We start from the raw sequence: 56,812 nt of genomic DNA on the forward strand, positions 1-56,812 counted from the left end.
CACGCCCTCAACTACTCCATGTTCGACCTGGCCTACGGCTATGCCCGCGAGGGCATGACCGCCTACGTCGACCTGCAGGAGCGCGAGTTCGCGTCCGAGGCCCGTGGCTACACCGCCACCAAGCACCAGCGTGAGGTCGGCGCCGGCTACTTCGACACCATCGCCACCACGGTCGACCCCAACACCTCGACCGCCGCGCTGAAGGGCTCGACCGAAGAGGGCCAGTTCCACTGAGCTCCTCCGCCTCCCCGCGACTTCAGCGGGCGGCAGAGAGCCGTCGGCCTGGGCAACCCGTGCCGTCGGCTGGGTGCCAACCCGATTTCGGGCGTACCCGGTGAGTTACCCGGACCCTCACGAAATCAGTTGTCACCTTTGGCAACCGATAGAGGTCTCACCCCGGGATGGCAGTCGCATCACACCTTCAGCCATCTCGGGGCCCCGAACCCGCCGGGAGGGGAGGCAAGGCCTCTCCCGGCGGAGTTCACCCGCCCTTCCCGTCGACAGCCCCGACGGGGAGGGCATTTCCCTATAACGTTCGAAGAGAAGATCTTTCGAACCATGAAGACCTTAAGAAGGCGCAGGGTCGAATCCGTTAGTCCGACGCCTTCACCCATCGCCACGACGGCCATACACAGCAGGAGCGGGCAGTGAGCAGCGAAAAGATTCAGCGCGTCGGGATCATCGGCGCCGGACAGATGGGCGCGGGCATCGCAGAGGTCTGCGCCCGGGCGCACGTCGATGTGCTCGTGTTCGAACAGACCCGGGAACTGGCCGCCGCCGGCCGCGCCCGCATCCTGCGGTCGCTGGACCGCGGGGTGTCCAGCGGCAAGATCACCGAGCGCGAGCGGGAGCAGACGGCCTGGCGGCTGCGCTTCACCTCCGACCTGGGTGACTTCGCCGACCGCCAGCTCGTGGTCGAGGCCGTCGTCGAGAACGAAGATGTCAAGACCGCCATCTTCAGCGAACTCGACAAGGTCGTCACCGACCCCAATGCCGTGCTCGCCTCCAACACCTCCTCCATCCCGATCATGAAGATCGCCGTGGCCACCAACAACCCCGAGCGGGTGGTGGGCATGCACTTCTTCAACCCGGTGCCGGTGCTGCCGCTCGTCGAGCTGGTCACCACCCTGAAGACCACCGAGGCCGTCACCAAGCGCGCCGAGCAGTTCGCCGCCGACGTGCTGGGCAAGCAGGTCGTGCGGTCCGCCGACCGCTCCGGCTTCGTGGTCAACGCGCTGCTGGTGCCGTACCTGCTGTCGGCCATCCGCATGGTCGAATCCGGCTTCGCCACCAAGGAAGACGTCGACAAGGCCATGGTGCTCGGCTGTGCCCACCCGATGGGCCCGCTGGCGCTCACCGACCTGGTCGGCCTCGACACCGTGAAGTCCATCGCCGACTCCATGTACGCGGAGTTCAAGGAGCCGCTGTACTCGGCGCCGCCGCTGCTGATGCGCATGGTGGAAGCCGGACTGCTGGGTAAGAAGACCGGCGCGGGCTTCTACCAGTACAACCGGGCTTGATCCTGACCCGCGCGGCGCTCGAGAGAGCGCCGCGCGCTTTTTACCGGGCATAAGCTGCAAACAGGTCGTTTCCGACCTGGCGGCTTCGGAAGGAGTGTCTCCGCTCATGGCGAACATTGCCGACGGATTCGGGTCCAGCATTCTGGGATACCCGCGAATCGGTCCCCACCGGGAACTCAAGCGTGCGCTCGAGTCGTATTGGCACGGCACGCTCTCGCGCGACGAGTTGCTCTCGGTCGGCCGCGAAATTCAGGAGAGCCAGTATCTGGAACTGGCCGCTACCGGGCTCACCCAGGTCCCCGGCAACACTTTCTCCTTCTACGACCACATTCTCGACAATGCGCTGCTCTTCGGCGCCGTCCCCAAGCGGTTCGAGCCTTATCGAGAAGGCTTGCACCCCTTGGACTTCTACTTCCTGATGGCTCGTGGTCGCCCCGACCTGCCGCCGCTCGAATTGGTCCGGCTGCTGAACACGCCGTACCACTATCGGCAGCCGGAACTCGAGACCGACACCGAATTCTCGCTGCACCCCGAGGCGCTGCTGGACGAATTCGACCGCGCCAAGGCGGCCGGCATCGAACTGCGTCCCGTCGTGCTCGGCCCGCTGTCCCTGCTGCTGCTGTCGAAAACCGGGCACGTGCCCGGCCAGACCGAATTCGACAAGCTGGTGCTGCTGGACAAGCTGCTACCCGTGTACGAGGAACTGTTCGAGATCCTCGCCAAGCGCGGCGCCACCTGCGTGCAGATCGACGAGCCCTGCTTCACCGCCGAACGCTCGCCGTCCACGCTGGAACTCTTCGAGAAGACCTACGCCCAGCTGTCCAAGGCCCCGCTGCGCCCGCGCATGCTGGTCACCGGCCAGTACGGCGACTTCGGCGAGGCCATCGAAATCCTGTGCCGCACTTCGGTGGAGGCCATCGGACTCGACCTGGCCAGCCACCGCACCCGGCCCGAGGACCTGGCGGCGATTCCCGGCATCCGCCGCAAGCGGCTGTACGCCGGCGTCATCAGCGGCACCAATGTGTGGCGCGCCGACCGGCACGTGACCCTGGAATACCTGAACGCGCTCGCCCAGGTGTGCCCGGACATGGTGGTGTCCACCGGCGCCACGCTGCTGCACGTGCCCTACGACCTGCTGGTCGAATACGAGCTGGAAGAGCCCCTCGCCGACCGCCTCGCCTTCGCGAAACAGAAGGTGCTGGAAGTGGTTTCGCTGGCCAAGGCCCTCACCGAGGGCCCGTCGGAGAAGTGGCGCAAGCGGCCCACCTCGGTGCACTTCAAGCAGAAGCACGCCGTGCGGCAGCGGGTGTACGCCGTCACCCCGCAGATGCGGGAACGCGAACCGTACGAGACCCGCAGGATCGCGCAGCAGGCGAAACTGCCGTTGCCTTTGGTGCCGGCCACCACGCTCGGCTCCTTCCCGCAGACCACCGCGGCCCGGCAGGCGCGGCACGACCTCGGCGAAGGGCGGCTGTCGTACGACGACTACCGCAAGATCATCGAATCCGAGATCGAGTCCACCATCCGCTTGCAGGAGGACATCGGCCTCGACGTGCTGGTGCACGGCGAGCACGAGCGCAACGACATGATCCAGTACTTCGCGGAGCTGCTCGACGGCTTCGCCACCACCCACAACGGCTGGGTGCAGGTGTACGGATCCCGGTGCGTGCGACCGCCGATCCTGTACGGCGACGTGGCACGCCCGGAACCCATGTCGGTGTCGTGGACCAGCTACGCCCAGTCGCTCACCGACAAGCCCGTCAAGGGCATGGTCACCGGCCCGGTCACCATGCTGGCGCGCTCGTTCGTGCGGCAGGACCAGCCGATGTTCGACACCGCGGACCAGGTGGCGCTGGCCATCCGGGACGAGGTCGTGGACCTGGAGAAGGCGGGCATCACCATCATCCAGGTGGACGAGCCGTCCATCCGGGAGCTGCTGCCGCTGCGCCCCAAGGGCCGCGCCGAATACCTGCGGTGGGCGGTGGGCGCGTTCAAGCTGGCCACCTCCGGCGTCCGGCCGGAGACCCAGATCCACACGCACATCGGCTATTCCAGCCGCGGCGACGTGCTGCAGGCCATCGAGGAACTGGACTGCGACGTGACCGCCATCGTCGCGACCCGCTCCATCGAATGGGTCCTCGAAGCGCTGAAGGAGGACACCGCGGAGGGTCGCGGTCTCACCCACGGCGTCGGCCCCGGTGTCTACGAGTCCCGTTCGGCCCGCATCCCGGACATCGACGAACTGGACGAACTGCTCACCGCCGCGGCCGAAGCCGTCAGCCCGGAACGCCTGTGGGCGAACCCGGACGGTGGCCTCAAGACCCGCCACCACTGGCAGCTGGATCCCTCCCTGCGCAATATGGTCGCGGCCGCCCGCCGCGTCCGCCGGCGCGCGGAGGCCGCCGGGGAGTCCTGATCACGAACCCGTCATGAAACGCGAATTAGCGTGGGGATCACGGTTTTCCGATCGAGGAGGCAACCATGGATCCGACGGGCAAGGGCAATCAGCAGGACGACCCGGAAACGGCCAAACAGTACAACGACACGTACAACCAGAAGGGTGACCAGGTCACGCCCGACCCGCCGTGGAAGACCGGTAACTAACGGTCCGTCCGCGGCCGGGTCAGCGTGAACTTGTCGACGGGAGTCAGTTCACTGCGCGGTCCGATGAGGGCGTAGTAGGTGGCGGTAATGGTGGTATTGCCGCCCGGGACACCGGGATCCACGTCGAAGCAGCAGAAGCCGTACGGATTCCTCATGTCCCGGAAGGCGGACCAGTCCGCCACCTCCGGCGCGATGACCGGCTCCTTCTTCCCCAGGATCGGCCCCACCTTGCCGAGCCCGGTGATCACATTGCAGTGCGGATCGGCGGACAACATGCCGGTGCTCGGCGCGGACGTGCCGCCACCGCCGATCACCAGGTGCACAGTGCCTTTCGAGGTGTCGTAGGGCCCCGCACCGGTATCCACCGGATGCGGGGTCAGCGCGCCCGGACCGGCGGTACCGCGGATCGGGAAACTGCGCTCGTAATGGTGCTCGTGCCCGCACAGCACCAGATCGACCTGATATTTGTCGAACAGCGGCAGCCAATTCTCGCGAATACCGAGATCGCCACCGTTGAAATCGGAGATCGCGGTGGAGACGGCGGTCTGGTGCATCACCACGATCACCCAGTCGATACCGCGATCGGCGCATGCGGCGCGCAATTCCTGCTCCAGCCAACGCTGTTGCGCGCCACCGGAATAGCCGCGCGACCGCGGGCGAATCGGAAGCGGCGGGCTGCCGCCACAATTCGGCCGAGCCATTGCCGCTGCCGGAGCGGAGCGCCATCACGCCCGCTCCGCCTGCCGCGATACCCACCGCCGCCGCCCCCGCGGCGGCGGCGCCGAACAATCCCCGTCTGCTCACTCCGCGCCCGGCCGGGGCCGCCTGCGGGGTGGTTTCCTCTGCCATGCCACGCAAGCTACTGACGGATCAGCACCCCGGCCATGCGGCGAACACCACGTCTACTGGGCGGAATTCGTGGTTGACGCGTAGCGGAATTCGTGACGGCGGTCAGATGGTGGAGGCGTCGATGACGAAGCGGTACCGCACGTCACTGGCGACCACCCGGTCGTACGCCGCGTCGATCTGATCGGCCGAAATGACCTCGATCTCCGCGCCGATCCCGTGCGCGGCACAGAAATCCAGCATCTCCTGGGTCTGCGGAATACCGCCGATCATGGAACCCGACAGCGAGCGCCGGAAACCCGCCAGCGTGGAAGCATTGATGCTGTAAGGGGTTTCGGGCAGGCCCAGCGCCACCAGGCTGCCGTCCAGCTTCAGCAGGCGCAGGTACTGCTCGATCGGCAGCTCCGCCGACACCGTATTGATGATGAGATCGAAGCTGCCGCGCAGCTTCTTGAAGGTGTCGCGGTCCTTGGTCGCGTAGTAGTGGTGCGCGCCGAACTTGCGGCCGTCCTCCTCCTTGGACAGGGAGTGGCTCAGCACGGTGACCTCCGCGCCCATGGCCGCGGCGATCTTCACGCCCACATGCCCCAGTCCGCCCATGCCGATGATGGCGACCTGCTTGCCCGGGCCCGCGTTCCAGTGCCGCAGCGGCGAGAACAGGGTGATGCCCGCGCACAGCAGCGGCGCGGCCACATCCAGCCCGATGCCCTCCGGAATGGACAGCACGAAGCTCTCGGTCACCACGACCTGCGTGGAGTAGCCGCCGAGCGTGTGCCCGCCCGCCTGCTGCTCCTCGGGGACGGCGGTGTTGTAGGTCCAGACGACGCCGTTCAGGCAGTACTGCTGTTCGCCGGCCAGGCACGGCTCGCAGTGGCCGCAGGAGCCGACCATGCAGCCCACGCCCACTCGGTCGCCCACCTGGTGCCGGGTGACCTCGGAGCCGACGGCGGCGACCAGGCCCGCGATCTCGTGGCCCGGGACACACGGGTAGGTGGTGCCGCGCCATTCGTTGCGCGCGGTGTGGATGTCGGAGTGGCAGATTCCGGCGTACTTCACGTCGATCAGCACATCGTGGGGGCCGAGCTCACGACGCTCGATGGTGACCTTTTCGAAGCGCCCGTCCGGGGCGGATACGGCATAAGCGGCAGCATTGCTCATGCATTCATTGCTACTCCCGCACTCGTCGGCTATCGACGGCGGGCCCTGTTTCACACGCTCGGCGCGGCACGCCCGGCAACCGGCAAACCCTCGGCATGCTGGGACGATGGCGATTCTGCTGGCTTGTGTCTCCATGTGCGTGACGCTCATCGGCGGACTGGTGGCGGTCCGCATCGGCGAGCGCAAACGGCTGGTGCTCGGCCTCGCCGCGGGCGTCATGCTCGGCGTGGTGGCCTTCGATCTGATGCCGGAGGCGCTCGAGGCCGACCGCAGCGAGGCGCTCGGCGTACCGGTGCCGCTGCTGGCCGCGGTGACCGGCTTCTTCACCGTGCACATCCTGGAGAAGACGGTCGCCATCCACACCGGGCACGAGGACGAATTCGGTTCGCACCACCACGGATTCGAATCGGTGGGCCTGCTGGCCGGGGCCGGACTGGTGTTCCACAGCGTGCTGGACGGTATCGGCATCGGCTTCGGATTCCAGGCGGCGGAGTCGATCGGGGTGGCGGTGGCCATCGCGGTCATCTGCCACGACTTCGCCGACGGCTTCAACACTTTCACCATCACCACGCTGTACGGCAATGCCCGGCGGAAGGGCCTGATCATGCTGGGCCTGGATGCGGTGGCGCCGGTCGTGGGCGCGGTGATCGGGACACTGGTGCGGGTGCCCAGCGGACTGGTCGGGCTGTACCTCGGATACTTCGCCGGGTTCCTGCTCTACCTCGCCACCGCCGACATCCTGCCCGAGGCACACGCCGGCAAACCCTCCAAGGGTCCACTGCTGTGCACGCTCGCCGGGCTCGCATTCATGCTGGCCATCGCCGCTTTCAGCCACTGAAACAGCCCTGATCCACTGAAATACTGGTACACCAGAAGGAAGAAACGCCCAGGGCCGACGGGCGACCGGCAGTCGGAGGGTCCCATGCACGACGACACGCGCCGCGCGACCCCCACGGGTGGCCGCCGATCCGGCTGGGGCGGAAAGTTTCTCGCCTTCCTCTTCGTCATCGTGCTCGGCGTCACCGGATTCCTCGGCTACCGCGGCGACCTGCCCCGCTTGTCCTTCGGCCCCGACGAGACCACCGCCAGCCTGGTCGGCCCCGCCCTGCCGCCACTCGACACCACCCTGGTCTCGCATCTGGCCGAACCGGCGCTGGTCAATGTCACCGCAGGTATCCGCCCCTACGGACTCGGCGCGGCCGGATCCGGCATCGTGCTCACCGCCGACGGCGAGATACTCACCAGCCAGCACGTCATCAAAGGCGCTGACACCGTGACGGTTTCGGATATCGGCACCGGCGCGACCTACCAGGCCACCGTCGCCGGCTACGACTCCGGCGCCGATATCGCACTGCTCGAACTGACCGGCGCGCACCGGCTCCCGGTCGCCCGCATCGGCAGCTCCGCACCCCTGCAACTGGGTGATCAGGTGCTGGCCATCGGCAATGCGGGCGGTACCGGATCACCGACGGCGGTCGGCGGTTCCATCACCAATCTGGACAGTTCCATCGTGGCCCGCAACGAGGCCGACCTGTCCCGGAAGTCCTTACACGACATGATCGAAGTGGCCGCGGCCGTCGCGGCCGGGCAGTCCGGCGGCGCCCTGGTGGACCGCTACGGCGCGGTCATCGGCGTCATCACCGCCGCCTCCGGTGATTTGCAGAAGGCGATCGGCCGCGGGCCCACCGGCTACGCCGTGCCCATCGACACCGCCATGAACGTGGTGCGCCAGATCCGTTCCGGCACACCGACGGACACCGTGCACATCGGCCCCACCGCGACGCTCGGCATCATGACCTCCGACGCCCAGCCCACCGGCGCGCGCATCGATATCGCCATCTACGGATTGCCCGCTTACACAGCGGGACTCAGCGAAGGGGAGGTGATCACGGCCCTCGACGGCCGGCCCATCACGTCCTCACAAATGCTGAAAGCCGCACTCAACGCCCATAAACCGGACGATGTAGTGCGGCTCGACATCAGCGACCCGGCCGACGGCCGGAAGACGGTGAACGTGACGCTCACCGTCGGACCGCCGAACTAGAAGCGCGAGTCCCAGTAGTCCTGGAACTGGATGTACACGATCAGGATGATCGTGGCGTAGAACAGCGCGACCAGCGTCCACCGCCATTCCACGATCACCTGCACGAACCCGCGGGAATTACCCCACAGCACATTCGTGGTCACGGCCAGCATGGCCGGCAGCACCGTCCACACCACCATGCACCACGGGCACAGCGCGTGAATCTCGAAGACGGCCTGGTAGACCAGCCAGACCACGGCGATGATGCCCGCGAACAGGCCCAGCCACAGTCCGCCCCACATCCAGCGGGGAAAACCGATGCCGCACACCGCGAGCACGCCGAGCGTGACCACCACCGAGAACCCGACCACACCGATGATCGGATTCGGGAACCCGAACAGCGACGCCTGCTTGGAATCCATCACCGTGGTGCAGGCCACCACCTGATCGATACTGCAGAGCGGTTTGTACCCCGGCTCGGTGAGCGCCTTGAACTTCTCGACCAGCAGCGTCACCGATGCCGCCCAGCCGAGCAGAGCTCCGATCAGCAGCGCCCACGCGGACCTGGTTGGTGCCGAGACGATCACTTGGCCGCGGCCTCGATGACCGACTTGATGCCGTCCGTGGTCATCAGCGCCTTGGGATCGTTGACCTGCTTGCCGTCCACCCACACCGACGGGGTCGACTGCAGACCGGTGGCGAAGACCGCCTTGGTCTCATCGGTCACGAAGGAGGCGTACTTGTTCGACTTGATGTCCGCCGCCACCGAGGGATCGGTGTAACCGGCGGCCTGGGCGATCGCGATCAGCTGATCGTCGGTCATGCCGTTGGCGCCTTCCGGCGGCTGCTTCTCGTACATGGTGCCCAGCCACGCCTGGAACTTGGCCGGGTCACTGGCGGCCACCACGTACGCGGCGTTCGCGGCGCGCGAGGAGTACTTGTTGCCGTTCGACGAGCGGTCCAGGAACGAGATGATGTTGTACTGGATCGTCGCCGTACCGCTCTGCACTTCCTGCTGCAGGGTGCTCGAGTTGGAGTGCTCGAACATCTGGCAGGCCGGGCACTGCAGGTCGGCCACGACCTGGATCTTCACCTTGGCGTTCGGGTTGCCGATGGTGATGGCGCCGCCCGGGGTGACATTCGGCGGCGTCGGCCCCGCGCTCGCGTCGTGCGTGACGGTGGGCGCGAAGCTGCCCGTCGCCGCCGTATTGCTCTTGTTGTTGTCCGACTTGCGCATCGCCAGGCCGATACCGATGGCCGCGACCAGACCCAGCAGCACGACCGCCACGCCGACCTGGATGAAGATCTTGCGATTTCGGTCGGCTCGCGCAGCTTTCGCGAGCGGGTTCTTGCGGTCACCCGGTTTATTGCTCACCTTTGCGCTCACCACACGCCTTCCGGTTGTCACGAATCGTCGGGGCCCATCTTGGCCCGTGAACCTGAGAGATTCCTAGCACAGGTCGACTTCGTGACACGCGGCATGTATCACGCCTGCGCGAGCCGCTTTTTCTGCTCGTTCACATCGAAGTCGGCGGGCGGCCAATCCAGCTTCAAACCCTGCAATGCGTCGATGAGCAATTCCGTCACCGCCAGATGGGAGTACCACTTGCGGTCACAGGGCAGCACGTACCAGGGCGCGTACTCGGTATTGGTGCGATCCAGCACGGCCTGATAGGCCTCCTGGTACTGCGGCCAGTAGGCGCGCTCGCCGATATCGTCCGGATTGAATTTCCAGAACTTGTCCGGCCGGTCCAGCCGCTGCGCGAGCCGCTTCTTCTGCTCGTCCAGGGAGACGAACATGGCGACCTTCACCAGCGTGGTGCCATTGTCGACGAGCTGCCGCTCCCACTTGTTGATCTCGTCGTAGCGCTTGCCCCACACCTCCGGCGCGACCAGCTCGTGCACGCGGACCACCAGCACGTCCTCGTAGTGCGAGCGATCGAACACGCCGATCTGCCCGCCGCGCGGCAGCTTTCGCTTGATGCGCCACAGGAAGTGATGCTTCTTCTCCTCGGGCGTCGGCACCCCGAAGGCCGCATGGTCCACACCCTGCGGGTCGACCGAGCCGATCACGTGCCGGACGATGCCGCCCTTGCCCGCGGTGTCCATGCCCTGCAGCACCAGCAGCACACTGCGGGTGTCACCGGACCGGCCGTTGGCGTAGAGCCGTTCCTGCAGATCGGACAGCACCGCACCGCGCTCCTGCAGGAGCTTCTCCCCGTCCTGCTTGTTGCCCTTGAAACCGGGAGTCGCCGCCGTGTCGATCTCGCCGACCCGCACACCGTCGGCGCGCAGAACTTTGGTGACGGGCTTCGACCAGGATGTCGCCTTTGCTGCCATTTGTCATGGGTAGCACACAGAATGAGGTTTCGGGCAGGCAACCGCGCCGAAAACAGAAGGTGGATCGTCAGCGAACTCGCGCCAACCGGACCAGATGGTCCGCCAATTCGTCATCGGTGACCGGCGTCAATGTCAGATCGTTCGCCGTGGTGAGCAGATAGCGGCCGTCACCCGAGAAATCCATCCAGGTGCGATGCCGGGTCGGCGGCGACAGCGGATTCGCGGGTTCGACTGTGACGGTGATGAATCCGCGCCCGTCCACCGGCTGCCGCAGCTTCCGGCGGAAACAGTCCGCGCCCCGATCATCGGTGGCGTCCGCCGCCGACGCATCCGGATGCAGCACGGCCCGCTGCGGTTCCCGCATGGCCGCCCCGCGCCCCGCCGGGGCCGAACCGATGATCTCGACCAACTGCCGTCCCAGATTCTCCGCCGGCATCAGCCGCACCGTGACCGTGTCCGGTTTGGCGATCAGAATCCCCGCCCGCTGCTGCGCCACGGCCGCGAAAGCGAGGATGCGGCGGGGCTCCGGACCGGCGGTGTGCTCACCGTAGAGCGTGACCGTGGTGGTGTCCGTGCGCGCGCACAAGGCCAGCGCCGAGGCCAGATCCGGATCGGTCCGGCGCAGATACCGCGGCCCGAATTGCGGTGCCACCACGGGGTTCTCGGCCCCCGGCAGGGTGTCGAGCGGGTACGGGTGCCGTTCCAGGCGAGTTTCGCGCGTCCAGACCAGAGCGAATTCGTCGGGGGTCAGAATCCATTTCACAGTGGGCGAGTTCCCCTCTCCTGCGGTGACCCTCCGACGGCGACATTACCGGAGGGGCACCCGGGGTGTGCCCCGTCAGGTACCCGCAAGAAATGTGAGGGGATTCACGTCCGAAACATCGTCGACCCCGCCCGGACGTGAACTGTCCCGGACGGGGTCCGCGGTGAAATCCGGCGAGTATCGGCCCGGCGCCGTCAGATCCGCTCGACGTCGATGGTGATGTCAGCCCCGCGCAGGCGCTCGGTGAGCGCATCACCCATGGCCGCGGCCGGCGTGAGAATGCCTGCCAGCTCCGGCAATTCGTCGAAGGCCAGGCACAGGCCGGACTGGCCCAGCATCACCGACGTGGCCTGGTAACCCGGATCGCCCTGACCGGCGAAGGTGCACAGGTACTTCGCACCCGAGGTGGTGTGCGCGAAGGTCCGCATGGTGAACCAGCCACTGCGGCGCGACTTCTCGCTCGGGCCGGTGCCGGGCTTCGGCACGATCCGATCCAGCAGCCGGCGCCCCGCCGCCACCCGCGACAGCACCGCACCGGTCGCCATGGTGGCCACGATGCCGCCCGCGATACCCGCCGCGACCAGCGGCGCGGTCGGCGACGAACCCACCCGCATGACCTCGCGGTAGCGGAAGTTCTTGCCGTACGGCCAGCCCAGCAGGCCATTGGAGCGGCGCACGATCTTGGTGTTGTGCGCGGCCATCACGAAGGTCGCCACCCAGCCGTCCAGACTCGGATCGATGGACGCGGCCCGCTGCAGCGCCTGATCGGTCTGCCGGCCCACATCCGGTTCCAGGGACTTGTCCGGGCTCAGCGAATACGGGTGCGACATGATCGACGCCTTGGCCGGATCGGCCGCGATGGCCTCCATCATGGCCCGGCCGGAATCCACGGTGCCGCCGCTCACCCCGCCCTTGAACGCGGCCACCAGGGTGACATCGGTCAGCTCGCCGGTGTTGTCGTCGACACTGTGCTTGTACAGCTGGTAGACACTCAGATCCGACGGAATCGAGTCGTAGCCACAGGAATTCACGATCTTCGCACCGGTCTGCGCGGCGCGTTCGCCGAAACGGTCGATGCCCTCGCGGATGAACAACGGCTCACCGGTGAGATCCGCGTAGTGCGTGCCGTTCTCGGCGCAGGCCTGCACCAGCGGCAGACCGTAGCGCAGGTACGGGCCGACCGTGGTGACCACGACCTTCGTCCGCGCCGCCAGCGCGTCCAGGCTGGCCTGATCCGTCGAATCCGCCTGCACCAGCGGCCAATCCGCGGCCACCGGCCCCAGCTCGGCGCGCACCGCGGCCAGCTTCTGCTCGGACCGGCCCGCCAGGGCGATGCGCGCGCCCGCGGGCGCGGCGCCGGTCAGATATTCCGCGGTCAGCTTGCCGACGAAGCCGGTCGCGCCGAATAGGACGATGTCGAATTCCCGGTCAGCCATAGATAATTCCCGTCAGGTAGGGGTCACGCCTTCCGCTCCATAATCCTGCGCTAGGCGCGCTTGCGAGACTTCTTCGCGGGTCCGGTGGTCGGCGCCGGCGCCGGACGGCTCGCCAGCCACTCGTGATGCGCGCGACCGAGTTCCGTGACCGGCTCATCCCCGTACAGCCATTCCCGGGCGATGCGATGCCAGTTCCCGGTCGCCTCCAACTGCCCCAGCATCCCGAAGGTGAGGAAATCGGCGCGCCGCGAGAACAGGTGCTCGGGCGGCAGATTCTGCTGCTTCATACCCGTGAACTCACTGGCCCGCGGATCCACGGCCAGCACGAATGCGCCCGAAGCCAACTCGGGGGTGATGGTGAGATCCTCGTCGACCAGCGCCCATTCGCAGGCCGCCAGCACGTACTCCAGGCATTCCTCCGGCGTGATCTCCTCCGGCGAATCGATCACGCCGCGCTCGACCATCAGATCCCGCAGGTCCTCCGCGCGTTCCTCGGCGGCCGCGCGAATACAGGTGGCCTCGAACTGCACGTGCTCCGGATCCATCCGGTTGTAGAGCCCGAAATCCAGGAACGCCACCCGGCCGTCCGCGCCGAGCAGCAGATTGCCCGGATGCGGGTCACCGCAGAACTCGTTGAAGGTGAACAGCGATCCCACATAGAAGCGGTAGATGATCTCGCCGATGCGGTCGCGCTCCGCGTCCGGCAGCTGCCGGATCTCCTCGAAACCGCGGCCCGGGAAGTATTCGCTCACCAGCACGCGGGTGGTGGACAGTTCGGGAAATGTGCTGGGCACGAAGATGAACGGATGCCCGGTGTACAGCTCGGCGATCTGCTTCTGGGTGTTCGCCTCGGCGACGTAGTCGAGTTCGCTCTCCAGATTCAGCCGCAGTTCGTCCAGCACGGCCGGGGTCACCCACGGCATGGCCGACTGCAGGATGCGGCGGAACATGGCCAGGTTCTTCAGGTCCGCGCGGACCGCCGCGTCGATACCCGGGTACTGCACCTTCACCGCGACCTGCCGGCCGTCGTGCAAGCGCGCCAGGTACACCTGGCCGATCGACGCCGCCGCAATGGGTTCCGGGGAGAACTCGGCGAACACCTCGTTCAGCGGTTTGCCGAAGTCCTCTTCGATGACGGCCGTCATGACCTCGAAGGACACCGAGGGCGCACTGTCGCGGAGCACTGCCAGGCGGCGCTGGAACCGTTCCCGATGTTCGGGCGGAACCAGATCCAGGTCCAGCACGGACAGCATCTGCCCGAGCTTCATCGCGACGCCCTTCATGGTGCCGAGCACCATGACCATCTGTTCGGTCGCCCGGATCATGGAATCCTCGGCCATGCGAGCACGGACCGCCTCCGAACGCCCGCGCATGGAGCGGCGCGTGCGCTGAGCTCGGATGGCATTACCGGCGACGGCCATTCCAAGCTTCGTTCCCCGCGCAAGCCTGGATGTGGGCAGCTCTTTCGCCATCAGTGACCCTCCATGGGAGCCAACACCCCCGTTGGTGCCGACACGGCGGAAAAACCCATCGGTGTGGTCCGCCAGCATCAGCCTAACCACACCGCTACCTACGGTGCTAGCACTCAGCTAGCGGTATTCTCCGCATCCGGTAGGACATGCTGCTTGGAGTTGAAATAGTGCCGGTCACCGCCCGCTCGGACCATGCCCTCGATGGCGCTCCACGCCATCATCGTCAGGTAGTCGAGCATCTCCTCGCTGGACATGGTGCGGTTGGTGATCCACCAGTCCGTCGCCAGCTGCACGCCGCCGACCAGGACATAGGCCCACAGCATCGACCCTTCGGTCTGGATGCCGCGATCGAACGCCTTGTCCACGATGACCGCCGAAACCACCTGCGCGAACAGCTTCTCGAAGTCGGCGAGGGTGGTGGTCTCGGTGGCAGAGCCGTTGCCCATGATGAAGCGGTAGACATCGGTATCCGAGTCGACCGTGTGCACGTACGCCGCGAGCGTATTGCGGACCAGCTGGTACTCGTCGAGATCATCGCTGATGGCCTCGTAGATGCGAGGCATGAGCGTGGTCTCGATGAACCGTTCCATGGTGGCGCGGGTCAGATCCTGCTTGTCCGAGAAATACCGGTACAGCACGGTTTTCGACACGCCGATCTCGGCGGCGATCTCGTCCATGCCGGCGTCCCCGCCGCGCTTGCGAATGGCGGCGAGCGTGCCGTCGACCAATTCCTCACGGCGGTCGATCTTGTGCTGCTGCCAGCGCTTCTTGCGGCCGTCTACCCGGCCTCCGCGGCTGCTGGTGGCGGCGTCCACGGCGGCGCTCACGGTCCCCTTGGTGGTCAGCGTGGGGCTCCTTCGTCGCGTGTTGTGCTGGGCGTATTCAGCTTAAGCCTCGCATGCGACGGATCGCCGCCGATCGGGACGGGCCCGTGCGCAGCGACTTCGTCACAGCACGGGCCAGAATGGAACACATGGAGCAACCTGCCGGCAGTGCCGGGGTACTCGACGTGAACGACCGTAAGTCCATCAACGCCGCCCCACCGGGCGGTGCGTTCGCCGACCTCCTCGACGAGGAGGGCAAGAAGCGCGAACTCCGCCGGATGAAGGCCATTGCCACCGGGTTCCTCGCCGCCGCGACCGTCATCTATCTGGTCTGCGCCTGGCTCGAATCGCGGAGCAGCGTCGCGGGCTGGGTGGGTTATGTGAAGGCCGCGTCCGAGGCCGGCATGGTCGGTGCGCTGGCGGACTGGTTCGCCGTCACCGCCTTGTTCCGGCATCCGCTCGGGCTGCCGATTCCGCACACGGCCATCATCCGCAAGAAGAAGGACCAATTGGGTGCGGGCCTGGGCGATTTCGTGCGCACCAATTTCCTCTCCCCGGATGCCGTTGCGGCGAAGGTGAATTCCGCGCAGATCTCCTTCCGGGTGGGCCGCTGGATGGCCGATCCGGCGCATGCCGAACGCATAGCCGAGGAGAGCGCGACCATGCTGCGCGCGGTGATCGGGGTGCTGCGGGACGAGGACGTCGAGCAGATCATCGACCACACCATCGTCAAGCGGATCGCCGAACCGCTGTGGGGGCCGCCCATCGGCAAGGTGCTGCACGAGCTCATCGCCGAGAACCGGCAGGCCCCGCTGCTGGACCTGCTGGCCGAGCGGGCGCATCAGTGGGCGCTGGACTCGCAGGAGACGCTGGACCGGATCGTGAACCGGGACGCGCCCTCCTGGGCGCCGAAATTCGTGAATTCGCTGCTGGCCGAGCGCATCTATCGGGAGCTGGTCGAATTCACCTGGAAAGTCCGGACGCAGCCCGATCATGATGTGCGGCTGGCGGCCAATCGTTTTCTCGAGGAATTCGCGCACGATCTGCAATTCGACGACGCGATGATCAAGAAAGCGGAGAAGATCAAGACCGAGTTGATGGGCCGGCAGGAGATCACCGGCATGGCGCACGCCACCTGGCGGGCCGCCAAGCGGATGATCCTGGAGTCGGCCGAGGATCCGAACTCGACGCTGCGGCGCAAGGTGGCCGAGAACGTGCAGCAGTTGGGCGAGCGCCTCGAGGCGGATCCGGAGATGCGTGACAAGGTGGACGGGTGGCTGGAACGCGGTGTCCGCTATCTGGTCACCAACTACGGCGCCGAGGTCGCGACGCTGGTGAGCGACACGGTTGCTCGCTGGGACGCGGAGGAGGCGAGTAAGAAGATCGAATTGGCGGCCGGGCGCGATCTGCAATTCATTCGCATCAATGGCACGGTCGTGGGTTCGCTGGCCGGACTCGTGATCTACACGATTTCACATTTGCTGTTCCATATCTGATCATTCGTCCAGAAATACTTGACAGGTGTAGCGCCGGCGGTTTGCCGGAATGGTGCTAGCAGAGTGCTTGCAAGAGTTAGCACACCGCTCTAGAATTGACCTCACAACCGCCGGAAGGTGCGTGATGAAACACGATCCCGAGGTTCCCGAACCGATCGAAGGCGACGCAGCGGAGACGTCCGCCGCCGCAGATCGGAACGGTCGTGTCGCCAATGCGGCGCACGACATCGGGGGCTTCATCCGGTCCCAACGCGAGGCCGCTCAGGTCTCGCTGCGGCAGCTCGCACAGCTGGCGGGGGTGAGCAATCCGTACCTCAGCCAGATCGAACGCGGATTACGGAACCCATCCGCCGAGGTTCTCGCGCAGATCGCCAAGGGTCTGCGGGTCTCCTCGGAGGTTTTGTACATGCGGGCCGGGTACCTCGAACAGAGGCCGCACGGTCCGGTCCGGGACGCACTGCTCGCCGACGCCGGTCTCACCGAACGTCAGAAACAGGTGCTCCTGGACATCTACGAATCGTTCCGCCGCGAGAACGCGGCGAACGAGGAGTTTGGGGACGCGACGGACCCGAAGGGGGGCGTTCCCGGGGGAGACAGGGGCAACGACGCCCCGGCAAGGGACAACGAGGTTCCGCACCGCATCACCGAAGTTCCGCCACGCAGGGAGACCGAACAACCATGACCGAACAGAACCTCACCGCCACCGTCACCAAGCCGATCTACGCCACCGTCGGCGCCGGCGACGCCCTCTACGCCGCCGTCCTCGACGTCTACTCGCAGCTGCGCGAGCGCGCCGGCTCGGCCGACATCTCCGGCCGCGTCGAAGAGGCTCGCGAGCGCGTCGCCAACCTCCCGGCCGACGCCCAGGAGCGCATCGAGACCCTGCGCCAGCGCGTGCAGGCCCTGCCCTCCGAGCTGCCCGAGGACCTGGCCGAGCTGCGCGAGAAGGCCACCCCCGAAGAGCTGCGCAAGCTGGTCGACCAGTACTACCACCAGCTGCTGGACCTCTACGCCGACCTGGCCGCCCGCGGCGAGGAGACCGTCGAGAAGCTGCGCACCTCGAACCCGACCTTCGAAGGCCGGATCGAGCAGGTCGAGACCCTGCTGAACGACGTGGTCGCCCAGACCCAGGACGTGTTCGACAAGGTCACCACGCAGTACGGCTCCTACCTGGGCCTGGCCAAGGACGAGGCCGCGGAGGCGGACGAGACCGTCGACGGCGAGATCGTCGCAGTGACCACCGAGTCGACCCCTGCCGACGACGCCGAAGAGCCCAAGAAGGCGACCGCCGCCAAGAAGGCTCCGGCGAAGAAGGCCCCGGCCAAGAAGGCCGCCCCCGCCGCCAAGAAGTAGGCAGCATCCGCGCGGGCATCCCGCACGAAAAACCTTGTGGCCCTCGCACACTGACGTGTGCGAGGGCCACGGTCGTCGAGGCGCGCGGTCGGCGACCGAAGCCTGCACTTCCCGTGCGTGTATGGGGTGCGTTTCGAATGGTCGTGTCGGCGTATGGAACCCGTGGTGAACTGGGCGCGGCTCCGTATGATGGATCGGGTGAGCGGAATTCCGAGCTTGATTCTGTGGGTGTTGCAGCTGGCCGCACTCGGCATGACGGTGTTCGCGCTCGTGCATGCGATCCGGCAGCGGCCGGATGCCTTCACCGCGGTGGGGAAGTTGACCAAGCCGGTGTGGCTGGCGATTCTGCTGGCGTCGCTGGGCGCGCTGCTGCTGGTGCACAGTCCGGTCGGGCTGCTGGGGATCGCGGCGGTCGTGGCGACCGGGGTGTATCTGGCCGATGTGCGGCCGAAGGTGGATGAGATCCAGCGCGGTCCGCGCTGGTAGATCCGATATTTCAGGCTTTCCGGCCGTCGTCCCGCGGGGACGGCGGCCGGATTTCTTTCTGTCCCGGCCCGCGCATTGGGAGATATCACGATCACGGCGCGCGTTCTGCGTGGTTCGTCCCGGATTCGAAACTTTTCGGTGCTTGCTACTGGCTAGCACCGGCAAGCGGGGGTTACTGTATCGAGCAGTAACACAAAGGAGTGTCCTATGCAGGCGACGTTGCCTACCCCAGCGGACCTCACCCGGAAGGTCCGCGACCTGGTCCGCGCACATCGGGCGGCCCTGCGTACCCGTACCTACGGGAACGCGGATCTCAACCCCCCGGCCGGCCCCTACGAGGTCATCCCGGTCACCGGCCCGGACGGCGCCCGCCTCCGGGTGCACGCCTACGGCCCCGCCGACGGCGACACCCTCGTCCTGGTGCACGGCTGGACCTGCAGCCTCGAATACTGGAACCCCCAGATCAACGCCTTCGCCGGCGAATACCGCGTCATCACCTACGACGTCCGCGGCCACGGCGAGAGCGAGTTCGGCACCGCCGCCCTCAGTACCGACCTGCTGGCCGACGACCTGTCGGCCGTCCTCGCCGCCGCCCTGAAGCCCGGGCAGCGCTGCGTACTGGTCGGGCACAGCCTCGGCGGCATGACGATCCAGGCCTGGGCCGGTCGCTACCCGCAGCAGGTCGCGCAGCGCACCCGCGCGGTGCTGATGACCAATACCGCCGCCGGCGACCTGATCGCCGAGACCACGGTGGTCCCGTTCTTCAATCGCGGTATCGCCAAGCTGCCGTTCCTGATCGGCCTGCTGGGCCTGAGCGCGCCCATCGTCTTCCCGCCGCTGCCGCCGGTGCAGTGGATCTTCCGGCGCCAGATCATGAGCCTGGCCTCGACCGGCGATGTCGCGGAATACGCGCAGAACATCGTGCGGGCCTGCCCGGCGCGGGTGCGCGGCCGCTTCGGCACCTTGCTGGCGCAGCTGGACGTGGGCCGTGGCGCGGAGCAGCTGACGGTGCCGACGACGATCCTCGCCGGCTCGGCGGATGATCTTACGCCGGAAGTGCATTCGGAGCGCATCGTCGAGATGTTGCGCGCCGCGGGCAGTTTCGACGCGTATCGGATACTCCCGACCGGTCATCTCGGAAATGTGGAGGCATACCGCGAGTTCAACGAGGAGCTCGCGCGTGTTGCCAGGTCCGCCTTCGGGATTCCCGCGCGGGTGGTGGGTGCCTGAGGGTGGGGAGTGGTTTCCCACCCTTGGGGTCCTACTCGGGGGCACAAACCTCCGCGACGATGTGTTGTAGGTAATGGAAGTTCCGCGATTTCGATACCTGTAAGTGTGAATGCCTTTGCGGCGGAACGGGTATCCCGGAACAGCAGGACCCGATGCGGCGAATGGCAAATTCTTGCCGCTTGCTCTAGCAAGCACCACTGCTAGCGCGCTATCGTGGTCTGGAACACAAAGGAGTGCTCGATGCTGGTGAAGCTGCCCGAGGCGGGCGCCGACGCGCTGTCCGCCCCCTTCCGCACCGGACTTCGGTCCCGCACCTATCGGACCGAGTCGCTGAACGCGCGCCGCCCCGATCAGGTCATCCCCGTCACCACCGCCGACGGCGCCCGGCTGCGCGTACACGCGTACGGCCCGGCCGACGGCGAGGTCATCGTTCTGATCCACGGCTGGTCCTGCGCCATCGAATACTGGAACCCGCAGATCAACGCCTTCGCCGGTCCCTACCGCGTGGTCGCCTACGACCAGCGCGGCCACGGCGAGAGCACCGCGGGCACCCGGCCCTTCGACTCCCAGCAGCTCGCCGACGATCTCGTCGACGTGCTCGACGCCGTCCTGAAGCCCGGACAGCGCGCCGTGCTGGCCGGTCACAGCATGGGCGGCATGACCATCCAGGCGTGGGCGAAGCACTACCCGGAGCAGGTCACCGAGCGCACCTCCGCCGTCCTGCTGGCCACCACGGCCGCCCGGCAGATTCCCGGCCGCGCCACGGTGCTGCCGCTGTTCAACGATGTTGTCCCCGCACCGGATTGGCTGGCGAAGGTGCTGTTCGGCACCCCGGTGCCGCTGCCCGGCGGCAAGGCCGTGAACGTACTCGCCAAGAACCGGCTGATGAACCCGACGGCGACCGCGGACCAGACCGATTTCGGCCTGTCCATCGTCCGCTCCTGCCGCCCGTCGGCGCGCGCGGCCGTGGCCCGCGGGCTGCTGAAGCTCGACTTGTACGGCGCCGCAGCCAATCTGGCGGTACCGACCAGTGTCATCGCCGGATCGCACGATCGGCTGCTGCCGGAGGTGCACTCGCGGGAGATCGCCGAGACCCTCGACGCCGCAGGCTATCTGGACCGCTACACGGTCCTGCCCACCGGTCATCTCGTGAACATCGAAGCCGAGCAGGCTTTCAACACCGAACTGCACCGGGTGATCCGGTCGGGCCGCCGTGGCCTGATCGCCGCCGCGGGGTAATCGCGAATATCGGATAAACGAAAAGGGTGCTCCCGCCGTGCTTTTGCACGAGGGAGCGCCCCTTCTGTGCGCTACGTGAAATGCGCTACGAGAAGATGACCGTGCGCCGGCCGTGCACGAGTACGCGGCCCTCGAGATGCCAGCGCAGTCCCCGCGCCAGCACGACTCGCTCGATATCGCGGCCCTGCCGGACCATGTCGTGGGCGGTGTCGGCGTGGTCGATGCGGGTGACGTCCTGCTCGATGATGGGCCCGGCGTCGAGTTCCGGAGTCACGTAGTGGCAGGTGGCGCCGATGAGCTTCACGCCGCGGGCGAAGGCCTGGTGATAGGGCCGGGCGCCGACGAAGGACGGCAGGAAGCTGTGGTGGATATTGATGGCCCGTCCGGCCCAGTGCTCGCACAGTTCGGCCGGCAGTACCTGCATGAAGCGGGCCAGCACGATGGCGTGCGGGTCGTGCGCGTCGACCAGTTCGCGGACCTGGTCGAAGGCGGGTCCGCGTTCGGCGGGGTCCTTGGGGAAGTGCACGTAGTGGAATTTGATGCCGTGCGCTTCGGTGATGCCGGCCAGGTCGGGGTGATTGCCGATGACGGCCTCGATGGTGGCGGGCAGTTCCCCGCTGGTGGCGCGGCCGAGCAGGTCGTGCAGGCAGTGCCCGTCCTTGCTGACCAGCAGTACGGCGCGGCGTTTCTCGCCGGAGTCGTGCACCTGCCAATCGGTTTCCGGCCCGAGGTCGGCGGCCACGGCCTCGAAGCGCTCCCGGAGTTCGTCGAGTCCGAACGGAACGGTCGCGGCCTTGATGGCCTGCCGCGTGAAGAACCAGCCGGTGTCCAGGTCGGAGTGGTATCCCGCCTCCACGATCGACCCGCCGAATTCGGCGATGAACGAGGTGATGCGGGCGATGATGCCGGGACGGTCCGGGCAGCCCAGGGTGAGCACGTAGCGGCGGTCGTCCGGGGTGGAACTCATCCGCCCATCTTCCCAGCAACCCCCCGGCGCAGGGTCACAGGGGCTCTCCCGCCTCCCCGGGCCTCAGCGCGCAGCCGGGTGCCGTCGGAGTTGGCAGGCGGGCCGGCGGCTGGGTGCCGAAACCATTCCGGGGGTACCCCTGGAGTTACCCGGACCGCTACGAAATCAGTCGTCGCGTTACAAAACGTAGAACGGGTCGGCGTAGTGGAACTCGCCCTTGATCTCCGAGTCGTAGGCGGACAGCGGGCGTAGCTGGAAGTGGCTGGACCAGGAGGGCCGGTCCGGGAGGATGCCGAGGCGGGTGCCCGGGACGAAGCCGAAGCGCGGGTAGTACTCGAGGCTGCCGAGCAGGCCGACGAGGGGTTCGTCGAGGGCGTCGGCGGCGCCCAGCACCGCGTGCATGAGGGCCGAGCCGACACCGGCCCGCTGATAGTCGCCGCGGACGCCGATCGGGCCCAGTGACAGCACCGGGAACGGGCCGACGCCGGCGCGGGTCAGGCAGACGTGGCCGACGATGTGATCGTGGTATTCGGCGACCATGGACAGGGTCGGCATCCAGGCGGAGGAGTCGTCGCGGAGTTGCCGGACCAGGCCGACTTCCGGGGGATCGGCGGGGAGGCCGGTCGCGTCGACGGCGGCGTTCGCGGACTGGCGGGCGAATGCGCTGCGGTGCACGGCGTCGATCGCAGCGGCGTCGCCGGTACGTTCACGACGGATCAGCACATCTACGAGTGTGCGGGACGGTGGTGGCGGCCCGCAACGAAATTGCCAGGGATATGCCAAACTCGGGGCTCATGGCACAGATTTCCCGTCGCGAGGTGGCGGCGATGATCGATCACACCCTGCTTTCCCCGGATGCGACGCCGGCCGACGTGGCCGCTTTGATCGAGGAGGCCCGCGAGCTGGGGGTGTTCGCGATCTGCGTATCCCCGTCCATGCTGCCGGTGCGGGCGCCCGGCCTGGCGGTGGCCACGGTCGCGGGTTTCCCGTCCGGCAAACATCATTCGCTGGTGAAGGGGGCGGAGGCCCGGCTGGCGGTGGAACAGGGTGCGGCCGAGGTCGACATGGTCATCGATGTGGGCGCGGCGCGCGCCGGCGATTACAACGCGGTCCTGGCCGACATTCTCGCGGTGCGGGAGTCGATCGGGGACCGGGCACTGCTGAAGGTCATCATCGAGGCGGCGGCCCTGAGCGATGACGCGATCATCGAGGTGTGCCGGGTGGCGGAGCAGGCCGGCGCCGATTTCGTGAAGACCTCCACGGGTTTCCATCCCGCGGGCGGTGCGAGCGTGCACGCGGTCGAGCTGATGGCGAAGACGGTCGGCGGCCGGCTGGGCGTGAAGGCGAGCGGTGGTATCCGCACCGCGGAGCAGGCGGCGGAGCTGATCGCCGCCGGGGCGACCCGGCTGGGACTGTCGCGTTCTCGTGAAGTGCTGGAGGGTTTTCCGGCCTGAGGTAGCAGAAAAAGGCGCTCCTGCATCGGTTTTCGGGCCGATGCGGGAGCGCCGTGTCGTCGGGGCTAGCAGCTGGTGGGGGTCTGCCCGTTGACGGGCTGCAGGGTGGTCTGGCCGCCCTTCAGGGTGACGTGCAGGCCGTCGCTGGTGACCTGAACACCGGTGGGCACCAACCCCATCGGGTAGCTCTGCAGGCTCTGCGTCATGAGGTCGACGATGCCGGACACCAGGTCGGTGGGCAGGCCGAAGCCGAGCAGGGACGCCGATTGGGTGTCGACCTCGATCTTGTCGCCGACGATCTTCGGCTTCACCTGCAGCTGCGCGATCCCGCCGAGCACACCGAAGCTGAGGGTGCCGGAGTTGGGGTCGGAGGTGCCGTTGGAGACCAGGCCGCCCAGCGTCTTCACGATGCCGTCGTTGCTCCAGGTGACGTCGGCGGTGGAGCTGCCGATGGTGGCGCCCTGATTGCCGTTGTCCTTCACGTCGACATCGTCGAAGGTGGCGTGCACGACCATGCCCTGCGCGGGCCCGAACTTGGTGTCGTCGCTGTTCACCGTCACCGAGGAGACCTTGCCGTCGAACATGGTGAGCAGCAGCGGTTTCCAGCCGAACGAGACGTCGATCTTGGAGCCCATCTGCTGTTCGAACTGCGAGCTGATGCAGTTCTCGACCTTGTGGCGGGCATAGGCCTCGCCGCCGGCCAGTCCGCCGACCACCAGCAGCACGGCCACGATGGCGACGATCAGCAGCGTCCGGCGTTTCCGTCGCATACCCGACGGACCTCCTTGCCCGCCTGCGGGATTCGCCGGGGGCGGCGGTGTCCCGGGCGGTAGTTGCGAGCTGCCCGGCACGGTCGGCGGGTTGGCGGCGGACGAGTCGAGCACGCCCGTGCCCTGCGGCCCGAATCGGGCGGTGTTCCCCGCGCCGAACTGCGCGGTGGCCTGCGGCGGCGCACCGGGTGGCGGGACGGCGCCGGGCGCGTAGGCGGCCTCACCGGGGTGCATGACCTCGGTGGGCTGCGCTCCGGTCTGGTCGCCGGTCGGTATCACCGCGGTGGCGCCGTCGTCGCCGGCCGGTCCCTGCCCGGGTAGCTGCGTCGTCGACTCGTCTTCGGTCCCGTCGATGCCCGCTGCGCGATTGATCGCGTCTTCCGAGGGGGGTTTCGCCATGGCGCCGATTCTTCCCGAGCTTTCTGTGCGGTCTCTGAGCTTCCGATGAGGTGTCGGCTCACTCCCGGCGGATTGTGACATAACACACAAGGTGTCGGCGTAGCCTGATCTCCATGGAGGGGATGGCGGCGGAGCCCGATCCGGCGGACGGTTGGCTGGCCCTGCAGGACATGGCCGCCCGTCATGCCGGGTATTTCACCACCCGCCAGGTGCTGCGCACCGGTTGTGAAACCTGGATCCGGGACGGTCTGCGCGACGGCACGGTGGTGCGGGCGGGGGTCGGACTGCTGCGGCTGGGGGAGTGGCCGGACGGTCCGCTCGACGAATACGCCATGTGGTCGGCCTGGTTCGACGGTGCGGCCGCTGTGTCGCATCACAGTGCCGCCGAATTGCACGGTCTCGGGCGGCTGCGGCCGCGGTTCGTGCATCTGTCGGCCCGGGTGGGCCGGTTCCCGCTGTCGCCGCGGCTGGTGGTGTTGCGGCGAGCCTTCGCGCGCAAGGATGTCGAATCGGCGGGAGCGTTCCTGGTGACCACGCCGGTGCGGACGGTGCTGGACCTGGCCGATGCCGGGATCGGGCAGGCGGCCCTGGACGAGGTGGTCGCGGATGCGGTGGCCATTCACCGCTGTGCTCGCGCCGAAATCCGTGCTGCCGGAGCAGAATTGCCGCCCTCGACGGCTGCCCGGCTGCATCGGGCATTGATGCGTTCCTGATCCCGGCGCTCGGGCAGCCCTGTCTCGCGGTTTCCCGGACCATTGCATTTTCGCAAACCGGTAGGTCGTTCGAGTTTTGCGCGGCCGGGTTTCGTGGCATCGTGAGCTCTCATGGGGACGGTCGGTGCTGGCGTGTGGGATCTGGTTTTTCCGCCGGGGCCACCCGATCGGATAGCGGATATGTTCTCGGCCGCCGTGGTCGCCGATGCCGTACGGGCATTCGACGCGGATCTCGCGCAGTCGGTGGAGACCTGCCGGGATTGGCGGCGCGACTATCACCGCGTGTTCCGGGGCATGACGGCGCTGGCCGTCAGCGCACCCGCGATCTCGCTGGGCATCGCCGAGGCGGGTCTGGCGTCGGTGCGGCACATGCTGCGCTTCGCGGCGGGCTGGGAGGTCAGTCCGCTCGATGAGGTCGATGTGGACGCCGAAGCCGCTGGGGCAGTACTGGATACGGGGGAGATCACCGGAGCCGCCGCGCCCGTGACCCGGCTCGAGGTGCCCTGGCGTGGGCGGCTGCTGGCCGGGCCGGAACTGTGCGGGCAGCTCGCCGATTGGCAGGACCGCGGGATTCTGGAACCGGAATTCGTGACTGCGGCCGAATCCGTCATCGAACATCCGGAATGGTTGCGGCTGCCCGGTTTCCGGGTCACCGTCACGGGCGCGGAGGCGGAACTGGGGCCGCTGCAGCCGCTACTGACCTGGGGCGCGGACGTACTCACCGTGGACCGGCCGGGCCGGGCGCGCTGGGCGCGACTGCGCGCGCTGGCCGAGGCGGGCGCGGGCACCCTGCGATTCCCGGTGTCCGAGGCCGGGCCCGGCGTGGACATCGCCCGCAGCTTCCCGGCACTGACCCGCTGGATCACTACGCATTCCGATGCGCGGCCGGCGCTCGGCCTGTACGCGGGCCGTCCGGGTGCGGCGGGCGTGCGGGTGGCGGCGGCCTCGGATGTGCTGGCCGAATCCGTGCTGCGCCGGCATCCGGACGCCGCGCTCGCACTGCTGGGTTCACCCACCGACACGTACGCCGTCCCGGCCTCCATCGTGGCGGCGGCCCGTGATCATCTGGCGCAGCGCGGTATTCGCGGCACCACCCAGGACCTGCTGCACCGAGTGGCCCCCACCTCCCTGTATCGCCTCAACTACACGCGCCCGATCTTCGACGCGGAGGGCGGCGCCTGGGGCCTGTTCGACAACCTGCCGTCCCTGGCAGGCCCGGGTTACGCCCTCGCGCAACGCCTCCCGCGCTGGCGCGCCGTACTGGCGCAGGCGGCGGGACATCCGGTGTCCTTCACGGTGGCCCCGCCCGCCTGGACCGCCACCCTGTCCCGCGAGAGTGGCTGGCGCACGGCTGCCTACCGCGCCGCCACCCGCTTCGGCATCGAGATCTTCGACCCGGACACCGCCCGCACCCTGCTGGCCGCCAAGCTGGTCGCCGACCTGATGAACCCGGAACCCGCTGCGGCAGCGGCCAATCCGGAGGCCCTGTTCGCCACCGGCGCCGCTCACGGCGGCCTCTGGCGGCAGCCCTTCGCCCCGCGCTCCCTGCTCGCCCCGGCGGCCGTCTCCGGAGCGGTTCAGGAAGTTCGCGAGCGGGCCCGTGGGCTGCTCGGCGGTGAGGGATCCGACGCGCAAGCGTGAATGGTCCGGCCCCGTTCCACAAGCTCCAATGATCCGCGCGGTGTTGCGCGGATCATTGCAGCCTGCGGCCGGCCAGACTTGCCTCTGCGTGAGGCTGGCGTGTGGGGGCCGTTGAGTAACAGGGTATCTCGGGCCGGGCCGGAGGGACTATGACCGTGGTGCGACCGCTGACCAGGGGACGGTCAGGAGGTTGTCGCGGAGGCGGCGGCGGTAGGGGCGGAGGGGGAAACCCTGGTGGCGGAGGAGGTTTGCGGCGTGCCGCCAGCGGGCGCGGGGGCCGTAGGGGGCCAAGGGGGCGGCGGTGGCCCAGGCGCGGTCGGCGGCGGTGAGCAGGGTGTGGATGGGTTCGCCGGGGATATTGCGGTGGATGAGGGCCTTGGGGAGGCGTTCCGCGATATCGGAGGGTTTTCCTACGGTGAAGGGGTCCCAGGCGAGAGTGAGGGAGAGGGGGCCGGTGCGGTCCAGCAGGATCCAGGCGCAGCGACGGCCGAGTTCGTCGCAGGTGCCGTCCAGCAGCAGGCCGTCGGGGGCGAGGCCGTCGAGGATGGTGGACCAGGCTGCGGGGACGGCGGATTCGGGGTATTGGCGCAGCACATTGAAGGCGCGCACCAGGGTCGGGTGCAGGCCGGCGAGTTCGAAACCGCCGCGGGCGAATTCGACGCCGCCCTGTGCGGGTACGACGCGTTCCGGATCGATCTCGAGGCCGACCACCCGCAGATCGGTCCGCACGGTGCGGAGGCGGGCGGCCAGCTCCAGCGTGGTGACCGGCATGGCGCCGTAACCGAGGTCGACGACGAGCGGATCGGCGGCGTCGTGCAGCCGCCGGATCACCAGGGGGTCGTGTACCAGCCAGCGGTCGCTGCGACGTAGCCGGTTGATGCCGGTGGTGCCGCGGGTGATGGTCCCGACGGGTTGCGCGGCGTTCCGGCGGCCGGTCAGCCGGTGGTTTTCTGCTGATCCAGCCAGCGCTGTGTCACCTCTGCTTCGGCGCGGAACAGGTCCACCAGATTGACCAGCATGAGCTGTTCGAGCCGGCGCCCGAAGAACGGGATGAACACCTCGGTCCGGGAGGAGGTCCGCAGGGTGCAGCCGGTGTCGGTGGGGAACAGGTGCATGGTGCCGCCGAGATTGCCGGGGCCGCCGGGGATTTCGGCGGTGTATTCGCCGGTCACCTCGGGTCCGAAGGATCCGTAGCGTTCCCGCCGGGTGATCACCATGTCTTTGCGCACGAGGGCCTGCGCCATTTCCGGCAGGTTCTCGCGCGGCAATACGTGCCGCAGTTCGATCTCGATGCCGTCGTCGCCGGCTTCGAGGTTGACGATGTCGTTGGGGGAGTGCTTCCGCAATTCCTCGATGCGCGCGTCCCAGTGGTCGCGGTTCCTGAGGGCCGCGTACACCTCCTTGGTGGTGTGCAGCGGATAGCGGGCGGAGTAGTCGAGTCGGCGGGGCACGGTCGCTCAGGTTACTGGGCGGATGCTGTGCATGGTGCGATCTTCGCTAGTGCGAGCCGAGCCACTCGTCGGTGAAGACGGCTTCGCGCTCCAGCAGCTCGGTGAGGTGCTGCTGCACGGCGGCCTCGATCTTCTTGCCGAAGAGCGGGATCTTCACCTCGATGGAGGCGTCGACCACGAAGGTGGAGCCGCTGCCGTCGTCGGTGACAGTGAGGGTGCCGTTGATGGTGGCGGGCGCACCGTCCACGTAGGCCTCGACGGTGCCGCCGCTGCCGTGCCAGATCTCGGTGCGCGGAATGACCAGGCCGTTGGGCTTGATGGCGGTGATCTGCGCGGGCAGTTCCTCGGCGGGGATGGTCTGCACCATCTCCACACGCACAGTGTCGCCGTCGATGGACAGTGATTCGATGCGGGCGTTGGGTCCGCCGACCGCCTCCATGCGGTCCTTCCAGTACTGCTCGCTGGCGAACGCCGCGCGCACGGCGGCCATCGAATGTGTGGAGTGCGCAGTGAAGGCCAGAGGTGTCGCCATGGGCAGACACGCTACCGTCTGTCCTTGTGCGTACTTCTCGGGTGGTGTCCTTCGACGACCTGCGGGACCGGCTCGCGGCGACCGGTACGTGGCTGCGCGCCGCGGTGCCGCTGGCGGAGCTGACGACGCTACGGGTGGGCGGCCCGGCCGTGGTCGCCGAGTGCACGACCACCGAGTCGCTGGTGGCGACGGTCCGCGAGCTCGACGACGCGGGCATTCCGCTGCTGCTGATCGCGGGCGGCTCGAACCTGCTGATCTCGGACGAGGGCTTCCCCGGCGTGGTCGTGCGGATCGCCACCACAGGCGTGCAAATCTTCGGCACCGCCCCGGCGACGAGCGGCACCAGCACGGATTCCGCGTCAGCGGGCGTGGGGACCGCCGCCGCGACGCGGGTGAAGTCTGCGACCGCACCCGCGGAATTCGAGGCCGCGGGCGCGGCGGCTGGTGAGCCGTTCGTGGTCGCGGACGCGGGCGCGAAGTGGGATGACGTGGTCGCCGCGACGGTGGACGCCGGGTTCGGCGGGCTCGAATGCCTGTCCGGTATTCCGGGTTCGGCGGGTGCGACGCCGGTGCAGAACGTGGGCGCGTACGGCGTGGAGGTGGCGGGTTTGCTGCGCCGCGTGCGTTTGCTGGACCGGGCTTCCGGTGAGATTCGCTGGGTGGAACCGGGCGAGCTCGGATTCGGTTATCGCACTTCGATTCTCAAGCACAGCGATGCCGCGGTGGTGCTGGCGGTCGAATTCGGTTTGCGGGCCGATGGTTCCAGTGCGCCGCTCGAATACCGTGAGCTGGCCGCGGCACTGGGTGCGACCGAAGGCGAGTCGCGTCCGGCGGCGCTGGTGCGCGCGGAGGTGCTGCGTTTGCGGGCGGGCAAGGGCATGGTGCTGGACGCGGCCGATCATGACACCTGGAGTGCGGGCTCGTTTTTCACCAATCCCGTCATTCCGGACGACAAGGTGGCGGCGGTACGTGAGGCGATCGCCACATCTGTGGGTCCCGATGTGTCGGTACCCACGTGGCCGGCCGACGGCGGGGTGAAGTTCTCCGCGGGCTGGCTCATCGAACGCGCCGGTTTCGGCAAAGGTTTCCCGGGTCCGGAGGCGCCCGCCCGGCTGTCCACCAAACACACTCTGGCGCTGACCAATCGGGGTGCGGCCACCGCGGCGGATCTGGCAGAGCTGGCGCGCACGGTTCGCGCGGGGGTTGCCGAGCGCTTCCACATCGGTTTGGAACCGGAGCCCGTTACCGTCGGCGTGCAGCTCTAGCACGTGATTTGCCCCACGGTTTCGGCGTCCGGGGTACTCGGTTTGCGCGGGTAGTCTCGGGCGCGTGAGCAATCGAGGACTGTCCCGCCGGGCGGCCATGCGGGCCGCGCTGGTGGCGTCGGCAGCTGTCGTCGCCGCGTGTTCGACATCGGGCAAGAGCAGCGGCCCCGCCGCGCCCGCCGTTCCCGCCGCCAAAGTGACCTTCACACCGGGTAACGGGACCGGCGATGTCAGCCCGACCGCGCAGGTCTCGGTGTCGGTGGCCGACGGCCGCATCGATCAGGTCGCGCTGAGCAACCCGAACGGCAAGCAGGTAACCGGCACCTTCGATCCGGCTCGCAGCAAATTCACGGTGAACGAGGCCCTCGGCTACGGCGTCACCTACACCTGGTCGGGTACGGCGATCGGCACCGACAACAAGCCGGTCCCGATCGACGGCAAGTTCACCACCGTCAAACCCAAGGCCACCTCGCCGGCCACCATCAATATCGGCGACGGCCAGGAGGTCGGCATCGCGGCGCCGATCATCCTGCAGTTCAAGGGCCACATCGACGACAAGGCCGCGGTCGAGAAGGCGCTCACCGTCACCGTCACCCCGGCCGCCGAGGGTTCCTGGGCGTGGCTGCCCGACGCCAACGGCGGGTCCCGCGCGCACTGGAGACCCAAGGAGTACTGGGCGCCCGGCACCGCCGTGCACGTCGGCGCCAAGCTGTACGGCCTGGACATGGGTAGCGGACTGTTCGGCGACTCCGACCTGACCTCCGACTTCAAGATCGGCCGCTCGCAGATCGTGAAGGGCCACGCCCCCAGCCACCGCGTCCAGGTGGTGCGCGACGGCGACACCGTCTTCGACTTCGCCTGCAGTTACGGCGAGGGCAACGAGGACCGCAATGTGACCCGCACCGGCATTCACGTGGTGACCGAGAAGTACGAGGACTTCACCATGTCGAATCCGCCGTTCTACACGAACGCGCGGGAACACTGGGCGGTCCGCATCTCCAACAATGGCGAGTTCATCCACGCCAACCCGGAATCGCTGAACGCGCAGGGCAGTTCGAACGTCACCAACGGCTGCATCAACCTCAGCCCGACCGACGCGCAGGCCTACTTCCCGACCGCCCTCTACGGCGACCCGGTCGAGGTGACGGGCACCCGCATCCAGCTGTCCGCCGCCGACGGCGACATCTACGACTGGACCATCGACTACGACGACTGGAAGGCCATGTCCGCCCTGGCCGGCGACCCCAAGTCCGTGGTCTCCGCCACCGCGGTCCCGCCGCAAGCGCCCGGTGGCCAAGCCCCCGGCGCCCGCTGACACCCGCCCGCGCTCGATCCGCTGCACCGGACGGCGAGCGCGGATATCTTCTTCACCGGGCGGTGAGGAGGATTCGTGGTCGCGAGTAGAACGACAACGGCCGCAACCGATCCCGATCTCGGACGGGCCCTGAGCCCGTCCGAACGCTGGTTCTGGGTCGTCGACCGGATCTCCCCGTCGAACTGCTGCGGGCGCATCCGGCTGCACGGGCGGGTCGATCCGGCGAGTCTGGAACGGGCCGCTGCGGCCCTGGTCGCGGAGTACCCGCTACTGCGCCTGGGTATTTCGGCTCCTGGTAATCGTGATCCGCGCCTGATTCCGGTCACTGCTCCGCGAATTCCGCTGCGCCGCCTCGAATCCGGCGATCCGGATGAGTGGCTGCGCGAGCTGGATGCGGAGATGGCCGAACCCTTCGACGCCGGTACGGGCCTGGCCCGCCTCGTCGACATCGTGAATGCCGCGGACACTGCCGGCGAAACCCACGACATCATCCTGACGATCTCGCACATCATCGCCGACGGCCGTTCGCTCATGGCGGTACTGCGCAAACTGATCACCTACGCCGCGACCGGCGAATTCGAGGCTGCCCGTACCCCGATCCCGCCGTCCGACGAGCTGATTCCCGCTGCGGCGCGCGGATTCTGGCGCTATGCGTACACGACGCTCTACGACCAGGTGGCTGCGCTGCTGCTGCGGCCGAGGCGGCTGATCGGCCCGGCTCCGGTGCCACTGCCGGATCGGCGCACCCGGATCGTGCACCGTTCGCTCACGGCGGACCAGCTGTCCGCTCTGGTGAGTGACTGCCGTGCGGCGGGTGTGACCGTGCACGGCGCACTCGCGGCCGCGGTGGCCCGATCGATCGGCGCGGCAGCCGATTCCGGCCCGCGTGGCGTCGCGGGAATCGGGTCGCCGGTGGACTTCCGGGGGCTCCTGGAGCCCGCGCCGGAGCCGGACGAGCTCGGGATCTACGCGCCGGTTCTGACGGGGTTCGTCCCGTTCGGAGCGCGGGTTTCGCTGTGGGAGGCGGCCCGGGCGGTCAATCGGCAGGTGGCGCGCGGGGTGCGGCAGCGGCGGCATCTGGCGACGGTGGCGGGCATGCGATTCGGGGCGCCGCGCACGGTGGCGTCGGGGTGGCGGGTCGCGGAGATGGTGGATCGCCGGGCGCCCTGGAACGTGTCGGTCACGAATCTGGGCCGGGTGGAGTTTCCGGAAAAGGCCGGGGAGTGGCGGCTGTCGGGGTTGGTGCTGGCGGCCGGGAATTCGTGCGTGAGTGCCATGACCGTCGCCGTGGTGACCGCGCACGACGAGCTGCACATCGGGTTCTGCCATGTGGATCGGATATTGCCGGAGGCCGCCGCAGCGGCATTTGCTGACGATGTGCTGGCGGCCCTGCTGGACCGCCCGGCACCGTCAGGGCAGTGACTGCGCGAGCCGCGTGCGCAGGGCCGCGCGGTCGGGTTTGCTGGTCCGGCCGCTGACCGGGATCTCGTCGACCACCACGATCTCGTCGGGGAGCGCGGAAACATCGATGAGTGCCGGTAATTCGCGTCGCAGCCGCGCGGCGATATCGCCGGCGTCCGGGTCGGCGACCACCGCGAGCACGATCCGCTCGTCGCCGATCTCGTCCGGCAGGCCGACCATGATCGCCTGCCGCACACCGGAAACCGTGCAGACCGCCGGTTCGTAGAGGCCCGGATAGATATTGGTCTTGCCGCGGATCATCATGTCCTTCTTGCGGCCCATGAGCACCAGCGTGTCCCCGTCGAAGCGTGCGAGATCGCCGGTGGCGATCTCGGTGAGAGATGCCTCGCCGAGGTAACCGCGGCACAGATTGGGGCCCGAGAGGATCAGTTCGCCGTCGTCCGCGATGCGCGCGGTGACACCGTGTACCGGCGCACCGAGCGGATCGCCCGCACCCTCGAACTCGAGTTTGGCGACACCGGAAGTGATTGCCACGGGCAGGATTTCGGTCATCCCGTAGATGGCGAGGAATTCGCACTCCGGCAGTGCTGCGCGGGCTCGCCGCAGCAGTGCGGTGGTTACCGGCGCCCCGCCGAGGGAGATCTCGCGCAGCCCGCGCGGAACGGCAAGCCGCCCGGATTCGATGGCTCCCAGCACCACCGCCAGATCGGCGGGAGTGAAGAAGGCATGCGTCGCGGCGTCCAGTGTGCGTGCGAATCCGATCGGATCGATATGCGTCCCGAACCGCGGATATCGGGGCATGGACCAGCGCGCGCCCGCCATCAGCGCGGGCAGCCCCATCATCAACTGCTCGGTGTGCAGATGACCGCCGGGTCCGAGACTGCTGCGCCCAGCCATGGCCGCCAATCCCGCGCCGAGCGAACCTCGCGTGTGCGCAACGGCCTTCGGTGCGGCACTGGTGCCGGACGTGAAGACGATGAGCGCCTCGGCCGCCGGATCGGCCACCGTTATGTCCGCTGATGTTCCGGAACCGAGCAGCTGGCCGAGAGGTATCGAACCCGGCGGTGTGCCGGGCAGGCGCAGCCCACTGTGAATGTGCCGCACCGGAAGATCCGCGAACGCGGGCAGCGACAACCCCACCGTGCGCCCCACCCGGTTCAGGGGTCCACTCAGCAGGTACAGCAGCGATTCCGTCGCCGCCCACGCCGGCCGCACCAGATCGATTCGGCGCGTGAACAATTCCGGCCCGACCCCGGGATCCACGAAGACGATCGCACCGCCTGCGGCGATAGTCCCGAACACCAGCGTCACGGCGTCCACGCAGGGCCGGATGGAGAACAGCATGCTATCTCCCGGCCGGAATCCCTTGTCGTGCAGTCGTTTCGCAACGGTCGCTATGCGGTTCTCGAGTTCGGCGTAGGTGAGTGGCTGCTCGCCGATCATGCCGAGTGCCGGTGCGTCCGGCTGCCGTCGCACCTGTTCGCGCAGTAGGGCGAGGAAGTCGGCCGGTGCTCCGCTCACCGGATATCCACCATTTCCGGCTTGTACCGGTGGTCGGCGTACCAGGCGAGCGTCTTGCGCACGCCCCAGGCGCGCACCCGCCGGTTGGATCCGTACACCCGCACATCCCGGCGCAGCCCGTAGTCGGTGGTGAGCATGCGGACGGCGTTCACGAGGGCCCGGTCCTCGTGCAGGTCCTCGATGGCGGTGCGCGGGAATCCACCCGCCGCTTCGTACAGTTCGGCGGTGATGGCCATATTGCAGCCGGGTGTCATGACGTACGGCCCGAGGTAGCGCGGGTCCTGGTTGCCGGGCCGGAATTTGCCGAAGGTGGAGGCGACTTCCAGCGCGGTGCGGATGATCTGCCGGTCGATCCAGCGCACGCCTTCGTCGGTGCGCGGGATGAGTTGCCCGCTGACCAGCCGCAGTCCGGTGTCGAAGGCGGCGTTGAGGCGGGCGGTCCAGTCGGGTGCGGGCAGGCAGTCGGCGTCGGTGCGGGCGAGGCGTTCGCCGCCGGCGGCGATGGCGTGGCGCATGCCGGTGTCGGCGGCCGCGCCGGTGCCCTTCTGTGGTTCGTCGATGACCTCGATGCGCAGGCGGGGGTGTGATTCGGCGAATTCGCGCACCACTTTGGCGGTCAGGTCGGTGGAGTTGTTGTCCACCACGACCAGTGTGAAGTCGCCATCCTGCTGTCCCGCGAGGGCTTCGAGGGTGGCGGTGATGCCGTTTTCCTCGTTGTAGGCGGGCATGATCACCCAGAGTCTGCTCATAGCTCTCCTCCCGCGGTATAGATCGCCGCGAACCCGCTCAGGGTTTCGCGGGCAGGCGGTAGGCGATGGCGGCGGCCGACGGTCCGGCGCCGGCGGCCACGAACAAGGCCAGGTCGGCGTGGTCGAGCCGGCCGTTGTCGCGGGCGCGGAGATAGGCGGCCGGGAGGGCGGCGGTGTGCGCGTCCAGCCGCGGGGTGGCGGTGTCGCCGGGGTCGTCGTCGGTGCAGACGGCGGTGGCGGGCAGGCCGAGCCGGGCGGCGAGCAGGGCCGGGAATTCGGCGGTGGGGGTGCCGCACAGTAGTACGGTCCGGTCGGCCGGAACGCCGGCCACGTCGAGGGCTTCGCTCGCGGCCGTGACGGCGTGGTGCAGGAGTTCCTCGATATCGCCGGGCCGGTCGACGATGATCTCGGAGCGTCCGGTGGCGCCCATCTCGGCGAGCCGCAGATAGCCTTCGGCGGCGGGCCGCGCGTCGGTGGCGCTGATGTGCAGTGCCCCGAATCCGCCTGTCCCCGGGATGTTTTCGAGCACCATGGCGGCGCCGACGGGTTTGATCGGGAATCCGGGTTGCGGCTCAGGGGATTTCGAGGGATGGGCGTCGCCGGCGACCACGACCACGCGGTGCACGGTGGGCGCCTCCAGCAGTGCCTGGCTCACCTGCACGGCATTGAGCACGCCGCAGGCGCCGTTCATGAGATCGAAGGACAGGCACGGCACTTCGCCGCTCTTGTACTCCAATCCGATCCCGGCCTGCTGCTGAATGAGCGCGGACATGGCCGGTTCCACCATGTTCGAGTCCCGGTAGACGCCGGTATTGATGAGTGCGTCGATGTGTTCCGGGGTGGTGCCGGCTTCGGCGATGGCGTGCCGGACGGCGGCCGCGGCCTGTTCGATGGAGGAGCCGCCGCCGATTTCCACGGCGACGGAAGAAATTACGATTCCCATGATTGTCACACCTGTAGATCGCCGAGAGTCACCGAGAGGAACCCGGCTACCACGCCGGAGGCCGCGGGCACCATCAGTACTTTCGCCCCGGACGTTATCCGCTGTTGTTTGAGCGCGTCGTGTAATACCACGAAATGCGAGGTGGAGGCGGTGTTTCCGTATCGTTCGAGGACGGCCGGGCCGGGTGGCACGGTGGCGTCGAATTCGCGTTCCGCGATCTTGTTGATCAATTCGACGGCGGGCGCGCTGAATTGATGATGGATCACGTAGTCGTAGCACTCGTCGGCGAAGGTGCTGTTACGGGACTTCAGGAAATCCTGTTGCCGCGTGGTCCACAGCAGATAGCGCTGTTCGTTGTGCATGGCGCGATTGTCGGTGTACAGCGCGATTCCGGAACTGCGGTCGCTGGGCATGCCGAGGCACAGTTGCGCGAAGGCGGCGCTGGTATTGAGTTCGATGTAGTCGATGCCCTCGTCGGGGGTGCCGTCGCCGTCGAGGACGACGGCGGCCGCGCCGTCGCCGACGGTCAGGGACGCGAACTGCGGATCGTATTTCTCCGACATCTCGCGGACGGCGGTATCGGCGATGGGGGTGATGTATTCACCGGAGACGACGAGTCCACGTTTCACGATGCCGGCGCGAATCATGCGGTCCAGCACCAGCACTCCGCTCAGCATGCCCGCGCAGGCATTGGAGACGTCGAAGTGAATGGCGTCGGCGGCGCCGAGTTCATTGCGCAGCATGAGCGCGAAGGAGGGTTCGACGGTGAACTCGCCGTCGCGAATGCGGGTGATGGAGCAGGAGATGATCACGTCCAGGTCCGCGGCGTCGTACCGGGAATTGTCCAGGGCGCTGCGCGCGGCCGCGGCGGCCACGCTGAACGAGTCCTCGTCCGGGGCGCAGCGCCGGCGGTGCCGGACGCCGCTGACGCGTTCCAGGTCGATGGGGGAGTCGACGGCCAGTTGTGCGAGCAGTTCCGCGGTCGACACCTCGGTGGCGGGGAGATACGCGCCCACCGCCTCGATTCGGGTTCTCACCATTGTGTTCTCTTCCGAGTGGGCCAAGGTTGCGGGGGACGCTAGCAGTGCCGCGATCACCGATTTGAAAAATCTCCTATTCAGATCGTGTGAGGTGAACTACATTGCGCACCAACACCTTTTTGGCGTACAGAAGTGTTCGTAGGATCGACGGGAGCCCTCATGATCAGCACCGCGAAGCGACACGAACTCACCCTGCTCGCAGCCGGACAACTTTGGCTGCCCCTGCTGCTGCTCGCCGGGCAGGCCGCCAAACCCCTGCGCAAGGTCCCCGCCCTCGGCTGGCTCGTCGGCGATCCGCTCACCGCCCGCCGGATCTACAATGACGCAACGCATTTCAGCATCGTGTCCGAGGGCGCGGTCGGGCACTGGTGGGCACAGGTCATCGGCGAATGGGTGGACGACCTCTTCGAAGGCCCCGGGCACAATGCGCTACGCGCCAAATCCCGGGATCTGTTCGCCGCCAAATACACCGACGCGCTGGTGCAGCGCGTCATGGGACCGGCCTTGAAGGAAATCTCCAACGACCTCGCCGTCGGGAAGACCGTCGACATCGCCGAACGCGCCCGGGTCCTGGTCGGACGCAGCGTCTCCGACCTGGTCGGCATGGAACCCGGTGATGTCGCGGGCATCTTCGGCATCCCCGGGACCGGCGACCCGGACGAACCGTTCCGGGTGCTCTTCGACCACGTCGAGGAACTGGTGAACCTCGGGCTCGGCACCATGGCCTCCACCACCCTGGACCCCGATGCCGTGGCCCGCGCCCGCACCCTCGCCCGGCAGCTCGCCACCTCCGTGCCCGCCGCCTACGAACGCGCCGACACCGACACCACCCTCGGCCGCTGCCGCGAACTCGGCCTGGAACTCGAACACGCCTCCGGCCTGTCCATCCTCATGGCCGTCGCCGGCACCGACACCCTGGCCAGCGCCATGACCCGCATGGTCGCACTACTGCACGACAGTGGCGGGCATCGCGGCCTGCTCGCCGCCCCGGAACGAATGCCGGACGCCGTGCGGGAAACCTTGCGCGTCACCAGCCCGGCCTACCTGGTGGGCCGGTCCGTCACCGCACCGGTGGAAATTGCGGGCCGCCGGCTGGTTCCGGGGGATCACGTCAAGATCCTCACCTGGAGCATCAACAATGCGGTGGGGGACTTCGACATTCACCGCGACTATGTCCCCGAGACGCGCCAGCTGTGGTTCGGCGGCGGCCGTCATCTATGCCTCGGCGCCCAGCTCGTCCACTCGGAACTCACCGCGCTGCTAGAGGCGCTCACGGTCAACGGCCGCCCGTGGGAAATCGTCGAACGGCGTTACCGCCGAAAGGTTTTCATCCCCACCTATGAGGCGCTGAAGATCCGCCTGAACTGAAAAGAAGCGCCCCGCACGAAGACTCGTGCGGGGCGCATGATCCAGGGGAGCGGCGGGGGCTCGGACGCGCGTTCAGCTGCGGCGGGCGAAGCGGCCCGACTCGGCCTGATCGCGCGGCTTCACGACGATGGTGTCCAGGTCGACATGCGACGGGCGCGAGGCGACGAAGCCGATGATCTCCGCAATGTCCTGTGCCACAAGGGGATCGATGCCCTCGTACACCTTGTTCGCGCGCTCGGCGTCGCCGCCGAAGCGCACCAGGGAGAACTCGGTCTCCACCGCGCCCGGCGCGATCTCGGTGAGCCGCACCGGCTTACCGAGCAGCTCCCCGCGCAGCGTCCGGTGCAGGATCGCCTGCGCGTGCTTGGCCGAGGTGTAGCCGGCGCCATTGTCGTAGTGCACGAACGCGGCCACCGAGGTGACGGTGACGATCAGGCCGTCGCCGGAGTCGATCAGCTTGGGCAGCAACGCCTTCGTGACGCGCAGCGTGCCGAGCACATTGGTCTCCCACATCCAGCGCCAGTCGTCCAGATCGGCCTCGCTGACCGGCGCCAGGCCCTTGGCGCCGCCGGCATTGTTGACCAGCACATCGCAGCGCTCGACCGCCTCGGTGAAGGCGCGCACCGATTCCTCGTCGGTGACGTCCAGCTGCAGTGCGGTGCCGCCGATCTCCGCCGCCAGCCGCTCCAGCCGGTCGACACGCCGCGCGCCCACGTAGACGTGGTAGCCCTGCTTCGCGAGTTCGCGGGCGGTGGCTTCTCCGATACCCGAACTGGCTCCGGTCACGACGGCGCTACGAGTGCTCATGCTCCTGAGCTTAAGTGCGGCGAGTCCGTCCTTCTCATCGCGCCCGTCGCCCCGCCGCCGGTACCGGCGGCGGGGCGCGCTTTCGGTTTGCGCCGACGGATAGCCTCGGTCGTATGGCTATCAGGGAAGCGGCGAGTGCGGACGGAACCACCATCGTTTACCGGGTCACCGGTCCGGAGGGCGCGCGACCGCTGGTCCTGCTGCACGGCTGGGCGGGCAACCTGCGCAACTGGGGACAGGCGGCCGACGACCTCGCCGAGCGGTACCGGGTGATCGCGGTCGATCTGCGCGGCCACGGCTACTCCGACGCTCCGGAATCCGGTTACGACGATCCGAAGAACTGGGCGGCCGATATCGCGGCGGTCCTCGCGGCCGAGGGCATCACCTCCGGCGCGGTCCTGCTCGGCTGGTCCTACGGCGGCATCGTGCTCAGCGACTACCTGACGGCTTACGGCACCGGCGCGGTCGCGGGCGTCATCTATACGGGCTCGCAGGCCAATATCGGCCGCGACGTCCCGGGCGCGGTCACCGGCCCGGCCATGCAGAAGGCCATCCCCGATGTCTTCTCCGACAGCGCCGGCCACGCGAACCGCGGTTTCGCGGCCTTCGGCAATGCCAATACCGGTCCCGGCCACGACAAGGGTGAGGACGCGCAGCGCCTGTTCGGCGGCAGCCTCGCCACCCGCCCGCGCGTGCGCAAGGCCCTCTTCTACCGCACGGTCGACAACACCGAGATGCTGCGCACCCTCGATGTCCCGGTCCTGGTCCTGCACGGCACCGCGGACCCGGTCGTGCAGATCGACAACGGCCGCTACATCGCGGAGACCGTCCCCAATGCCCGGACGTCCTTCTGGGAAGGCTCCTTGCACGGCCTGTTCATCGAGGATCCGGCGCGCTTCGTGGCCGAGGTCACCGCATTCGTGGAGGACCTGCACTGAGCGCCGCGGCGTGCGCCCAAGACCCCTGAGCTCCACGCGCTTTCGCGCTCCGGGGGGGTCGGGGGTGAAGCCCCTGAGAACTGCGAGAGTTGTTGTGATCGACCTCACTTGGGAAGGTAACCCATGCATGGACTGTTGAAGCATCCATGCACACTGGAGTGGTGAGTCTCAGCGCCGACCGACGGCCCGATCGGATTGCCGTGCTATCGGTGCATACCTCCCCACTCGCCCAACCGGGTACCGGTGATGCGGGCGGCATGAACGTCTACGTGCTGCAAACGGCCATCGAACTGGCCAAACGCGGCACCGAGGTGGAGATCTTCACCCGCGCCACCTCCTCCAACGACGAACCCGTGGTCGAGGCCGCGCCCGGCGTCCTGGTCCGCAATGTCGTGGCGGGCCCCTTCGAGGGTCTCGACAAGCACGATCTGCCCACCCAGCTGTGCCCGTTCGCCGCCGAAGTGCTGCGTTCCGAGGCCCGGAACCTGCCCGGCCACTACGACCTCATCCACTCGCACTATTGGCTGTCCGGTCAGGTCGGCTGGCTGGCCCGGGACCGCTGGCGGGTGCCGATGGTCCACACCGCGCACACCCTGGCCGCGGTCAAGAACGCCTACCTCGCCGAGGGCGACTGTCCCGAGCCCGCCGCGCGGGAGATTGGTGAGAAGCAGATCGTCGCCGAGGCCGACCGGTTGGTCGCGAACACCGCCGAGGAGGCCCGGCAACTCGTCGAGCTGTACGGCGCCGACCCGGACCGCATCGACGTGGTGCTACCGGGCGCCGATCTGACCCGCTACCGGCCCGGTGACCGTGCCGCCGCCCGCGCCGAACTGGGCCTGTCCCAGGACGAGCGCATCGTCGCGTTCGTGGGCCGCATCCAGCCGTTGAAGGCCCCCGACGTCCTGATCCGCGCCGCCGCGCAGGTCCTCGCCGAGGAGGCCGCGCAGCCGTACCCGCCGCAGCGCCCGCTGCGCGTGCTCATCGTCGGCGGCCCCTCGGGCAGCGGGCTGAAGCGCCCGGACGCCTTGATCGAATTGGCTTCCGCGCTCGGCATTTCCGATCGCGTCACCTTCCTGCCCCCGCAGCCGCAGCACCGCCTCGTGCAGGTGTACCGCGCCGCGGACCTGGTCGCGGTGCCCAGTTACAACGAATCCTTCGGCCTGGTCGCCATCGAGGCGCAGGCCAGCGGCACCCCGGTGCTGGCCGCCGATGTGGGCGGGCTGAGCACCGCCGTCCGCGACGGCGTCTCCGGCCTGCTGGTCCCCGGCCACCGGACTCCGGTCTGGGCCGCCGCCCTGCATTCCCTGCTGGACGATCCGGATCGCCTGCGGCTCATGGGCGCGGAAGCGGTCGAGCACGCCGCCAACTTCTCCTGGGGTCACACCGCCGACGGCCTGCTGGACAGTTATGCCGCCGCGCTGTCCCGCCCGCACACCCATCCGGGCCGCGCCGGTAGCGTGCACAACGACAGCAATCAGGCCAGATCGCTGACCCGTCCTGGTGGGAGCCCGTGGGGAAAACATGGGGAACTCGAGCCGGCACGGCGGCGGCGGACGGGAGTCGTGCTCCGATGAGCGATGCAGAGGTTTCGAGTGAGCCGGGCGATATCAGCTCGGTCGCCGAATGGACGCCCCGCCCGCACGAGAGCAGCGGCGGCCTGAACGACGAAACCTCCCGCGCCACAGCGCAACTCATCGAGGAAACGCTGCGCGAACGCGAGATCGAATACACCCGCGACGCCCCCGACCTGTTCGTGGTGGTGCTGCCCGGGGAACGCAAACTCAAGACCGTCATCGGTGTCACCGTCGGCAAGCACGGCACCCGCATGGAGTCCTTCGTCTGCCGTAAACCGGACGAGAACTTCGAGGGCGTCTACAAGTTCCTGCTGCGCCGCAATCGCCGCCTCTACGGCGTGGCCTACACCATCGACCGGGTCGGCGACATCTATCTGGTCGGCCGCATGGCCAATCACTGCGTGACCGCCGATGAACTCGACCACTGGTTCGGCCAGATCCTCGAGGCCGTGGACGCCGATTTCAACACCCTGCTCGAACTGGGTTTCGCGGAATCCATTCGCAAGGAATGGAAGTGGCGCGTCTCCCGCGGCGAATCACTGAAGAATCTCCGCGCATTCGAGCACCTCGTCGAGGCCGCGATGCCGGTTGATGGGACACCAGGGTTCCCCACGGGCTCTCAAAAGTAGAACGCGCAGTCGGGCATAGACCGACTTTCTCCTGGGACCCGATCCGGTCGGGCAATCCTCTGGCTGAGCGCTCGCGACGGGATAGGCTGCGCCTGTGGTGGCTATTGCACTGGATATCGGAGCAACGAAATTCGCTGCGGGAATCGCCGATTCGGACGGCAGCGTTCGTGACGTGCGCCGCGTTCCGGTCCCGGAAACGGGTGTCTGGGCGGCCTGCCGCGGTTTGCTGGAAGAGGTGGCCTCGGACGCCGAGGTCACCGCGGTCGGAATCGGTTCGGCGGGCCCGGTGGATGTGCCCTCGGGCGTGACCGGTCCGCTCAATATTCCGGAATGGGCCGCCGGTTTCCGCATTGTGGACGCGGTGCAGAAACTGTTCCCGCAGGCCGCGATTCGTTTCGCCATCGACGGTGTCTGCCTGGTGCTGGCCGAACAGCGCCTGGGTGCGGCGCGCGGGGTGTCGAACGTCCTCGCCTTGACCGTTTCGTCCGGTGTCGGCGGCGGCGTGATCTCCGACGGCCGAGTGGTCATGGGCCGCACCGGTAACGGCGGCCACATCGGTCACATCATCGTCCCCGGTAACGAGGAGCCCTGCGCCTGCGGCGGATTCGGTTGCCTGGAGGCCGTGGCCAGCGGAAAGTCCTCGGTGCGCTGGGCCCGCCGGCACGGCTGGGAGGGTGAGACGGGCGTCGAGCTCGCCGCGGCCGCGCATGCCGACGACCCCATCGCCCTGGAGACCATGGCCCGCGCCGGCACCGCGCTGGGTACGGCCATCGCCTCCGCGGCGGCCCTGCTGGATACCGATCTGGTGGTGGTCGGCGGCGGGTTCGCGCAGTCCGGCGAACCCCTGTGGAAGCCGCTGCGGGAGGCCGCCGCGGCGCACGCCCGCCTCACCTTCCTCCGCGAACTCCGCGTGGTCCCTTCGGAATTGACGGACCAGGCGACCCTCGCCGGCGCCGCCCTCCTGGCCACCCAACCAGCCTGAAACCGGAAAAATCGCACGTGGGAAGATGTGGGCCATGACGTACACCCTGGTATTGCTGCGCCATGGCGAGAGCGAGTGGAACGAGAAGAATCTGTTCACCGGCTGGGTGGACGTGCATTTGACCGCCAAGGGTGTGGCCGAGGGCAGGCGCGCCGGTGAATTGCTGGCCGAGCACGGCATTCTCCCGGATGTGGTCTACACCTCGTTGCTGCGCCGCGCGATCAGCACCGCCAACAATGCGCTCGACGCCGCCGATCGGCACTGGATTCCGGTGGTTCGCGATTGGCGCTTGAACGAGCGGCATTACGGCGATCTGCAGGGCAAGGACAAGGCCCAGACCAAGCAGCAGTACGGCAACGAGCAGTTCATGCTGTGGCGTCGCAGCTACGACACCCCGCCGCCGCCCATCGCGCTCGACTCCGAGTACAGCCAGGACGGCGACCCGCGTTACGCCGGCATCGAGGTGCCGCGCACCGAATGCCTGAAGGACGTCGTCGCGCGCATGGTCCCGTACTGGGAGGACACCATTGCCGCGGACGTGCGCGCGGGCAAGGTCGTTCTCGTTGCGGCGCACGGTAATTCGCTGCGCGCGCTGGTGAAGCATCTGGAGAACATCTCGGACGAGGAGATCTCCGAGCTGAACATCCCCACCGGCATCCCGCTCAAGTACGAGCTGGACGAGAACCTGCGCCCGATCGGCAAGGGTGAGTACCTGGACCCCGAGGCCGCTGCCGCCGGCGCCGCCGCGGTGGCGAATCAGGGTGGAAAGTAACAAGTTTCGGAAAAGCGCCGCGGCCGTTATTCGGTCGCGGCGCTTTTATTTTGCCCGAAAGCCGTTGTGATATGGGTCTCAGTACGGCACCGTAGGGTATTTCATTGTGCCGCAATCGAATTTGCCGAACTATTGCTCGTTTAATTGATTTATGTGTAACCGGGGTTTGCAACTTACTGCGGAGTAGATATGCTCTCGATCGTTGTTGTCAGCGAGAGGTAGATCACGTTCGATGAAGCACGCGCTACGGGTCACCGGCATTGTCGCCGCGGCCGCTCTGCTCCTTCCCCTGACCGCCACCATGGCGAAGGCCGATGCGGCGCCCCGGCCCACGGGCCCCGACGGTGGTGCGGCCGGCGCGGCCTGGACCGCCGCCGAAGACGGTCAGCAGCAGTACCCGAACGTCGCCATTCAATGGGACGTGCCGATCACCATGAGCGACGGCACCGTGCTCAAGGCGAATGTCTACCGTCCTGCCGACGCATCGGGCCGGGCCATCGACGCCCCGACGCCGGCGATCGTCAATATGACGCCCTACACCAAGCTGGTGTCGAACCTCGCCGACTCGGCCTTCTCCATCCCGGGCCTGTCGGACGCGCTGCTCAATGTCTTCCGGAACATCCGCTTGGACGGCACGCCGCTCACCGGTTTCGGTGAACTGCTCAATGCGGCGGGCAACGGCGAACTCCGCAACTTCTCCGTCGACCGTCAGCTGATCAAGTCCGGTTACACGCAGGTCGTCGTGGATGTGCGCGGTACCGGTTTCTCGCAGGGCCAGTGGGACATGCTGCGCGGCCGCGAGCAGCAGGACACCGTCGAGACCATCGACTGGGCCTCGAAGCAGTCGTGGTCGGACGGCAAGGTCGGCATGAACGGCCTGTCCTACTCGGCCATCAACCAGGTGCAGGCGGCGGAGCAGAATCCGCCGGCGCTGAAGGCCATCTTCCCCATCGTGCCCGGCAGCGACCTCATCGACGACGTGCTCGCACCCGGCGGCGGCTTCGGCTTCAACTTCATCCCGCTCTGGCTGGGCGCCATCAACGGCCTCAAGTGGGTGCCGGACCTGGCCTCGATCGCCAAGGGCGCCTTCGACTTCAAGTGGTTGCAGGACCGCACCGCGGACCCGTTCACCTACCTCGACGTCCTGATGTCCGCGTACACCAGCACCACTATGGATCAGCTGGACCCGCGCGTGAAGCAGATGCTGTCCGACTTCACCAGTGAGCGGAAGGACTGGCTCGGCGATCCCAGCAGGATCACCACGCCGACCTTCGTCACCGGCGGCTGGCACGACCTCTTCACCTACTCGGAATCCAAGATCTACAACCAGATTCCGCTGCCCCCGGGCCAGAAGCAGCTGCTCATGGGCGACACCTACCACGTCACCTCGGGCGCCGACGTCAACCGCCCCGGCGGCCCGCCGCGCCTGGACGTGCTGCAGCGCGCCTGGTTCGACAAGTGGCTCAAGGGCATCGACAACGGCATCGACACCTACGGCCCGGTGACCCTGCGCCAGCAGGGCGGCGGCTGGACCACCCAAGGCGGATTCGGCCCCAGCGCACCGGCTTCCGAGGCCGCCGATCACCGCCGCATGTACCTGTCCTCGCAGCGTTCCGGCACCGCGAACAGCGTCTACGACGGCTCGCTCACCGGTGACGCCAACGGCGACAACGACAGCCTCACCGTCGCGCCCGGCCTGACCGCCATCTGCTCCAACGACGCCGCCCAGGCCACGGCGGGTGTGCTGAACCTGATCGACGTGTGCGCCAAGGACTCCCGCATCGCCGAGTCCAATGCACTCACCTTCACCAGCGCACCGGTCGCCGAGACCACCACCATCTCCGGCCCGGTCGCGGTGCACCTCAATACCGTTCAGGACGCCGCCGACGGGTACTGGACCGTGACGGTCAACGATGTCGCTCCCGACGGTCAGTCCACGGTGCTGACCTCCGGCCAGCTCATGGCCTCGCTGCGGCAGGTCGACGAGGACCACAGCAGTCGCGACAGCAAGGGCGATTACACCGACCCGCGCGCGTTCACCTCCCTGGACAAGCGGCAGCTGACCGTCCCCGGTGAGGCCACCACCCTCGATATCGCCCTCGGCGCCACCGAGGCCGTCCTGCAGCCGGGCCACCGCCTGCGCGTCGACGTCTTCGCCGGCAACTTCCCGAAGGGCCTGCCCATCCTGCCCATGCTCGTGGACACCGGCCTGAAGCCGGAGCATGTGCAGCTGGATCCGAACAACCCGAGCTATGTGAATATCCCGGTCCGCGGTCGCACCGGCTGGTGATACCGCCCCACCGGGCCTGATACGCCCCGGGTGTGCACAACGGCGTGCACACCCGGGGTTTCTTCGTTGCAAGAACTCCAAGTGCCGCTGGAGGGGCGAGCACGAGCACCCCACGCCCTGTTGTACATATGTTAAACTAGCTGTATGACGATCGGATTCAGGGCAACTGCTCACGACACCGAACTACTCGAGTCCCTGCGTCACGACGGTGAATCCAATTCCGATGTACTGCGCCGGGCGCTGGATGCCCTGCAGCGTCGGGAAGCTCAGCGGCAGATTCAGGCCGACGCCGACGCGATCATGGCCAGCGGTGAAAACCTGAACGATGAACCGGATGCGTGGTGACATGCTGCGTGGTGGCGTATATCGAATCGATTTGGGAGACAGTAAAAGAGGTCACGAACAGCGCGGTCGACGGCTGGGAATCGTGCTCTCGCAAACGAATTGGACCATGGTCACGGTAGTGCCCACCTCGACCTCGGCTCAGCCCTCCCGATTTCGGCCGACCGCCAATATCGATGGTCGGGAAACGCGTCTGCTCGTCGATCAGATGCGTTCGATCGACTCGGACTACCTTCACGACATGGTCGGTTATCTGACTCGCGAAGAGATGGACAGTCTCGAGACCGCCATCCGCGAATACCTTGACCTTTAGTGACAACGCATCTCACTGATCACACCTATCGGGGTTCTACCGGCGATAGGTGCGGGCGGCGTCTCCTACTCCGGACTCAACCAGTTGCAGGCCGCGGCGAAGAACCCGCCCGCGCTGAAAGCCATCTTCCCGGTCGTGCCCGGCCCAACCCCTTCCGTGATCTCGTCGCCCCCGGCGGCGGCGTGGGCGCCGGGTTCATGCCGATGTGGCTGGCAGCGGTGAACGGCGGCAAGCTGGTGCCGGATCTGCAGTCACTCATCCAGGGCCGCTTCGACATGAAATGGCTCGCCGACCGATTGGCCGATCCCTTCACTTACGTGGACGCGCTGCTCGACATATTCACCCAGCCCGATATCGACAACCTGACCCCGAAGGTCAAGCAGCTACTCGATTCCGACAGTGCCTTCCGGCAATCGTGGGAAACCGATCCTGCGAAAATCACCGTGCCCACCTTCATCTCCGGTGGCTGGCACGATGTGTTCGTCAACTCCCAGGCCGATGTGTACCGGCGAATTCCCTTGCCGCCCGGGCAGAAACAAATCCTGATCGGCGACGGCTACCGCATTTCCAATGGCAATGAATCCGGGCAGCCGGTCCTGCCGCCGCGCATGGATGTGCTGCAGCGCGCCTGGTTCGACAAGTGGCTCGAGCACATCGACAACGGCATCGAGACCTTCGGGCCCATCACCATGAAGGAACAGGGGCTGGATCACCGCCGCCACCTTCCCGCCGGAGGACGCCGTCTACCGGCGCATGTACCTGTCCGCGGCACCGGCGGCGGCAGCGTGCACGACGGATCGCTGTTCCCGGCCGCGGGCGACGGCGTCGATACCCTCACCGTCGCACCGGGACTCACCGGTCTCTGCTCGCGGGACGCCGCCCAGGAGACCATCGGCATCGTCTCGATCATCGATGCCTGCGGTAAGGACTCCCGCATCTGGGAATCCAACGGCCTCATCTTCACCAGCGCACCGGTCGCCGACACCACCACGATCTCCGGCCCGATCGCCGTGCATCTCAATACGGTTCAGGACGCTGCCGACGGCTACTGGGTGACGACCGTGAACGACGTCTATCCGGACGGCCGCTCGGTGACGCTCTCGTCGGGTCAGCTGGTCGCCTCCCTGCGCAAGATCGACGAATCCCGCAGCATCCGGGCGGCGAACGGCGACTGCACCGACCCGGTCCCGGATCTGTCGCTCTCCACCCGGGCGCGCACCGTGCCCGGCGTTCCTGTCGGCTTGGATATCGAGGTGCCGGGAGTAGATGCCGTCCTGGCACCGGGTCACCCGCCTGCGCGTGGACGTCTACGCCGGCAACTTCCCCAAGGGCCTGCCGCCGCTGGCCATCCTGGTGGACACCGGGCTGCGTCCGCAGCACCTGCTGCTCGACCCGTCCGCGCCGAGTTTCGTCAACCTGCCGGTCCGCGGCAACGCGGGCTGGTGACCGACTGCAGATAGCTGATGTGTCGCTGCGACGGCTTGGGGTTGCCGGTCTCCGTGCATGCTCTGACCTGCGGTGGCCGGAATCCGCTTGCCTCCCGGCGCGATTCCGGAGCGTGGCCGGACCACGCCGCGACACCGTGCGCAGCGCCCTACGGAGTGGTACGAAGGAGTGATCCGGGGCCTCGAAAAGGGTTGCCGCAAGGCCGCTCACCAGCGGCGACCCCCAGGGCGAACACTGCGTGAACACGGGGCCAACACCCGTGGAAGTGCCTGTGACCTGCGTGAAACTTCCTGCACCCGGGGTTTTCCCCGGCGTCGGCAACCGTACGATTCAAAGTGTGAGCGTTCCACAGGCCGTGCTTTTGGCAGTCCTGGCGGCCGTAGTAGGACTGGCCGTCGGCGGATTGCTCATTCCGTATGTCAATGCCCGGCAGGAGCGGCTGCGCGCCGCCGCCGATTCCGGCCTCACCATGTCGCAGGTCCTGGACCTGATCGTGCTGGCCTCGGAGTCGGGCATCGCCGTCGTGGACCAGTATCGCGATGTCGTGCTGGTCAACCCGCGTGCCGAGGAACTGGGCGTGGTGCACGACCGGCTGCTGGACGAACGCGCCTGGGCCGCGGTCGAACAGGTGCTGTCCGGCGGGACCGACGTGGAATTCGAACTGACCGCCAAGATCCCCATGCCCGGCCGCGCCCGCCTCGCTGTCCGAGGGGTTGCTCGCCCGCTGTCGCAGGAGAACACGAACTTCGTGGTCCTCTTCGCCGACGACGATTCCGAGCAGGCCCGCATGGAGGCCACCCGGCGCGACTTCGTGGCCAATGTGAGCCACGAACTCAAGACCCCGGTCGGCGCCATGAGCCTGTTGGCCGAGGCGTTGCTGGAGTCCGCCGACGACCCGGACTCGGTCCGGCACTTCGGTGAGCGCCTACACGGCGAGGCCCGTCGCATGGGCAAGATGGTCACCGAGCTGATCGCGCTCTCCCGCCTGCAGGGCGCGGAGAAGCTGCCCGAGCTCGAGGCCGTCCCCGTGGACACCGTGGTCAATCAGGCCATCGAGCGGTCGCGTACGGCCGCCGAGGCCGCCGGGATCACGGTCAGCACCGACGCCACCTCCGAACTCGAGGTGCTGGGCGATCAGACCCTGCTGGTGACGGCCCTGTCGAACCTGGTGGAGAACGCCATCGCGTACTCCCCGCGCGGTTCGCACGTCTCGGTGAGCCGGGCCCTGCGCGGCGGCTATGTGAACATCGCCGTCACCGACCGCGGCATCGGTATCGCCAAGGAAGACCAGGAACGCGTCTTCGAACGATTCTTCCGGGCCGACAAGGCGCGCTCGCGCGCCACCGGCGGTACCGGACTCGGGCTGGCTATCGTCAAGCATGTGGCCGCCAACCACAACGGGGAAATCACCCTGTGGAGCAAGCTGGGCACCGGATCGACGTTCACGCTGCGCATCCCGTCCCACCCGGCCGACACCAACGGCCAGGGCGACAAGAGACTTCCCGCCGGCACAACGGCGGGCAAGAAAGATAACGGCCCGCGCTCACTCGGGCGGGCCAGAACCAACGGTGTGGAGGCAACCCGATGACGAGTGTGCTGATCGTCGAGGACGAGGAGTCGCTGGCCGATCCGCTCGCGTTCCTGTTGCGCAAGGAGGGGTTCGAGGTCACCGTTGTCGGTGACGGCCCGGCCGCCCTGGCCGAGTTCGACCGCGCCGGCGCGGACATCGTCTTGCTCGACCTCATGCTGCCAGGCATGAGCGGCACCGACGTGTGCAAGCAACTGCGTGCTCGCGGCAGCGTGCCGGTCATCATGGTGACCGCGCGAGACAGCGAGATCGACAAGGTGGTCGGCCTGGAATTGGGCGCCGACGACTACGTCACCAAGCCCTACTCCTCGCGTGAGCTCATCGCGCGCATCCGCGCGGTGCTGCGCCGCGGCGCGGGGGAGGAGGCGGATACCGGCGGCGAGACCAGCGTGCTGGAAGCGGGCCCGGTCCGCATGGACGTCGACCGTCACACCGTTCAGGTGAACGGCAAGGCGGTGACCCTGCCGCTCAAGGAATTCGACCTGCTCGAATACCTGCTGCGCAATTCGGGTCGCGTGCTCACCCGGGGCCAGCTGATCGATCGCGTCTGGGGCGCCGACTACGTGGGCGACACCAAGACTCTCGACGTCCACGTCAAGCGCCTGCGCTCCAAGATCGAGTCCGACCCGGCCAAGCCCGAACATCTGGTGACGGTCCGGGGCCTCGGCTACAAGCTCGAGGCGTAGGCCGAGTGAAAAACGAAATCGCCCGCTCCGGAACGTCCGAAGCGGGCGATTCAGGTTGCCGCCGACCGCAATTCACATCCCCCGGGTGTTGCCGCCACCCCCACGGCGTCCGGCGTGACCCGTATCAGGCGTTCGGGTCCGACTTCATCGTGTAGACCCAAACGTCGCCGATGCTCGGCAGCGTCTGCTTGTCCAGGATCAGCCAGCCCAGACCGGGGTTGTCCTGCTGCATGCAGCCGTACCAGGCCACGTCCGCACCGTTGCCGCGGCAGGCGATGGTGTGGCCGGTGCCGTACGGGCTCATGATGACCATCTTGCCGGCGGACTGCGCAGTCAGGGCGGCGGGATCGGTGTACGTCACGAAATCGGCGGTGCGGTCCGTGAATTGGGTGGGGTCGGGGCTATCGGCATTCGCGAGCGGGGCGATGGAGATGACAGCACCGGCGGCCAGGACCGCGACGGCGAGGGTCTTCTTGATCATGGGCAGGATGTCTAACACGTTCCGATGAATTCGCAATTTCGAAACGGTGTCACGCATACTCACCGCCACTCGCTCGGCGAGGTCACCGGATACGAACTCGCGTGAAACAGCGTTTCGTACAGCCTGATTCGAATGCCGCCGGCGTGCGGCAGGAATTCACCTGCCGTCCACTTTGTCTTTCGGTGGTCAGAGCCGGTCGCTCTGGCCACCTTTCACTTCTTGCTCGCGATCTTCGCCTTGGACGTGGTCCGCGTCGTGCTCTTCGGCGCGGGCCGCTTTGCGGTCGGGGTCTCGGTCGCCTGCGCCGCCGCCGCTTTCTGCTCGGCGATGGCGGTGGCGGGGTGCACGGCCACGATGCCGAGTCCCTGCCGGCGCCGGCAGTGCAGGGCGAGCTCGTCGTAGGCGGGCTTGCCGAGCAGCTCGATGAGTTCCGGCGCGTACGCCTCCCATACGGGCCGGGTGCCCACGTGCGCGTCGGGGGAGCCGGTGCAGTACCAGTTCAGGTCGAGGCCGCCGGGGCCCCAGCCGCGGCGGTCGTATTCGCCGATGGCGGTGCGCAGGATCTCCACGCCGTCGGGCCGTTCCACCCACTCCTGGGTGCGGCGGATGGGCAGCTGCCAGCACACCTCGGGCTTCACGGTGAGCGGTTCCAGGCCCTTGCGCAGCGCCATGGTGTGCAGCGAGCAGCCGATGCCGTTCTCGAAGCCGGGACGGTTCAGGAAGATGCACGCGCCGTCGAAGCGCCGGGTGCGCAGGGCGGGCTCGTCGTCGAGGTCGTCCTCTTCGAGATAGAGCTTCTTGCGGACGCGGCCCTTGTCGTCCATGGCTTCCGGCATGAGCTGCCAGTCCTCGGGTGTGAGCATTTTCACAGCCGCGGCCAGCTTCTTGCCGTCCTCGGCGTCGGAGAGGAACGCCCCGTGTGAGCAGCAGCCGTCGTTCTCGCGTCCGTCGATGATGCCCTGACATGCGGGCGTACCGAAGACGCAGGTCCAGCGCGACAAGAGCCACGTCAGATCGGCCGCTATCAAATGCTCGTCATTAGCTGGATCTACGAACTCGATCCACTCCCGCGGGAAGTCGAGTTCGACCTCGGGAGCCGGGTCGATCTTCGCCGCTGGTCGCAGCCCGGTCGGACCACTTGCGGATGCACCTGCCGTCACATCGCGTGACGCTAACAGTTCAGTCGCCTGGCCTGAAGACGTGACGCACCCAGTACCGTGTTCTTGTGCGTCTCGGTGTACTCGATGTGGGAAGCAATACCGTCCATCTGCTCGTGGTGGACGCGCATCGTGGTGGTCACCCGATGCCTATGAGCTCGACGAAGGCCACGTTACGGCTGTCGGAGAGCATGGACGACCAGGGTCGTATCACGTCGGAGGGTGCCACCCGCCTGACCGCGACTGTGGCCGAATTCGCAAGTATCGCAAAGACTTCCGGATGTATCGAACTCATGGCGTTCGCCACATCCGCGGTCCGCGAGGCGACCAATTCGGAAGAGGTGCTGGCCCGGGTGCGCGCCGAGACGGGTGTCAGCCTGCAGGTGCTCTCCGGTGTCGATGAGGCTCGACACACCTTCCTCGCGGTGCGGCGCTGGTACGGCTGGAGCGCCGGCCGGATCCTGAATCTGGATATCGGCGGCGGATCGCTGGAGATGAGCAACGGCGCGGACGAGAATCCGGATGTGGCTCTCTCACTGCAACTCGGTGCGGGCCGGCTCACCCGGGACTGGCTGCGGCACGATCCGCCGGGCAAACGTCGCGTGGCGGTCCTGCGGGACTGGCTGGACGCGGAACTGGTGCTGCCGTCGAAGCAGCTGCTCGAGCTGGGCCGCCCGGATCTGGCCGTCGGCACGTCCAAGACCTTCCGTTCCCTGGCGCGTCTCACCGGTGCCGCCCCCTCTGCCGCGGGGCCCCGGGCGAGGCGTACCCTCACCAGTTCCGGCCTGCGGCAGTTGATTGCGTTCATATCTCGAATGACAGCCGCGGACCGGGCAGAATTGGAAGGCGTAAGTTCCGATCGGTCACAGCAGTTGGTGGCCGGGGCCCTGGTCGCGGAGGCGAGTATGCGGGCGCTGTCGCTGGATACGCTCGAAATCTGTCCCTGGGCACTGCGAGAGGGATTGATCTTGCGAAAACTGGATACCGACTTGGATAGCTTACCGATAGCCGGAGGCCCGAACGGCGGCCTGACGGGCCCGATCGAAACGGTGTCTCGATGACCGAAGAGAATCAGCTGTCCGTCGCCGAACTTCTGGCGCGCAACGGGCAGCAGTCCGGTTCGGCGCCGAGCGGCGGCGGTCGCAGACGCCGCAGTGGCCGTGGGATTTCCGTCGCGGATCTGACCGGAGATATTCCGGTGGTGAAGCCCGGATCGTCCTCGCATGCCGCGGCGGACGAGGAGCCGCCCGAGCCGGCGTCCGCGCCTGCTTCGCCGGAAACGGACTATTCGAACTTCTCGAATTATTCTGATTACTCGAACTTTTCGGATCATTCCGGCTATTCCGCGCCGGGTTCCACTGCGCAATCGGACTATTCCGGCTATTCGGCGCCGGCTGTCGAACCTTCGTATTCCCCACTGTCCGGGCCTATTTCGTACTACGACCCGCTGGCCGGCAGCGGGCAGCCCGAAGCGCTGTCACTACCGGAGCCGTCCGGGTACAACAGGTCCGGTGGGGTCGACTGGCCGCCCGCCGAGAACCAGCCCGGCGGCCGGCGTTCCGCCCCCTTCGACGGAGCCTCCGGGGCGAACGGCCAGTCCGGTTCCACACCCCGCAGCGGCCGCCGCCGCAAGCCGGATCCCCTGGATTCCGATGTCTCCCTGTCCGATCTGGACGGTCTCGGCGGCCCCGCACCCGAACAGCCCCGCAAGGAGGGCGGCCGGCGCCGCCGCTTCGACCCGGACGACGACACCACCGACGTGCGCCCCTTCCGCGGCGACTCCGGCCCCGCCCTCGACGCCCCGCAGTTCGGCGGCCTCCCCTTCGGCGGCCTCCCTGACAACGGCAACCCGTACGGCGCCCCGAATGCCCCCGACCCCAATGCCTCCCGCCCCTACGGCGGTCCGGACGGCAACGCTCCCGGCGCTTACGGCGCCCCCAACGGCGCGGGCGGCAACGGTCACTACGGCGCCGCGAACGGTCCCGGCGGCAACGCCCTCGGCCCCTACGGTGCGTCGAACGGCCCGGGCGGCAACGGCGTAGGCCCGTACGCCGGCCTGAACGGCACCGACAACGCCTCCCGTGCCTTCGGCGGTCCCGGCGGCACCGACAACGCGTCGCGTGGCTTCGGTGGTCCCAACGGCGCGGACAATGCTTCTCGCGCCTTCGGGGATCCGAATGCCGGTGGTCCCGGCGCCTTCGGCGGCCCGGTGGACGGCAACGGCGCGCGGCCCTTCGGCGGTCCCGCCGGCAATGGCGCTCCCGGCGGTTTCGGGGGCGCGGACGGCAATGGCCCGCGACCCTTCGGCGGCCTCGGCGCGCCCGACGACAGTGCCTCGCGCACCCAGTACCTCGACCCGAGCGCCGCGTGGGCGCCCGGTGCGGGACCCGATGCGCCGGTGCGCGGCTCGCGTCCCGGTTTCGACCCGGTCCCGGCCGCGGCCCCGCCGATGTCCCGTTCGGCGCGCAGGCACGCGGAGGCGCGGCAGGCCGAGGCCCAGCCCCGCCAGGACGAGTGGCGCGACGAGCGTCCCGGTTTCGGTGACCCGCGCCGCGACGATCGTTTCGGCCCCGGCGGCCCGGATCTCGATCGTGACGGCGGTCCGGGTGTGCAGCACGGCGCGCCCGGCGGCCTGCCCGCGTGGTCGGCGCGAAGACCCCAGGCGCCGGACGGCGCGCCCGATGGTGACCGCCGCGAGCAGGCGGCGGTGCCGACCGCCGCGTGGACGCTGGCCGAGGACGATCAGCAGCTGGTCTCCGGTGAAACGGTTGCCGGTGATCTGCTGCGGGATGCGCGCGACCGCGGAGACGAACGCGTCGAGCATGATTCGCGACGCGGTGGCAAACGCCGGTCCGGCGGTTTCGGCCGTCGTGGCGCGGCCGTCGTGGAGCCGGACGATCACCTCACCGACTTCTACGAGCCGCTCGACGAGGACGACGAGCACGACGACTACGACGACGACTACGACGACGAGCCGCGCCCGTCGCTCACCGGCCGGTTGTCGGCGGTGGCCACGCGGGCGAAGCAGGCCGCCAAGCCGAAGCCGAAGCAGCGCACCGGAGCTCGTAACGTGCCCGCGCGCGGCGCCGAGCGCGGTCCCGCCAAGCGGGCCGTCACCGAGGCCGATCATCGCCGGCAGTGGATGGTGCTGGCGGGCCAGAGTGTGGGCGCCGCGGTCGCGGGCATGTTGCTGTTCAAGGGTTTCGAGAGCATGTGGGAAGTGCTCCCGTGGGTTGCCCTGGCGCTGGCGATGATCGTGATCCTGGGTCTGGTCGCACTCGTGCGGGTGCTGCGGCGCACCGATGACATCTTCAGCACTGTGATTGCTGTCGTCGTGGGCGTCTTTGTGACGCTCGGACCGCTAGCCTTTCTACTCAGTACTAACTGAGCAGGGAGCGGCAGTGGGGAACAGTACGCCGGGGTCGAACATCGAAAGCCGATCGGATGGAACGGAAGTCCGGATCGGGCTCTCCACCGCGTCGGTCTATCCGGAGAACACCGAGGCCGCGTTCCGCTATGCGGCCGAGCTGGGTTTCGACGGCATCGAATTGATGGTCTGGGCCGAACCGGCCAGTCAGTCCATTGCCACCGTCCAGCATTTCTCCCACAAATACGACATGCCGGTGCTTTCCGTGCACGCGCCGTGTCTGCTGATCTCGCAACGGGTCTGGGGCTCGGATCCGGTCGCGAAACTCACCCGCAGCGTGCACACCGCCGAGGCGCTGGGCGCGGCCACCGTGGTGGTGCATCCGCCGTTCCGCTGGCAGCGGCGCTACGCCGACGGCTTCGCCAAGCAGGTCGCGGAACTCGAGCACAGCAGCCCGGTCGCGGTGGCGGTGGAGAACATGTTCCCGATGCGCGCGGATTCGCTGTTCCGCGGCAGTTCGATCCAGCGCCTGGAGCGGCGTGGCGGGCCCGGCCCGTCCATCACCACCTTCAGCCCGTCCTACGACCCCACGGATGTCGGCTACCGCCACTACACCCTGGACACCTCGCATACGGCGACCGCCGGCCAGGACCCGCTGGCCCTGGCCGCCCGCATGGGCAAGGGCCTCACCCACCTGCATCTGGCCGACGGCCGCGGCGCCGCCAATGACGAGCACCTGGTTCCCGGCGAGGGCACGCAGCCGGTCGCGGAACTCTGTGAAACGTTGACCCGCAACGGTTTCGACGGTCAGGCGGTCATCGAGATCAATACTCAGATGGCCCGCACCACCATGGATCGCGCCGCCATGCTGAACCGCGCGCTCGTCTTCGCGCGCAAACACCTCAACGGATTCACCTTCACCCCCGAGCCGGAGCCGACGGGCGCGCGCCGCGGCTGATCGGAAGCGCCGAACCGCGTCGGCAGTGATTCATCCCACCACCGGGTGCTGGCTATAGGCCACTGCTTGTACATTGTACAAACCGAGTGGAGAGGACCCAGCGGATGACATCGGAGTCGACCGTCGATCTGGAACGACCGAG

The 56,812-nt window shown here is 67.8% G+C and carries 56 protein-coding genes and 1 pseudogene (2 of these 57 only partly in view); 35 read left to right on the forward strand and 22 right to left on the reverse strand.

Annotated elements, in window-relative coordinates:
- The 4 genes from aceA to ACH438_RS37715 form a co-directional block, all read left to right on the forward strand.
- Positions 1-234: the 3' portion of an isocitrate lyase gene (aceA, locus tag ACH438_RS37700; RefSeq protein WP_397014392.1), read on the forward strand. It extends 1,053 nt beyond the left edge of the window; the window shows 234 of its 1,287 coding nt (coding positions 1,054-1,287); its start codon lies off the left edge, out of view; it ends in the stop codon at positions 232-234.
- Positions 235-647: 413 nt separating this feature from the next.
- On the forward strand, positions 648-1,520 hold the full coding sequence (locus tag ACH438_RS37705) for a 3-hydroxybutyryl-CoA dehydrogenase (RefSeq protein ID WP_397014394.1): 873 nt from the start codon (positions 648-650) through the stop codon (positions 1,518-1,520).
- A gap of 106 nt (positions 1,521-1,626) precedes the next feature.
- Entirely contained in the window at positions 1,627-3,936 is a 2,310-nt protein-coding gene (metE, locus tag ACH438_RS37710; RefSeq protein ID WP_397014396.1) for a 5-methyltetrahydropteroyltriglutamate--homocysteine S-methyltransferase, read from the forward strand.
- A 65-nt stretch (positions 3,937-4,001) separates the two neighbouring features.
- Entirely contained in the window at positions 4,002-4,124 is a 123-nt protein-coding gene (locus ACH438_RS37715; protein ID WP_397014398.1) for a hypothetical protein, read from the forward strand.
- On the opposite strand, the pseudogene ACH438_RS37720 reads toward ACH438_RS37715, so the two are convergent.
- Together ACH438_RS37720 and ACH438_RS37725 are read right to left on the reverse strand one after the other, a co-directional pair.
- Positions 4,121-4,771, reverse strand: a pseudogene (locus ACH438_RS37720) (metallophosphoesterase); the annotation flags it as partial. The gene ACH438_RS37715 and the pseudogene ACH438_RS37720 sit on opposite strands and share 4 nt — an antisense overlap.
- Before the next feature lie 304 nt (positions 4,772-5,075).
- Positions 5,076-6,128 (reverse strand): NAD(P)-dependent alcohol dehydrogenase, encoded by a 1,053-nt coding sequence (locus tag ACH438_RS37725; protein ID WP_397014400.1) that lies wholly within the window; start codon positions 6,126-6,128, stop codon positions 5,076-5,078.
- Between the two features lie 106 nt (positions 6,129-6,234).
- On the opposite strand from ACH438_RS37725, the gene ACH438_RS37730 reads away from it, so the two are divergent.
- Together ACH438_RS37730 and ACH438_RS37735 are read left to right on the forward strand one after the other, a co-directional pair.
- Positions 6,235-6,966 (forward strand): ZIP family metal transporter, encoded by a 732-nt coding sequence (locus tag ACH438_RS37730; RefSeq protein WP_397014402.1) that lies wholly within the window; start codon positions 6,235-6,237, stop codon positions 6,964-6,966.
- An 84-nt stretch (positions 6,967-7,050) separates the two neighbouring features.
- Positions 7,051-8,172: a S1C family serine protease gene (locus tag ACH438_RS37735; protein WP_397014404.1), complete on the forward strand. Its 1,122-nt coding sequence runs from the start codon at positions 7,051-7,053 to the stop codon at positions 8,170-8,172.
- On the opposite strand, the gene ACH438_RS37740 is transcribed toward ACH438_RS37735, so the two are convergent.
- The 7 genes from ACH438_RS37740 to ACH438_RS37770 all read right to left on the reverse strand — a co-directional run bounded on the left by ACH438_RS37740 (position 8,169) and on the right by ACH438_RS37770 (position 14,989).
- A complete protein-coding gene (locus ACH438_RS37740; RefSeq protein WP_397014406.1) occupies positions 8,169-8,738 on the reverse strand; it encodes a vitamin K epoxide reductase family protein in 570 nt (189 codons plus the stop codon). The two genes, ACH438_RS37735 and ACH438_RS37740, sit on opposite strands and share 4 nt — an antisense overlap.
- Positions 8,735-9,526: a DsbA family protein gene (locus ACH438_RS37745; RefSeq protein WP_397014408.1), complete on the reverse strand. Its 792-nt coding sequence runs from the start codon at positions 9,524-9,526 to the stop codon at positions 8,735-8,737. Before ACH438_RS37745 ends, ACH438_RS37740 begins: the two co-directional genes overlap by 4 nt.
- A 110-nt stretch (positions 9,527-9,636) precedes the next feature.
- Positions 9,637-10,491, reverse strand: a complete 855-nt coding sequence (locus ACH438_RS37750; RefSeq protein WP_397014410.1) for a polyphosphate kinase 2 family protein — start codon at positions 10,489-10,491, stop codon at positions 9,637-9,639.
- Positions 10,492-10,558: 67 nt separating this feature from the next.
- Positions 10,559-11,254: an ESX secretion-associated protein EspG gene (locus ACH438_RS37755; protein ID WP_397014412.1), complete on the reverse strand. Its 696-nt coding sequence runs from the start codon at positions 11,252-11,254 to the stop codon at positions 10,559-10,561.
- A gap of 194 nt (positions 11,255-11,448) precedes the next feature.
- Positions 11,449-12,690 (reverse strand): saccharopine dehydrogenase family protein, encoded by a 1,242-nt coding sequence (locus tag ACH438_RS37760; RefSeq protein ID WP_397014414.1) that lies wholly within the window; start codon positions 12,688-12,690, stop codon positions 11,449-11,451.
- Positions 12,691-12,740: 50 nt separating this feature from the next.
- Entirely contained in the window at positions 12,741-14,162 is a 1,422-nt protein-coding gene (locus ACH438_RS37765; RefSeq protein WP_397014416.1) for an ABC1 kinase family protein, read from the reverse strand.
- A gap of 113 nt (positions 14,163-14,275) precedes the next feature.
- Complete coding sequence (locus ACH438_RS37770) at positions 14,276-14,989, reverse strand: TetR/AcrR family transcriptional regulator (RefSeq protein WP_397014418.1); 714 nt, start codon at positions 14,987-14,989, stop codon at positions 14,276-14,278.
- A gap of 275 nt (positions 14,990-15,264) precedes the next feature.
- On the opposite strand from ACH438_RS37770, the gene ACH438_RS37775 reads away from it, so the two are divergent.
- The 6 genes from ACH438_RS37775 (at position 15,265) to ACH438_RS37800 (ending at position 20,790) form a co-directional block, all read left to right on the forward strand.
- Entirely contained in the window at positions 15,265-16,482 is a 1,218-nt protein-coding gene (locus ACH438_RS37775) for a DUF445 domain-containing protein (protein ID WP_397014684.1), read from the forward strand.
- A 124-nt stretch (positions 16,483-16,606) separates the two neighbouring features.
- Positions 16,607-17,164 carry a helix-turn-helix domain-containing protein gene (locus ACH438_RS37780; protein ID WP_397014420.1) on the forward strand — a complete coding sequence of 186 codons (558 nt, stop codon included), beginning with the start codon at positions 16,607-16,609 and terminating at the stop codon, positions 17,162-17,164.
- Positions 17,161-17,835: a heparin-binding hemagglutinin gene (locus ACH438_RS37785; RefSeq protein WP_397014422.1), complete on the forward strand. Its 675-nt coding sequence runs from the start codon at positions 17,161-17,163 to the stop codon at positions 17,833-17,835. The genes ACH438_RS37780 and ACH438_RS37785 overlap by 4 nt, the downstream gene beginning before the upstream one ends.
- A 189-nt stretch (positions 17,836-18,024) precedes the next feature.
- Complete coding sequence (locus ACH438_RS37790; RefSeq protein ID WP_397014685.1) at positions 18,025-18,321, forward strand: DUF2516 family protein; 297 nt, start codon at positions 18,025-18,027, stop codon at positions 18,319-18,321.
- Positions 18,322-18,528: 207 nt separating this feature from the next.
- On the forward strand, positions 18,529-19,551 hold the full coding sequence (locus tag ACH438_RS37795; RefSeq protein ID WP_397014424.1) for an alpha/beta fold hydrolase: 1,023 nt from the start codon (positions 18,529-18,531) through the stop codon (positions 19,549-19,551).
- A gap of 240 nt (positions 19,552-19,791) precedes the next feature.
- Positions 19,792-20,790, forward strand: coding sequence for an alpha/beta fold hydrolase (locus tag ACH438_RS37800; RefSeq protein WP_397014426.1), 999 nt, complete (start codon positions 19,792-19,794; stop codon positions 20,788-20,790).
- A gap of 85 nt (positions 20,791-20,875) precedes the next feature.
- On the opposite strand, the gene purU is transcribed toward ACH438_RS37800, so the two are convergent.
- The gene (purU, locus tag ACH438_RS37805) at positions 20,876-21,757 is read right to left on the reverse strand and encodes a formyltetrahydrofolate deformylase (RefSeq protein WP_397014428.1); all 882 of its coding nucleotides are present in this window, start codon (positions 21,755-21,757) and stop codon (positions 20,876-20,878) included.
- 177 nt (positions 21,758-21,934) lie between these two features.
- Entirely contained in the window at positions 21,935-22,480 is a 546-nt protein-coding gene (locus ACH438_RS37810; protein WP_397014430.1) for a GNAT family N-acetyltransferase, read from the reverse strand.
- 71 nt (positions 22,481-22,551) lie between these two features.
- Between ACH438_RS37810 and deoC the strand changes: the two genes are divergently transcribed.
- Entirely contained in the window at positions 22,552-23,211 is a 660-nt protein-coding gene (gene deoC / locus ACH438_RS37815; protein ID WP_397014432.1) for a deoxyribose-phosphate aldolase, read from the forward strand.
- A gap of 65 nt (positions 23,212-23,276) precedes the next feature.
- Here the strand turns inward: deoC and ACH438_RS37820 are convergent, their stop codons facing one another.
- Positions 23,277-24,380: a DUF2993 domain-containing protein gene (locus ACH438_RS37820; RefSeq protein WP_397014434.1), complete on the reverse strand. Its 1,104-nt coding sequence runs from the start codon at positions 24,378-24,380 to the stop codon at positions 23,277-23,279.
- A 113-nt stretch (positions 24,381-24,493) separates the two neighbouring features.
- On the opposite strand from ACH438_RS37820, the gene ACH438_RS37825 reads away from it, so the two are divergent.
- Positions 24,494-25,093: a hypothetical protein gene (locus ACH438_RS37825; protein WP_397014436.1), complete on the forward strand. Its 600-nt coding sequence runs from the start codon at positions 24,494-24,496 to the stop codon at positions 25,091-25,093.
- A 180-nt stretch (positions 25,094-25,273) separates the two neighbouring features.
- Entirely contained in the window at positions 25,274-26,734 is a 1,461-nt protein-coding gene (locus tag ACH438_RS37830; protein WP_397014438.1) for a hypothetical protein, read from the forward strand.
- 147 nt (positions 26,735-26,881) lie between these two features.
- Here ACH438_RS37830 and ACH438_RS37835 read toward each other — a convergent pair whose 3' ends face one another.
- The 3 genes from ACH438_RS37835 to ACH438_RS37845 all read right to left on the reverse strand — a co-directional run bounded on the left by ACH438_RS37835 (position 26,882) and on the right by ACH438_RS37845 (position 28,717).
- Positions 26,882-27,565, reverse strand: a complete 684-nt coding sequence (locus ACH438_RS37835; protein WP_397014440.1) for a class I SAM-dependent methyltransferase — start codon at positions 27,563-27,565, stop codon at positions 26,882-26,884.
- Positions 27,566-27,669: 104 nt separating this feature from the next.
- Positions 27,670-28,185, reverse strand: coding sequence for a DUF2505 domain-containing protein (locus ACH438_RS37840; protein WP_397014442.1), 516 nt, complete (start codon positions 28,183-28,185; stop codon positions 27,670-27,672).
- Positions 28,186-28,231: 46 nt separating this feature from the next.
- Positions 28,232-28,717: a DUF2505 domain-containing protein gene (locus ACH438_RS37845; protein WP_397014444.1), complete on the reverse strand. Its 486-nt coding sequence runs from the start codon at positions 28,715-28,717 to the stop codon at positions 28,232-28,234.
- Positions 28,718-28,809: 92 nt separating this feature from the next.
- On the opposite strand from ACH438_RS37845, the gene ACH438_RS37850 reads away from it, so the two are divergent.
- The 3 genes from ACH438_RS37850 to ACH438_RS37860 all read left to right on the forward strand — a co-directional run bounded on the left by ACH438_RS37850 (position 28,810) and on the right by ACH438_RS37860 (position 32,719).
- Positions 28,810-29,982, forward strand: coding sequence for a UDP-N-acetylmuramate dehydrogenase (locus ACH438_RS37850; protein ID WP_397014687.1), 1,173 nt, complete (start codon positions 28,810-28,812; stop codon positions 29,980-29,982).
- 97 nt (positions 29,983-30,079) lie between these two features.
- Complete coding sequence (locus tag ACH438_RS37855; RefSeq protein WP_397014689.1) at positions 30,080-31,297, forward strand: Ig-like domain-containing protein; 1,218 nt, start codon at positions 30,080-30,082, stop codon at positions 31,295-31,297.
- Between the two features lie 75 nt (positions 31,298-31,372).
- Positions 31,373-32,719, forward strand: a complete 1,347-nt coding sequence (locus ACH438_RS37860) for a hypothetical protein (RefSeq protein WP_397014446.1) — start codon at positions 31,373-31,375, stop codon at positions 32,717-32,719.
- On the opposite strand, the gene ACH438_RS37865 is transcribed toward ACH438_RS37860, so the two are convergent.
- The 4 genes from ACH438_RS37865 to ACH438_RS37880 are packed head-to-tail and all read right to left on the reverse strand — an operon-like array spanning position 32,708 to position 36,972.
- Positions 32,708-34,240, reverse strand: coding sequence for a class I adenylate-forming enzyme family protein (locus tag ACH438_RS37865; RefSeq protein WP_397014448.1), 1,533 nt, complete (start codon positions 34,238-34,240; stop codon positions 32,708-32,710). The two genes, ACH438_RS37860 and ACH438_RS37865, sit on opposite strands and share 12 nt — an antisense overlap.
- A complete protein-coding gene (locus ACH438_RS37870; RefSeq protein WP_397014451.1) occupies positions 34,237-34,989 on the reverse strand; it encodes a glycosyltransferase family 2 protein in 753 nt (250 codons plus the stop codon). The genes ACH438_RS37865 and ACH438_RS37870 overlap by 4 nt, the downstream gene beginning before the upstream one ends.
- 37 nt (positions 34,990-35,026) lie before the next feature.
- Entirely contained in the window at positions 35,027-35,932 is a 906-nt protein-coding gene (locus tag ACH438_RS37875; protein ID WP_397014453.1) for a hypothetical protein, read from the reverse strand.
- A gap of 5 nt (positions 35,933-35,937) precedes the next feature.
- Positions 35,938-36,972 (reverse strand): 3-oxoacyl-ACP synthase III family protein, encoded by a 1,035-nt coding sequence (locus tag ACH438_RS37880; protein ID WP_397014455.1) that lies wholly within the window; start codon positions 36,970-36,972, stop codon positions 35,938-35,940.
- 159 nt (positions 36,973-37,131) lie between these two features.
- On the opposite strand from ACH438_RS37880, the gene ACH438_RS37885 reads away from it, so the two are divergent.
- Entirely contained in the window at positions 37,132-38,340 is a 1,209-nt protein-coding gene (locus ACH438_RS37885; protein WP_397014457.1) for a cytochrome P450, read from the forward strand.
- A 72-nt stretch (positions 38,341-38,412) separates the two neighbouring features.
- On the opposite strand, the gene ACH438_RS37890 is transcribed toward ACH438_RS37885, so the two are convergent.
- A complete protein-coding gene (locus tag ACH438_RS37890) occupies positions 38,413-39,147 on the reverse strand; it encodes an SDR family NAD(P)-dependent oxidoreductase (RefSeq protein ID WP_397014459.1) in 735 nt (244 codons plus the stop codon).
- A gap of 113 nt (positions 39,148-39,260) precedes the next feature.
- Between ACH438_RS37890 and ACH438_RS37895 the strand changes: the two genes are divergently transcribed.
- The 12 genes from ACH438_RS37895 (at position 39,261) to ACH438_RS37950 (ending at position 50,707) form a co-directional block, all read left to right on the forward strand.
- Positions 39,261-40,085, forward strand: a complete 825-nt coding sequence (locus ACH438_RS37895) for an alpha/beta fold hydrolase (protein WP_397014461.1) — start codon at positions 39,261-39,263, stop codon at positions 40,083-40,085.
- A gap of 146 nt (positions 40,086-40,231) precedes the next feature.
- Positions 40,232-41,659 carry a D-inositol-3-phosphate glycosyltransferase gene (gene mshA, locus ACH438_RS37900; protein WP_397014463.1) on the forward strand — a complete coding sequence of 476 codons (1,428 nt, stop codon included), beginning with the start codon at positions 40,232-40,234 and terminating at the stop codon, positions 41,657-41,659.
- A complete protein-coding gene (locus ACH438_RS37905) occupies positions 41,656-42,288 on the forward strand; it encodes a YbjN domain-containing protein (RefSeq protein ID WP_397014465.1) in 633 nt (210 codons plus the stop codon). The genes mshA and ACH438_RS37905 overlap by 4 nt, the downstream gene beginning before the upstream one ends.
- A 94-nt stretch (positions 42,289-42,382) precedes the next feature.
- The gene (locus tag ACH438_RS37910; RefSeq protein ID WP_397014467.1) at positions 42,383-43,270 is read left to right on the forward strand and encodes an ROK family protein; all 888 of its coding nucleotides are present in this window, start codon (positions 42,383-42,385) and stop codon (positions 43,268-43,270) included.
- Positions 43,271-43,304: 34 nt separating this feature from the next.
- Positions 43,305-44,042, forward strand: a complete 738-nt coding sequence (locus ACH438_RS37915; RefSeq protein ID WP_397014469.1) for a phosphoglyceromutase — start codon at positions 43,305-43,307, stop codon at positions 44,040-44,042.
- 232 nt (positions 44,043-44,274) lie between these two features.
- Positions 44,275-46,332, forward strand: coding sequence for a CocE/NonD family hydrolase (locus tag ACH438_RS37920; protein ID WP_397014471.1), 2,058 nt, complete (start codon positions 44,275-44,277; stop codon positions 46,330-46,332).
- 144 nt (positions 46,333-46,476) lie between these two features.
- On the forward strand, positions 46,477-46,677 hold the full coding sequence (locus ACH438_RS37925; protein WP_397014473.1) for a hypothetical protein: 201 nt from the start codon (positions 46,477-46,479) through the stop codon (positions 46,675-46,677).
- Complete coding sequence (locus tag ACH438_RS37930) at positions 46,667-46,987, forward strand: type II toxin-antitoxin system PemK/MazF family toxin (RefSeq protein WP_397014475.1); 321 nt, start codon at positions 46,667-46,669, stop codon at positions 46,985-46,987. The genes ACH438_RS37925 and ACH438_RS37930 overlap by 11 nt, the downstream gene beginning before the upstream one ends.
- 45 nt (positions 46,988-47,032) lie before the next feature.
- Positions 47,033-47,209, forward strand: coding sequence for a CocE/NonD family hydrolase (locus tag ACH438_RS37935; protein ID WP_397014691.1), 177 nt, complete (start codon positions 47,033-47,035; stop codon positions 47,207-47,209).
- Complete coding sequence (locus tag ACH438_RS37940; protein ID WP_397014478.1) at positions 47,191-48,447, forward strand: CocE/NonD family hydrolase C-terminal non-catalytic domain-containing protein; 1,257 nt, start codon at positions 47,191-47,193, stop codon at positions 48,445-48,447. The genes ACH438_RS37935 and ACH438_RS37940 overlap by 19 nt, the downstream gene beginning before the upstream one ends.
- Positions 48,448-48,770: 323 nt before the next feature.
- On the forward strand, positions 48,771-50,021 hold the full coding sequence (locus tag ACH438_RS37945) for a sensor histidine kinase (RefSeq protein WP_397014480.1): 1,251 nt from the start codon (positions 48,771-48,773) through the stop codon (positions 50,019-50,021).
- Entirely contained in the window at positions 50,018-50,707 is a 690-nt protein-coding gene (locus ACH438_RS37950) for a response regulator (RefSeq protein WP_397014482.1), read from the forward strand. The genes ACH438_RS37945 and ACH438_RS37950 overlap by 4 nt, the downstream gene beginning before the upstream one ends.
- Before the next feature lie 124 nt (positions 50,708-50,831).
- Here ACH438_RS37950 and ACH438_RS37955 read toward each other — a convergent pair whose 3' ends face one another.
- Positions 50,832-51,188 carry a hypothetical protein gene (locus ACH438_RS37955; RefSeq protein ID WP_397014484.1) on the reverse strand — a complete coding sequence of 119 codons (357 nt, stop codon included), beginning with the start codon at positions 51,186-51,188 and terminating at the stop codon, positions 50,832-50,834.
- A 212-nt stretch (positions 51,189-51,400) separates the two neighbouring features.
- Positions 51,401-52,348, reverse strand: coding sequence for a hypothetical protein (locus ACH438_RS37960; protein WP_397014486.1), 948 nt, complete (start codon positions 52,346-52,348; stop codon positions 51,401-51,403).
- 65 nt (positions 52,349-52,413) lie between these two features.
- Between ACH438_RS37960 and ACH438_RS37965 the strand changes: the two genes are divergently transcribed.
- The 4 genes from ACH438_RS37965 to ACH438_RS37980 all read left to right on the forward strand — a co-directional run.
- Entirely contained in the window at positions 52,414-53,406 is a 993-nt protein-coding gene (locus ACH438_RS37965; RefSeq protein WP_397014487.1) for a hypothetical protein, read from the forward strand.
- Entirely contained in the window at positions 53,403-55,733 is a 2,331-nt protein-coding gene (locus tag ACH438_RS37970; protein WP_397014489.1) for a hypothetical protein, read from the forward strand. The genes ACH438_RS37965 and ACH438_RS37970 overlap by 4 nt, the downstream gene beginning before the upstream one ends.
- A 13-nt stretch (positions 55,734-55,746) precedes the next feature.
- Positions 55,747-56,670, forward strand: coding sequence for a sugar phosphate isomerase/epimerase family protein (locus ACH438_RS37975; RefSeq protein ID WP_397014491.1), 924 nt, complete (start codon positions 55,747-55,749; stop codon positions 56,668-56,670).
- 104 nt (positions 56,671-56,774) lie between these two features.
- On the forward strand, positions 56,775-56,812 hold the start of the coding sequence (locus ACH438_RS37980; RefSeq protein ID WP_397014493.1) for a thioesterase family protein. 859 nt of this gene lie beyond the right edge of the window; the window shows 38 of its 897 coding nt (coding positions 1-38); it begins with the start codon at positions 56,775-56,777; the stop codon falls past the right edge of the window.

The organism is Nocardia sp. NPDC020380, from assembly GCF_044386975.1.
GTDB lineage: Bacteria > Actinomycetota > Actinomycetes > Mycobacteriales > Mycobacteriaceae > Nocardia.

What these genes read in the sequence shown, in the direction of transcription:
- metE (WP_397014396.1), top strand. Translation starts at nt 1,627, where the DNA reads ATGGCGAACATTGCCGACGGATTCGGGTCCAGCATTCTGGGATACCCG.
- ACH438_RS37715 (WP_397014398.1), top strand. Translation starts at nt 4,002, where the DNA reads ATGGATCCGACGGGCAAGGGCAATCAGCAGGACGACCCGGAAACGGCC.
- ACH438_RS37725 (WP_397014400.1), bottom strand. Translation starts at nt 6,128, where the DNA reads ATGAGCAATGCTGCCGCTTATGCCGTATCCGCCCCGGACGGGCGCTTC.
- ACH438_RS37730 (WP_397014402.1), top strand. Translation starts at nt 6,235, where the DNA reads ATGGCGATTCTGCTGGCTTGTGTCTCCATGTGCGTGACGCTCATCGGC.
- ACH438_RS37735 (WP_397014404.1), top strand. Translation starts at nt 7,051, where the DNA reads ATGCACGACGACACGCGCCGCGCGACCCCCACGGGTGGCCGCCGATCC.
- ACH438_RS37750 (WP_397014410.1), bottom strand. Translation starts at nt 10,491, where the DNA reads ATGGCAGCAAAGGCGACATCCTGGTCGAAGCCCGTCACCAAAGTTCTG.
- ACH438_RS37760 (WP_397014414.1), bottom strand. Translation starts at nt 12,690, where the DNA reads ATGGCTGACCGGGAATTCGACATCGTCCTATTCGGCGCGACCGGCTTC.
- ACH438_RS37765 (WP_397014416.1), bottom strand. Translation starts at nt 14,162, where the DNA reads ATGGCGAAAGAGCTGCCCACATCCAGGCTTGCGCGGGGAACGAAGCTT.
- ACH438_RS37775 (WP_397014684.1), top strand. Translation starts at nt 15,265, where the DNA reads ATGAAGGCCATTGCCACCGGGTTCCTCGCCGCCGCGACCGTCATCTAT.
- ACH438_RS37780 (WP_397014420.1), top strand. Translation starts at nt 16,607, where the DNA reads ATGAAACACGATCCCGAGGTTCCCGAACCGATCGAAGGCGACGCAGCG.
- ACH438_RS37785 (WP_397014422.1), top strand. Translation starts at nt 17,161, where the DNA reads ATGACCGAACAGAACCTCACCGCCACCGTCACCAAGCCGATCTACGCC.
- ACH438_RS37790 (WP_397014685.1), top strand. Translation starts at nt 18,025, where the DNA reads ATGGATCGGGTGAGCGGAATTCCGAGCTTGATTCTGTGGGTGTTGCAG.
- ACH438_RS37795 (WP_397014424.1), top strand. Translation starts at nt 18,529, where the DNA reads ATGCAGGCGACGTTGCCTACCCCAGCGGACCTCACCCGGAAGGTCCGC.
- ACH438_RS37800 (WP_397014426.1), top strand. Translation starts at nt 19,792, where the DNA reads ATGCTGGTGAAGCTGCCCGAGGCGGGCGCCGACGCGCTGTCCGCCCCC.
- purU (WP_397014428.1), bottom strand. Translation starts at nt 21,757, where the DNA reads ATGAGTTCCACCCCGGACGACCGCCGCTACGTGCTCACCCTGGGCTGC.
- deoC (WP_397014432.1), top strand. Translation starts at nt 22,552, where the DNA reads ATGGCACAGATTTCCCGTCGCGAGGTGGCGGCGATGATCGATCACACC.
- ACH438_RS37820 (WP_397014434.1), bottom strand. Translation starts at nt 24,380, where the DNA reads ATGGCGAAACCCCCCTCGGAAGACGCGATCAATCGCGCAGCGGGCATC.
- ACH438_RS37825 (WP_397014436.1), top strand. Translation starts at nt 24,494, where the DNA reads ATGGAGGGGATGGCGGCGGAGCCCGATCCGGCGGACGGTTGGCTGGCC.
- ACH438_RS37830 (WP_397014438.1), top strand. Translation starts at nt 25,274, where the DNA reads ATGTTCTCGGCCGCCGTGGTCGCCGATGCCGTACGGGCATTCGACGCG.
- ACH438_RS37845 (WP_397014444.1), bottom strand. Translation starts at nt 28,717, where the DNA reads ATGGCGACACCTCTGGCCTTCACTGCGCACTCCACACATTCGATGGCC.
- ACH438_RS37855 (WP_397014689.1), top strand. Translation starts at nt 30,080, where the DNA reads ATGCGGGCCGCGCTGGTGGCGTCGGCAGCTGTCGTCGCCGCGTGTTCG.
- ACH438_RS37870 (WP_397014451.1), bottom strand. Translation starts at nt 34,989, where the DNA reads ATGAGCAGACTCTGGGTGATCATGCCCGCCTACAACGAGGAAAACGGC.
- ACH438_RS37875 (WP_397014453.1), bottom strand. Translation starts at nt 35,932, where the DNA reads ATGGGAATCGTAATTTCTTCCGTCGCCGTGGAAATCGGCGGCGGCTCC.
- ACH438_RS37880 (WP_397014455.1), bottom strand. Translation starts at nt 36,972, where the DNA reads ATGGTGAGAACCCGAATCGAGGCGGTGGGCGCGTATCTCCCCGCCACC.
- ACH438_RS37885 (WP_397014457.1), top strand. Translation starts at nt 37,132, where the DNA reads ATGATCAGCACCGCGAAGCGACACGAACTCACCCTGCTCGCAGCCGGA.
- ACH438_RS37890 (WP_397014459.1), bottom strand. Translation starts at nt 39,147, where the DNA reads ATGAGCACTCGTAGCGCCGTCGTGACCGGAGCCAGTTCGGGTATCGGA.
- ACH438_RS37895 (WP_397014461.1), top strand. Translation starts at nt 39,261, where the DNA reads ATGGCTATCAGGGAAGCGGCGAGTGCGGACGGAACCACCATCGTTTAC.
- mshA (WP_397014463.1), top strand. Translation starts at nt 40,232, where the DNA reads ATGCACACTGGAGTGGTGAGTCTCAGCGCCGACCGACGGCCCGATCGG.
- ACH438_RS37905 (WP_397014465.1), top strand. Translation starts at nt 41,656, where the DNA reads ATGAGCGATGCAGAGGTTTCGAGTGAGCCGGGCGATATCAGCTCGGTC.
- ACH438_RS37915 (WP_397014469.1), top strand. Translation starts at nt 43,305, where the DNA reads ATGACGTACACCCTGGTATTGCTGCGCCATGGCGAGAGCGAGTGGAAC.
- ACH438_RS37920 (WP_397014471.1), top strand. Translation starts at nt 44,275, where the DNA reads ATGAAGCACGCGCTACGGGTCACCGGCATTGTCGCCGCGGCCGCTCTG.
- ACH438_RS37925 (WP_397014473.1), top strand. Translation starts at nt 46,477, where the DNA reads ATGACGATCGGATTCAGGGCAACTGCTCACGACACCGAACTACTCGAG.
- ACH438_RS37930 (WP_397014475.1), top strand. Translation starts at nt 46,667, where the DNA reads ATGCGTGGTGACATGCTGCGTGGTGGCGTATATCGAATCGATTTGGGA.
- ACH438_RS37940 (WP_397014478.1), top strand. Translation starts at nt 47,191, where the DNA reads ATGTGGCTGGCAGCGGTGAACGGCGGCAAGCTGGTGCCGGATCTGCAG.
- ACH438_RS37950 (WP_397014482.1), top strand. Translation starts at nt 50,018, where the DNA reads ATGACGAGTGTGCTGATCGTCGAGGACGAGGAGTCGCTGGCCGATCCG.
- ACH438_RS37955 (WP_397014484.1), bottom strand. Translation starts at nt 51,188, where the DNA reads ATGATCAAGAAGACCCTCGCCGTCGCGGTCCTGGCCGCCGGTGCTGTC.
- ACH438_RS37970 (WP_397014489.1), top strand. Translation starts at nt 53,403, where the DNA reads ATGACCGAAGAGAATCAGCTGTCCGTCGCCGAACTTCTGGCGCGCAAC.